Origin of the sequence: Tumebacillus avium (genome assembly GCF_002162355.1) — a bacterium.
GTDB classification, from domain to species: Bacteria; Bacillota; Bacilli; order Tumebacillales; family Tumebacillaceae; genus Tumebacillus_A; species Tumebacillus_A avium.
On the sequence record NZ_CP021434.1, the window covers coordinates 4,087,982 to 4,145,652 of the forward strand.

The 57,671-nt window shown below is 59.9% G+C and carries 23 protein-coding genes (2 of these 23 running past the window's edge); 5 read left to right on the forward strand and 18 right to left on the reverse strand.

All coding sequences use genetic code 11. The annotated features are described in order from the left end of the window. From CBW65_RS19135 to CBW65_RS19155, 5 genes are all read right to left on the reverse strand, one after another. Positions 1–6,461 carry the 5' end (the start) of a non-ribosomal peptide synthase/polyketide synthase gene (locus tag CBW65_RS19135; protein ID WP_157722062.1) on the reverse strand. The gene continues 10,003 nt to the left of window position 1, outside the view, so the window shows 6,461 of its 16,464 coding nt (coding positions 1–6,461); the start codon lies at positions 6,459–6,461; its stop codon lies off the left edge, out of view. A 30-nt stretch (positions 6,462–6,491) separates the two neighbouring features. Beyond that, a complete protein-coding gene (locus CBW65_RS19140; RefSeq protein WP_087458201.1) occupies positions 6,492–12,884 on the reverse strand; it encodes a non-ribosomal peptide synthetase in 6,393 nt (2,130 codons plus the stop codon). A 30-nt stretch (positions 12,885–12,914) separates the two neighbouring features. Next, positions 12,915–37,295: a non-ribosomal peptide synthetase gene (locus CBW65_RS19145; protein ID WP_087458202.1), complete on the reverse strand. Its 24,381-nt coding sequence runs from the start codon at positions 37,293–37,295 to the stop codon at positions 12,915–12,917. Positions 37,296–37,552: 257 nt separating this feature from the next. After that, positions 37,553–38,482 (reverse strand): bifunctional helix-turn-helix transcriptional regulator/GNAT family N-acetyltransferase, encoded by a 930-nt coding sequence (locus CBW65_RS19150; protein ID WP_087458203.1) that lies wholly within the window; start codon positions 38,480–38,482, stop codon positions 37,553–37,555. A gap of 105 nt (positions 38,483–38,587) precedes the next feature. Further along, positions 38,588–39,304 (reverse strand): SDR family NAD(P)-dependent oxidoreductase, encoded by a 717-nt coding sequence (locus CBW65_RS19155; protein WP_087458204.1) that lies wholly within the window; start codon positions 39,302–39,304, stop codon positions 38,588–38,590. A gap of 163 nt (positions 39,305–39,467) precedes the next feature. Here CBW65_RS19155 and CBW65_RS19160 point away from each other — a divergent pair, with 163 nt between their 5' ends. After that, positions 39,468–40,388 carry a sporulation protein gene (locus CBW65_RS19160; protein ID WP_157722063.1) on the forward strand — a complete coding sequence of 307 codons (921 nt, stop codon included), beginning with the start codon at positions 39,468–39,470 and terminating at the stop codon, positions 40,386–40,388. A 57-nt stretch (positions 40,389–40,445) separates the two neighbouring features. On the opposite strand, the gene CBW65_RS19165 is transcribed toward CBW65_RS19160, so the two are convergent. The 3 genes from CBW65_RS19165 to CBW65_RS19175 all read right to left on the reverse strand — a co-directional run bounded on the left by CBW65_RS19165 (position 40,446) and on the right by CBW65_RS19175 (position 43,116). Further along, the gene (locus tag CBW65_RS19165; RefSeq protein WP_087458206.1) at positions 40,446–41,132 is read right to left on the reverse strand and encodes a zinc metallopeptidase; all 687 of its coding nucleotides are present in this window, start codon (positions 41,130–41,132) and stop codon (positions 40,446–40,448) included. An 81-nt stretch (positions 41,133–41,213) separates the two neighbouring features. Continuing rightward, positions 41,214–42,011: a HipA family kinase gene (locus CBW65_RS19170; RefSeq protein ID WP_087458207.1), complete on the reverse strand. Its 798-nt coding sequence runs from the start codon at positions 42,009–42,011 to the stop codon at positions 41,214–41,216. Beyond that, entirely contained in the window at positions 42,004–43,116 is a 1,113-nt protein-coding gene (locus tag CBW65_RS19175) for a glycosyltransferase family 4 protein (RefSeq protein ID WP_087458208.1), read from the reverse strand. The genes CBW65_RS19170 and CBW65_RS19175 overlap by 8 nt, the downstream gene beginning before the upstream one ends. A 196-nt stretch (positions 43,117–43,312) precedes the next feature. On the opposite strand from CBW65_RS19175, the gene CBW65_RS19180 reads away from it, so the two are divergent. The 4 genes from CBW65_RS19180 to CBW65_RS19195 all read left to right on the forward strand — a co-directional run bounded on the left by CBW65_RS19180 (position 43,313) and on the right by CBW65_RS19195 (position 46,848). Then, entirely contained in the window at positions 43,313–43,828 is a 516-nt protein-coding gene (locus CBW65_RS19180; RefSeq protein WP_157722064.1) for a DUF456 domain-containing protein, read from the forward strand. A gap of 72 nt (positions 43,829–43,900) precedes the next feature. Further along, positions 43,901–44,158, forward strand: coding sequence for a hypothetical protein (locus CBW65_RS19185; RefSeq protein WP_087458210.1), 258 nt, complete (start codon positions 43,901–43,903; stop codon positions 44,156–44,158). Between the two features lie 111 nt (positions 44,159–44,269). Continuing rightward, positions 44,270–45,640 (forward strand): UDP-N-acetylmuramate--L-alanine ligase, encoded by a 1,371-nt coding sequence (gene murC, locus CBW65_RS19190; protein WP_087458211.1) that lies wholly within the window; start codon positions 44,270–44,272, stop codon positions 45,638–45,640. A gap of 248 nt (positions 45,641–45,888) precedes the next feature. Beyond that, positions 45,889–46,848, forward strand: coding sequence for a tyrosine-type recombinase/integrase (locus CBW65_RS19195; RefSeq protein ID WP_198299666.1), 960 nt, complete (start codon positions 45,889–45,891; stop codon positions 46,846–46,848). Between the two features lie 83 nt (positions 46,849–46,931). Here the strand turns inward: CBW65_RS19195 and CBW65_RS19200 are convergent, their stop codons facing one another. From CBW65_RS19200 to CBW65_RS19245, 10 genes are all read right to left on the reverse strand, one after another. Beyond that, complete coding sequence (locus CBW65_RS19200; RefSeq protein WP_087458213.1) at positions 46,932–48,134, reverse strand: LysM peptidoglycan-binding domain-containing protein; 1,203 nt, start codon at positions 48,132–48,134, stop codon at positions 46,932–46,934. A 19-nt stretch (positions 48,135–48,153) separates the two neighbouring features. Further along, entirely contained in the window at positions 48,154–49,320 is a 1,167-nt protein-coding gene (locus tag CBW65_RS19205) for a LysM peptidoglycan-binding domain-containing protein (RefSeq protein WP_198299853.1), read from the reverse strand. Between the two features lie 121 nt (positions 49,321–49,441). Then, a complete protein-coding gene (nagA, locus tag CBW65_RS19210; protein ID WP_087458215.1) occupies positions 49,442–50,596 on the reverse strand; it encodes an N-acetylglucosamine-6-phosphate deacetylase in 1,155 nt (384 codons plus the stop codon). Next, entirely contained in the window at positions 50,593–51,354 is a 762-nt protein-coding gene (nagB, locus tag CBW65_RS19215) for a glucosamine-6-phosphate deaminase (RefSeq protein ID WP_087458216.1), read from the reverse strand. The genes nagA and nagB overlap by 4 nt, the downstream gene beginning before the upstream one ends. 26 nt (positions 51,355–51,380) lie before the next feature. After that, the gene (locus CBW65_RS19220) at positions 51,381–52,595 is read right to left on the reverse strand and encodes a serine hydrolase domain-containing protein (protein ID WP_087458217.1); all 1,215 of its coding nucleotides are present in this window, start codon (positions 52,593–52,595) and stop codon (positions 51,381–51,383) included. Beyond that, positions 52,592–53,557, reverse strand: a complete 966-nt coding sequence (locus CBW65_RS19225) for a carbohydrate ABC transporter permease (protein WP_087458218.1) — start codon at positions 53,555–53,557, stop codon at positions 52,592–52,594. Before CBW65_RS19225 ends, CBW65_RS19220 begins: the two co-directional genes overlap by 4 nt. Positions 53,558–53,569: 12 nt before the next feature. Then, positions 53,570–54,460: a carbohydrate ABC transporter permease gene (locus CBW65_RS19230; RefSeq protein WP_232463370.1), complete on the reverse strand. Its 891-nt coding sequence runs from the start codon at positions 54,458–54,460 to the stop codon at positions 53,570–53,572. Between the two features lie 90 nt (positions 54,461–54,550). After that, on the reverse strand, positions 54,551–55,861 hold the full coding sequence (locus tag CBW65_RS19235) for a sugar ABC transporter substrate-binding protein (protein WP_087458219.1): 1,311 nt from the start codon (positions 55,859–55,861) through the stop codon (positions 54,551–54,553). A 41-nt stretch (positions 55,862–55,902) separates the two neighbouring features. Then, entirely contained in the window at positions 55,903–57,057 is a 1,155-nt protein-coding gene (locus CBW65_RS19240) for an exo-beta-N-acetylmuramidase NamZ family protein (RefSeq protein ID WP_157722065.1), read from the reverse strand. Next, positions 57,054–57,671, reverse strand: the 3' portion of a protein-coding gene (locus CBW65_RS19245) for an anhydro-N-acetylmuramic acid kinase (protein ID WP_087458221.1). The gene runs 573 nt beyond the window's last position; the window shows 618 of its 1,191 coding nt (coding positions 574–1,191); its start codon lies beyond the right edge, outside the window; the stop codon is at positions 57,054–57,056. Before CBW65_RS19245 ends, CBW65_RS19240 begins: the two co-directional genes overlap by 4 nt.

Here is a 57,671-nt window from a genome sequence, read left to right on the forward strand (position 1 = left end):
ATCTTGTCCGCTGCCGTGTCGAGGCAGAGAATCTGGGCCTCTATCGCCGGGAGCTTGTCGAGCAGGTCGGACTGCGTCACCATCACTTTGGCGCCGGAGTCTTCCAGAATCATGCGCATACGCTCTTCCGGATACGCGGTGTCGAGCGGCACATACGCCCCGCCCGCCTTGAGAATCCCCAGCACGGCGACGACCAGCTCAGCCGAACGCTCGACGAGCAGGGTGACGCGCACTTCCGGGCCGACGCCAAGCGTTTGCAGATGGCGGGCCAGACGGTTGGCGCGCGCGTTCAGTTCGCGGTAGGTCAGCGTGGTTGCGCTGGTCTGCACAGCGATTGCGTCCGGCGTTTTTGCCGCTTGCTCTTCGAACAGGCGGTGTGTGCTGACCGACGGCGGAACCAGCAGTTTCGAGCTGCCCCATTCGGTGAACAGGGTCTGCTCTTGCGGCGTGTTCATTCGCACGTCTTGCACGCGTTGGCCGGGACGAGCCAGCAGATCGGACAGCACGGTCATCAGATGGCCGTGCAGCAGCTCAATCGTCCGGTCTTCATAGCGCAGGCGGTCATAGGCGATCTTCACAGCGAGCTGCTTGCCCGGCGCGACGCCGATCGTCAGCGGATAGTGGCTGAGCTCGCCTGTGCCCATCTCGGTGATCTGCAAGGAGCCTGCCGCACCGACATCTTCGGCCAGCTCTTGATCCATCGGGTAGTTCTCAAAGACGAGGATCGAGTGGAACAGCGGCTGGTCATGCGGCAAACCGCTCCATGCCTGCACCAGGCTCAGCGGCGTGTACTCGAAATCGCGCACTTCCGCTTGGCGGGCCTGCAGGGCTTGCAAGCTGCTCAGCACATCAGATGCTGCGGTCAGCTGCGAGCGCACGGGCAGCGTGTTGATGAACAGGCCAACCATCGCTTCCACGCCATCGAGCTCAGCCGGACGGCCGGAGACGGTCGCGCCAAAAGCGATGTCTTCTGCGCCGCTGTAGCGCTGCAGGACGATTGTCCATGCCCCTTGCACCAGTGTGTTTAAGGTCAGTTGGTGCTGTTTGGCGAGCGCTTGCAGGCGGATCGTCGCGTCCGGAGACAGGGTTGCACGTTGTTCTTCGAACTGCTTCTCCCCTTGCGGCAATACGGCAGACTGGCGTTCGACGCCGAGCAGGGCCGGTTCGGAGAAGCCCTTTAATTGCTGCTGCCAGTAGGCTTTGGCCGCGTTGATGTCTTGTGCGCTCAGCCATTCGATGAAGTCGCTGTACGGACGGGACGGCGACAAGGCCAGCTCCTGTCCGCCTGCATAGGCGTCGTACAGGCTAAAGACTTCTTTGAAGACGAGCGGCATCGACCAGCCGTCGAGCAGCAGATGGTGTGACGTCCAGATCAGGCGGTGCGTGTCCGCGCCGGTGCGAATGACCGCCAGGCGCATCAGCGGCGCGCAGGAAAGGTCAAATCCTTTCGCACGGTCGTCTGACAGAAATGCTTCCAGTTCGGCTGCTTGCTGCTCCGTGTTTAGAGTCTGCCAATCGAGCGTCGTCAGCGGCATTTCCACGCCTTGCAGCACCGCTTGCAGCGGATCGCGTCCGCCAAATGTATGGAACGACGTACGCAGGATCGGGTGGCGCTCGATGACGGTCTGCCAGGCGTTCAGTAAGGCATCAGCTTTGAGATCGCCTTGCAGAGCGGCGTTGACTTGTGTCACGTACACGCCGGAACCTTGCTCGAGCAGGCTGTGGTAGAGCATCCCTTGCTGCATCGGGGACAGCGGGTAGATCTGTTCGACGCGCTCCCCTTTGACACCGCGTGCCTGCAGTTCCTCGAACAAGGTGTTCAGTTCGGTTTGCGAGACCTGCGCCAACGGGAAGTCGGACGGCGTATAGGCCGTTTCGGCCTGTGTTGCGCAGTGCTCGGTGATTCCTTGCAATTCGCGGAGGAACGATTGCGCCAGCGCGTCGATCGTCGCGCGGTGATGCACGTTTTCCGAATAGGTGATGCTCATCCGCAACTGGCCGCCGGAGATGACGCCGTTGATTTCCAGCAGATGCGAACGCTTCATGCGCGGGCTGCGGTTCGCGCCGCTCGGTGCGCCGGACAGCGTGAAGCGCGATGCATCGCCAGACGTCCCGCCTTGGTCGAATTGACCGAGGTAGTTGTAGGACACTTGCGGATGCGCGATCTCGCCCAGCTCGTTTTGCAGCAGGCCGAAGCCGATCCCCCGGTTCGGGACGGCGCGCAGTTGCTCCTTGACCGCTTGCACGGCGCTGCCTCTCTCCTTTTTCACCGGGAGTTGCAGATGCACCGGATAGGTGGCGGTGAACCAGCCGACGGTGCGCGAAGTGTCGACGTTGTCAAACAAGTCTTCCCGGCCGTGGCTTTCCATCGCCAAGAGCAGCGAGCGCTCGCCCGTCCAGGCGCCAAACGCTTCCGCCCAGGCGGTGAGCAGCAGGTCGTTGATCTGCGTGCGGTACGCTTTCGGCGCTTCTTGCAGCAGGCGCTGCGTTTCTTCCGGGCTGAGCAGCACCGAGACGGTGCCGGCAGAGCCGGTCAGGTTGTCGCCGTCCGCATGGTCTGTCGGCAGTGCGGCAAGGTTTGCTTCCTGCAGCTGTGCCCAGTAGGCTTTTTCCTGCAAAACGGCGTCCGACTGCGCATGTGCGTTCAACAGCTCCGCCCATTTTTGGAACGAAGTCGTTTTCAAAGGCAGTTGCACAGCTTGTCCGTGGAGGCGCTGTTCGTAGGCGGTTTCCAAGTCTTGCAGCAAAATGCGCCACGACACACCGTCGATCAGCAGATGGTGCACGATGATCAACAAGCGCTCCGCCCGTTCGCCGCCAAATGTCGCATGCACGAAGGAGACCAGAGGCCCTTCCGACAACGACAAGCCAGCTTGCCACTCGGCAGCCGCTGTCGCAAACGCTGCGTCCTGCTCCGCTAACGGCAGATCAGAAAAATCGGCTTCGGTAAACGGCACGTCCCCTTCTGCCACCGCAAACTGCTCCCAGCCATCCGCCGTGCGAACAAAACGCATCCGCAGCGCATCGTGGTGGCTCAGCAGGTCATTGATCACGCCGCGCATGACCGCTTGATCGAGCGGTTCTTGCAGTTCAAACAGCAGCGACATGTTGAAGTGATGCATGTCTGCGAACTCTTGCTCGAAGAACCATTGCTGCACAGGGGTCAGCAGGACCGGGCCGGTCACCGCCCCTTGTTCGGCCAGCGTCTCTTCCCCGCCGTCGAGCCTTGCAGCCTCGGCCAGCCGTGCGATCGTCTGGTTTTGGAACAGGTCTTTCGGCTTCAGGCGAATCCCTTGCTGGTTGGCGCGATGGATGATCTGAATGCTCAGGATCGAATCGCCGCCGAGGGCAAAAAAGTTGTCATGGATGCCGACGCGCTCCAGACGCAGCACAGAAGACCAGATCTCGGCCAGCGCTTGCTCGGTCGCGGTGCGCGGCGCGGAGTAATCTGCGCTCGTCTCCGCACGCGTCAATTCCGGCGCGGGCAGTTTTTTGCGGTCGATCTTGCCGTTTTGGTTGAGCGGCATCGCGTCCAGCACAACAAACGCGGCCGGAATCATGTATTCCGGGAGGCGTTCGCGCAGATGGCCGCGCAGGTCTTCGAGGACGATCTCCTCCCCCGCTTCCGGCACGACATAGGCGGCGAGGCGCTTTTCGCCGTGCTCGTCTTCATGGACGGTGACCAGCGTCTCTTTCAGCGCCTTGTGCTGTGCGAGGACCGTTTCGATCTCGCCGAGCTCGATGCGGAATCCGCGAATCTTCACCTGATGGTCGATCCGGCCGAGGAATTCCAGCGTGCCGTCCGCATGCCAGCGCACAAGGTCGCCCGTCTTGTACCAGCGGAGGCCGTCTGCCTCGATGTATTTTTCAGCAGTCAATTCCGCTTGGCGGTAGTAACCTCTCGTGACGCCCGGGCCGCCGATGAGCAGTTCGCCGGGAATGCCGACCGGCTGCAGCTGCCCGGACGGGTCACAGACGCGCAGGGTGGCATGCAGGAGCGGCCGGCCGATGTGCAGGCGGTCCATCTTGGCACCGCGCGGCACGGCGTATTGCGAACAGATGATCGTGCCTTCGGTCGGGCCGTACAGCACGTGAATCTGCGCGTTTTGGAACACTTCATACATCGCCGTCAGCAGGTCGGGCGGCACGGCATCGCCGCCGATGAAGATCAGGCGCAGGTTGTCAAACGCAGCGGCAGACAAGCCGGCCGCGCGGATTCCTTCGACGATCTGGCGCATCAGGCTGGGCACGGTGTGAATCGCCGTGTAGGTCTGCAGGTCGGCAGCCAGGCGTTCGATATCCAGCACGTGGTCTTTGGTCAACACCGCCGATGTGCCGCCGCAGAGCAGCGGGTTCATCAGCTCGAACAGCGCGATGTCAAACGCGGCCGAGGCGATCCACGGCATCACATCGCCGTTGCCAAAGCCAAATTCCTGCTGCGAAGTCTGCAGCACGCTGACGAGATTGCGATGCTCGACCATGACCGCTTTCGGGCGTCCTGTGGAGCCGGAGGTGTAGATCATGTAGGCAAGATGTTCCGGCGTGACGCCGCTGTCCGGCGCGGTGTGCGGGAGATTGGCGATCTGCGCCAGCTCGGTGTCGAGGCAGACCGTCTTCGCCTGGTGCTCCGGCAGTTGAGCCAGCAGATGCGACTCGGTGAGCAGGAGCGGCGCAGCGGTGTCTTCGAGGATCAAGGCGACGCGGTCGCTCGGGTACGCGGTGTCGATCGGGACGTATGCGGCTCCGGACTTTAAGATCGCGAGCAGGCCGATGACAAGATCTTCGGAACGGTCGACATACAGGCCGATCAGCGTATCGGGCCCTGCTCCCATCGAGCGCAGATAGTGTGCCGTCTGGTTGGCGCGCTGGTCCAGTTCGCGGTAGGTCAGCTGGCGGTCTTCAAAGAGGACGGCCACGTTGTCCGGTGTGCGCTGCGCTTGTTCAGCAAACAGTTCATGCGTGCAGAGTGGCGATTGCTCGCTTGCAGCTTCTGCCCCGGTGCCCATTTTGGCAAGCAATTCTTGTTCCGCTTGCGGCACCAGCGGCAAATCGGCCAGCGGCTGAGTCGGGTTGGACGCGGCTGCTGCCAAAAACGTCTGGAGATGTGCGGTCATGCGCTGGATTGTGTCCTGCTCAAACAGGTCGGTGTTGTATTTCAGATGGCCGACCAGACCGTCCGGCGCTTCGTTTAACAGAAGTTCGAGGTCAAACTTGGCGGTGATGCTCTCCATGTTCAGCGCGGCGATGGTCAGCCCTGGCAGTTCGACAGACGACATCGGCGCGTTTTGCAAGGTAAACATCACTTGGAACAACGGCGAGCGGCTCATGTCGCGCTCGACCTGCAGTTCGTTCACCAGTTGGTCGAATGGCACGTCCTGGTGATCGTATGCCTGCAGGGCGGTTTTCTTCACGCGTTCGATCAGTTCGTCGAACGTCGGATTGTTCGACAGGTCGCCGCGCATGACCAAGGTGCCGACGAAGAAGCCGATCAGCCCTTCTGTCTCTTTGCGCGTGCGCCCGGCGATCGGTGTGCCGACCGCGATGTCTTCCTGTCCGGTATAGCGGGACAAAACAGCTTGGAAGGCAGCCAGCAAGGTCATGAACAAGGAGGCACCATGGCGTTTGGACAGCTCGTGGAGCGTTGCCGTCAGCTCACGGCTCAGCGCAAACCGCTCCTGTGCCCCGCTATGCGTCTGCACCGGCGGACGCGGGTGGTCGGTCGGCAGTTGCAGCGCGGTGACGTCTGCCAATTGGCGTTTCCAGTAGGACAGCTGTTCCTCAAACGCGCTGCCCGACAAGCGTTCACGCTGCCAAGCCGCGAAGTCGGCGTATTGGATCGGGAGCTCAGCGAGCGGCGACGGCTGTCCGGCGGAAAAAGCGCCGTAGAGCGCAGCAAACTCTTTTAAAAACACGCCGGTGATCGACCAGCCGTCGGAGATGATGTGGTGCATGCTGAGCAGCAAAATATGTTCGTTTTCCTGAAGCTGCAGCAGCGAAAAGCGGATCAGCGGCCCTTGGCTCAAGTCGAACGGCGTCTCCGTCTCGGCGAGCAGGCGGCGCTTCGTTTCGGCGTCCTGCTCCGCTTGGGAGAGGCCGCGAAGATCAATGACGGTCAGCGGCAGGCGAAGTTCGCGTGCGATCACCTGCACCGGCTGCCCGTCTTCGTTTTCTTTGGCAAATGTGGTGCGAAGCGTTGCATGGCGCTCGATGATAGCGTTGAGCGTTGCCTCCAGCGCTTCTACATGCAATCCCCCGGTCAGCCTGACCGCAAACGGCATGTTGTAGGCGGCGGTGCCTTCGTCGAGCTGATCGAGCACCCAGAGCCGCTGTTGAGCGAAGGAGAGGCGCACAGGCCCCTCATCGCTTCGTTTGGGAATCATTTCTTCCGCTTGCGGAGCTGATTGCGCGGCAGCCAGGCGTTTCTCCAGCATGGCGCGCTGTTCCGGCGAAAGTTTTGACATGCGATCTAAGAATCCAGCTTTCTTATCCAATCAAATACCTCCGTCTTCCATTTTCATGATCTCTTCAAACAGCGCGGTTTCGATGATTTCAGACAATGCTTCCACCGTATAAGCTTCAAACAGGCTTTGCAGCGAGATCTTCAGCTGGAACGCCGCGTTGATCCGCGAGATGATCTGCGTGGCGAGCAGCGAGTGGCCGCCGAGTTCGAAGAAGTTGTCGTGCACGCCAACCTGTTCGACATTCAGCACTTCGCTCCAGATCGCGCAGACCGTCTCTTCGATCGGCGAGCGCGGAGCGACATATTCGGCAGATGACGACTGCACCGGCAGCGGCAAGGCGCGGCGGTTGATTTTGCCGTTCGGGGTCAGCGGCATGGCATCAAGCGTCACATAGGCGGACGGAATCATGTACTCGGGCAGCTTTTCTTTTAAGAAACTGCGCATGATTTGCAGGGTCAATTCGCGCCCAGCTTCTGGCACGAGGTAGGCGATCAGGCGTTGGTCGCCGCCCGCATCTTCGCCTACGATGACCAGGGATTCGCGCACGTCCTGATGTGCGGTCAGCGCCGCTTGGATCTCGCCAAGCTCGATGCGCAGGCCCCGCAGCTTGACCTGGTTGTCGAAGCGGCCGAGGAACTCCAGGTTGCCGTCTGGCAGCAGGCGCGCTTTGTCGCCGGTGCGGTAGAACCGCTCCCCTGTGGCAAACGGGTTGTCGAGGAATTTCTCAGCGGTCATCTCCGGCTGGTTCAAGTAGCCGCGAGTGACGCCTGCCCCGCCCAGATACACTTCCCCGGCGACGCCGACCGGCACCGGTTCCATGAACGCATCCAGCACGTACAGGCGGTTGCCCGGAATCGGACGACCGGCGAGCATCGTCGTGCGGAGACTCTCCTCGCCGCGAATCGGGTTGTACGTGGACGTCATCGTGCATTCGGTCGGGCCGTATTGGTTGACGACCAGCACGTCTGCGCCAAACACCTGCTGGGCTTGCTGCACGACGTAGCCGTAAAGGACTTCGCCGCTGGCCAGCGCGAGGCGCACGTTCGGGAAGCGGCGGCCTGCGTCGAGCGCCGCTTTGGTCAGCGCGTGGAGCAAGGCCGGCACGATGCTCAGGATCGCAGTGATGCCCTGCCCTTCGATCCGGTCGAGCAGCGCGGGTGGATGCTTGACTTCTTCATCGCGGACCAGGACAATTTTTGCCCCGGTCAAAAGCGGCCCGATCATGTCGCGCACAGAGGCGTCAAAGGAGAAGGAAGCCAGCTGCAGCACGGTATCCTTTTCGCTAAGACCGTAGCTGCCTGCGATGTAGCGCAGGAAGTTGGCCGCCCCGCCATGCGTGGAGAGCACGCCTTTCGGGTTGCCGGTCGAGCCGGATGTGTAGGTGACGTATGACAGGTTGTGCAAAGCGGCTGTGTGCTGCGGATTGTGTTCCGGGCAGGCTGCAAATGCGCTGTCGGTTGCGTCTACCCACACCACTTCGCCTTCATAGGCGGGCAGTTGATCGGCCAAAGCCTGATGAGCCAGCAGCAGAATTGGCTTGGCATCTTGCACCATGTAGTTCAGGCGCTCTTTCGGATAGGTCGGATCGAGCGGCAGATACGCTCCGCCCGCTTTCAGGACGGCCAGAGCGGCCATGACCATCTCCGGCGACCGCTCGGCGGAGATGCCGACGATGACTTCCGGGCCCACACCTTTTGCTTGCAGAAAATGCGCGAGGGCGTTGGCGCGCTTGTTCAGCTCGCCGTATGTCCAGACGGTGTCTTGGAACACCAGCGCGTCCGCTTCGGGAGTACGTGCGGCCTGCGCTTCAAACCTCTCGTGGATGCACAGTTCTGCTTCCGTCTCCCCTGCCGTGTCGTTCCACCCGACGAGCAGTTGATGACGCTCCTCTGCGGTCAACAGCGGCGCTTGGAAGACCGGCAGCTCCGGGTTGTCGGCGAACGCTTGCAAGAGACTTGTGAAATGCAGGATCAGGCGCTGCATCGTCGCTTGATCGAACAGGCCGGTGTTGTAGGTTAAGGTGCCGACGATGCCCGTTTCGGTCTCGGAGAGGCCAAGCGACAGATCGAATTTGGAGACGGGACGGTCGAATTCTACTCCGGACAGGGTCAAGCCCGGCAGGTCGACCGTTCCTTTTGGCGTGTTTTGCAGCAGGAACATCACTTGGAACAGCGGTGAGCGGCTCATGTCGCGCTCCGGCTGCAGTTCCTGCACCAATTTTTCAAACGGCACTTCCTGGTGCGCGTAGGCGTCGAGCGTGACGCTGCGCATGCGGTCGAGCAGTTCGGCAAATGTCGGGTTGCCCGAGAGGTTGGCGCGCAGGACCAAGGTGTTGACGAAAAAGCCGATCAGCCCTTCTGTCTCCTGGCGGTTGCGTCCGGCGACCGGAGTGCCGACGGTGATGTCGTCCTGACCGCTGTAACGGGCGAGCAGCGTCTGGAAGGCGCTGAGCAAGGTCATGAACAAGGTGACATTCTTGCGTTTGCTCAAGCTCACCAGACGCTCGGACAGTTCCGGGGTCAACGCAAACGTTTCGTTTGCTCCGCTGTGTGTCTGCACGGCAGGACGGGGACGGTCGGTCGGGAGTTCCAGCACCGGCAAGGCGTGGAGCTGCTCTTTCCAGTACGACACTTGGCGGTCGAGCACATCGCCTTGCAGCCAGTTGCGCTGCCACGCCGAATAGTCGGCGTATTGCAGCGAGAGTTCGGACAACGGCGACGCGTCACCGTTTACTGCTGCTGTATACAGCTGGCAGAGTTCGTCGGTGAACACGCCCATCGACCAGCCGTCGGAGATGATGTGGTGCATGTTGAGCAGCAGTACGTGCCCTTCGTCTGCCGTCTGCACCAAGTGCAGGCGGATCAGGCTGTCTGCGCCCAGATCGAACGCGCGTCCGGCGTGTTCCTGCATCAGGCGCTGCAGTTCTTTGTCGCGCTCCCCTTCCGGCAAGCTGCGCAGGTCGCTGTACGGCAGCGTCTGCGGCACGTGCGGCGCGATGATCTGCTGCGGTTCGCCGTCCAGATCGGCAAACGTGGTGCGCAGCGCTTCATGGCGGGAGATGATCTCATTGACGCCCGTTTCCAGAGCGGAGCGATTCAGCGTGCCGTTTAAGCGCACCGCGTACGGAATGTTGTAGGCGGGCGATCCCGGCATCAGCTGGTCGACCAGCCAGAGACGTTGCTGCGCGAAGGACAGCGGAAGTTGTCCGTCACGGGACGCTTGGACCATCGACGGCGCTGTCAGGCCGCTTTTTTCCGCGCGCGCTCCTTCGATCCATTCGGCCAGCAGGGCGGGCGTTGACGCTTCGAACAGGCTTTTCAGCGGCAGTTCGATCTCAAATGCGCTGTTCAGGCGGGACACGACTTGCGTAGCGAGCAGCGAGTGGCCGCCAAGCTCGAAGAAGTTGTCGTGGACGGAGATGTTCGCGGTGTGCAGCACTTCCGACCAGATGCTGGTGATCACCTCTTCGGCAGGGGTGCGCGGCGCGGTGTATTCGACGCTGTGGCTGGTGTAGTCCGGCTGCGGCAGCAGACGGCGCTCCACTTTGCCGTTGGCGTTCAGCGGAAGCGTGTCGAGCACGACAAACGCGGACGGAATCATGTACTCCGGCAGGTGTGTCTTCAGATACGCGCGTACCGTGCTCCCATCCAGCTCTGCGGAAGGCAGGACGGTCAGGTATGCGGCGAGGCGTTTGTCGCCGGGCTCGTCTTCGCGGGCGATGACGACACCCTCTTGCACCAGCGGATGTGCGGCCAGCGCCGCTTCGATCTCGCCGAGTTCGACGCGGAATCCGCGGATTTTCACCTGGTTGTCGAGGCGGCCGAGGAATTCCAACGTGCCGTTGGGCAGCCAGCGCACGAGGTCGCCCGTTTTGTACAAGCGCTTCCCTGCTGCAAACGGATGCGGGACAAATCGCTCGGCGGTCAGCTCCGGACGGTTCAGATAGCCGATGGCCAGACCGTCGCCGCCGATGTGCAGTTCACCTGGCACGCCCGATGGAACGAGGCGGCCGGATGCATCCAGCACATAGACGGTGGTGTTGGCGATCGGACGTCCGATCGGCACCGATGTTTTCAATTCCGCTTCCTCTGCCACGGTGTGCGTGCAGGCGAACGTCGTGCTTTCGGTCGGACCGTAGCCGTTGATCAGCTTGGTGTGCGGAAGCTGCCCGACCACTTTTTTCACATGCGCGACCGAGAGTGCGTCTCCGCCTGCCAGCAGGTAGGAGACTCCGGACAGGTCGCTGAGCCGCTCGTCGACCATCTGGTGGAACAAGCCGGCCGTCAGCCAGAGCACGCTGACCTGCTGTTCGCGGAGCACGCGGCCAAGTTCGGCGAGCGTCGGCAGTTCGGCCGGGTAGATCGCAAGGCGCGCGCCGCTTAGCAGAGCGCCCCAGATTTCGAAGGTGGCGGCATCAAATGAGATCGAAGCGAATTGCAAGAAGACCTGATCTGCTGTAAAAGGCACATAGTCGGTCTCTTTGACCAGCCGCACCACGGCGCGATGCGGGATGCAGACGCCTTTGGGCAAGCCGGTCGAGCCGGAGGTGTAAATCACATAGGCGAGCTGCTCCGGGTCGATGGCGACCGACAGCTCTTCCCCGCTCTCGCCTGCTGCAGCTGATTCGATCGTCTCCCAGGTGAAGACGTTCGGCAGGTTCGGCGGCAGTTTGTCTGCCAGGTGCGCTTGGGTCAGCAGCGCGGCGACTTCAGCATCTTGAGCCAGATACGAGAAGCGGTCGGACGGATAGGACGGGTCGATCGGCACGTAGGCCGCACCCGCCTTGAGAATGCCGAGCAGGGCGATGATCAGTTCCAGCGAGCGCTCCATGCACAGCCCGACCCGCGCTTGCGGCAGGATGCCCTGCTTTTGCAGGAAGCGGGCCGTCTGATTGGCGCGTTCGTTCAGTTCGCGGTAGGTCAGCTCTGCATTTCCAAAGGTCAGCGCGATGCTGTCCGGCGTTTGTGCGGCTTGGCGGGCAAACAACTGATGAATTGATTCTTGCGGATAAGAGGTAAAAGTATCATTCCAGATGTTCAGCAGTTGATTGCGTTCCGTATCGGACAAAAGCGGCAGATCGGTGACGAGCTGGGAGCTGTCTTCTGCGATCCCGGCCAGCAGCGTTTGGAAGCTGTCGATCATGCGCAGGATCGTCTCGCGGGCGAACAGGTCGGTATTGTAGGAAAAGGTGCCTGAGAGGCGTCCGTCCCCTTCGTTCAGTTGCAGAGACAAGTCAAATTTGACGGTGTCGTAGTCGAATTCGACCGGGCTGACCGTCACGCCTGGCAGCTCGATGTTTCCTTGCGGCGCGTTTTGCAGCGCGAACAGCACTTGGAACAGGGGCGAGCGGCTCATGTCGCGCTCCGGCTGCAGCTCTTTGACGAGGTGCTCAAATGGCAAGTCCTGATGTTCATAGGCTCCGGCTGCCGTCTCGCAGACGCGGGCCAGCAATTCGTCAAACGTCAGGCTGCCCGACACCTCGGTGCGCATGACCAGCGTGTTGACGAAAAAGCCGATCAGCCCTTCGGTCTCTTCGCTGGTGCGCCCGGCGATCGGGGTGCCGACCGCGATGTCGTCCTGGCCGCTGTAGCGGGCGAGGAACAGCTGGAACGCGGCGAGCATCGTCATGAACAGGGTGACTTGGTGCCGCTGGCTCAAGGAGCGCAGCAGCGAGGCCACTTTTTCCGGGAGTTCAAAGCTTTCGGCGGCGCCGCGGTACGTTTGCATCGGCGGGCGCGGAAAGTCGGTCGGCAATTGCAGCGGCGTGAGGCCGCTCAGCTTGTCCTTCCAGTAGTTGACCTGCGTGTCCAGCGTCTCCCCTTCCAGATACTCGCGCTGCCAGATCGCGTAGTCGCCGTATTGGATCGGCAGGTCGGGCAGCGGTGAAGGCTGTCCGGCGGAGAAGGCGTTGTACAGCGCGACAAGTTCGCGCATCAGCACGCCGATCGACCAGCCGTCGGAGATGATGTGGTGCACGGTAAACAAGAGCACATGCTCGGCATCGTGCAGGCGAAGCAGTTTGGCGCGCAAGAGCGGGCCGGTGAACAGGTCAAACGGGCGGTTCGCCTCTTCGGTCGCCAGTGTTTTGACCGTCGCTTCCAACTCCGCCGCCGGGAGCTTGGGCAGCTCCACCAGCGGCAGTTGGAAGTCGAAGGAGGAGGAAATCAGCTGTACGAGTTCCTCTTCCTCCACTTCGAACGTGGTGCGCAGCACTTCATGCCGCGCGATGATCTCCCGAATGCCCGCCTCGAGCGCCTGAACATTCAGGCGCCCGGTGAAGCGGACGGCAAACGGGATGTTATAGAGGGCATTTTCGTCGAGCAGCCGGTCGATGAACCAGAGCCGCTGCTGCGAAAAAGAGGCAGGCAGCGCGTAGACATCGTCTTCCGTTTGCAAGACACCCTCTTGGGTCAGTTCTGACATAGCTTCTACCTCCGGTCTCTCTCGTTTGGTCTATTTGTTGCGTTTGTACGCATCGCGGGATCGGCTTTGGATCTTCGGACGGGCCGCCTCCGGTGCGGGCTGTACGCTGCGCTCGCCGATCACTTTTGCGAAGTCGCCGATATTTGGCGCTTTCAGCAGTTCGATCAACGGCAGCTCCAGGCCAAACTCCTGCCGGACGCGGGAGATGATCTGCGTCGCCAAGAGCGAGTGGCCGCCGAGTTCAAAGAAGTTGTCGCCCATCCCGACGCGCGGCAGGGAGAGCACTTCGGCCCAGATCGCCGCCAGCTTTTCTTCCACCGGCGACTGCGGGGCGAGATATTCGCGCTCTTCAAACGCGGCATGCTCCGGCGCCGGCAGTGCTTTGCGGTCCACTTTGCCGTTCGGGTTGAGCGGCATCGCTTCCAGCACGATCAGCGCGGACGGAATCATATATTCGGGCAGTCTGTCTTTGAGATGCGCACGCAAGGTGTTGGCGTCGATCTCCTGCCCTTCTGTTGCCACGAGGTAGGCGAGCAGTCGCTTGTCGCCGTTCGTTTCACCGACAACCACGATCGTTTCGGCGACCGTCTCATGCTGGACGAGCACCGTTTCGATCTCGCCAAGCTCGATGCGGAAACCGCGGATCTTGACTTGGTTGTCGATGCGGCCGAGGAACTCCATCGTCCCGTCGGCAAGGCGGCGCACCAAGTCGCCGGTGCGGTACCATCTGCGGCCGTCCTGCTCGATGTATTTTTCGGCTGTCAACGCATCTTGGCCGTAATAGCCGCGCGTAACGATCGGGCCGCCGATGTACAGTTCGCCCGGCACGCCGACCGGGTTGACGCCGCCGTACGCATCGCAGATGCGCAAGTTGGCGCTCGGCAACGGGCTGCCGATGTAGAACTTGTCGAGGAGCTGGTTGCGCTGCACGGCGTATTGCGAACAGATGATCGTGCCTTCGGTCGGACCGTAGAGCACGTGAATCTGCGCGTTTTGGAACACTTCGTGCATCAGGGCCAGCAAGTCGGGCGGAACGGCGTCGCCGCCGATAAAGATCAGGCGCAGGTTGGCAAAACGCTCCGACGGCACAGCCGCCTCGCGGATCGTCTGCACGATCTGGCGCATCAGGCTCGGCACGGTGTGAATCGCCGTGTACCCTTCCATGTCCTGGATCAATTGCGGCAGGTCGAGCACATGCTCGCGGGCCAAGATTGCCGTCGTACCGCCGCACAGCAGCGGGTTGAACAGTTCGAAGAGCGCGATGTCAAACGCTGCCGACGCGATCCACGGCATGATGTCTGCCGCTTGGAATGCGAACTGCGACTGGCTGGCACCAAGCGTTGCGGCGAGGTTGCCGTGTTCGACCATGACCGCTTTCGGACGTCCGGTCGAGCCGGACGTGTAGATCATGTAGGCCAGATGATCGGCGGTCGCTGCGGAGACCGGATTGGTCACCGGCTGTTCTGCGATCTGTCCGGCATCCCCGTCGATCAGCACCACATGGGCGTCTGTCGGCGGCAAATTCGGCAAGAGCGCTGCTTGGGTGACCAGGATCGGCGCGCCCGAATCTTCGAGAATCAAGCTGATGCGCTCCGGCGGATAAGCGGTGTCGAGCGGCACGTAGGCAGCCCCCGCCTTCCAGATCGCCAGCAGGCCGACCGCCAAATCGAGCGAGCGTTCCACGCAGAGCGTGACCAGCACGTCCGGCCCGGCGCCGAGCGTTTGCAGATGATGGGCCAGTGAGTTGGCGCGCTCGTTCAGCTCGCGGTAGGTCAAGCTCTCTTCGGCAAACGTCAGTGCGATGCGCTCCGGCGTTTGTTCCGCCTGCGCTTCGAACAACTGGTGAGTCAGGGAACCCTGCGGGAAATGCAGGGAGGTCTCTCCCCCATCCAGCAGTTGCTGTGCTTCCACTGCGGAGAGCAACGGCAGCGCGGCGATGTTCTGCTCTTGATGTTCCACGATGCCCTGCAGCAGGTTGGTGAAGTGTCCGATCATGCGCTGCACCGATTCGCGGTCCCACAGATCGGTGTTGTATTTCATCAGGCCGACCAGCTCTGCCCCGTCTTCGTGCATCGCCAGTTCGAGGTCGAATTTGACAAATCGGTTCTCGGCTGCCAGCGGCACAAACGACAGGTCGGAACGCTGCAGTTCGGTGACCGGCGCGTTTTGCAGGGCGAAGAACACTTGGAACAGCGGCGAACGGGATACGTCGCGTTTGGGCTGGAGCTCTTCGACCAGTTTTTCAAACGGCACATCCTGATGCGCGTAGGCGGACAAGGCCGTATCGCGCACCCGGTGCAGCAAGTCGCGGAAGCTCGGGTTGCCGGACAGGTCGCTGCGCATGACCAGGGTGTTGACGAAGAACCCGATCAGCCCTTCCGTCTCCTGGCGGTTGCGCCCGGCGATCGGCGTGCCGACCGCGATGTCGTCCTGGCCGCTGTAGCGGGCCAGCAAGGTCTGGTACGCGGCGAGCAGGGTCATGAACAGCGTCACGCCTGCGGTGCGGCTCAGCTGCTGCAAGCCTGCGGTCAGCGCTTGGGGCAACGTAAACGTTTCGGTGGCGCCAGCGTGCGTCTGCACCGGCGGGCGCACCCGGTCGGTCGGCAGCTGCAGGACCGGCAGTTCGCCGCCGAGCTGGTGTTTCCAGTAGTTCAGCTGCGCGTCCAGCGTTTCGCCTTGGAGCCAGCTGCGCTGCCATGCGGCAAAGTCTGCGTATTGGATCGGCAGTTCGGGCAGCTCGACCGGCTGGCCGGTGCTGAACCCTTCGTACAGCTCGGCGATCTCGCGGACGAACACGCTGAGCGACCAGGCGTCGGAAATGATGTGGTGCATGGTCAAGAGTAGGACATTATCTTCCGCGCTCAGTTTGAGCAGGCGGCTGCGCAGCAGCGGGCCGGTCTTGAGATCGAACGGCGTCGCCGCTTCTTCTTGCAGAAGGCGCAACGTTTCCGCTTCCTGCTCTGCTGCGGGCAGAACCTGCAGGTCAAGTACAGGCAGCGGCAACTGCGCAGGTTCGGCAAACACTTGCACAGGTTGTCCGTCTTGTTCGGCGAACGTGGTGCGCAGCGCTTCGTGGCGCGCCACGATGGCGTTCAAGCTGTTTTCCAGCGCGGAGTGATCCAGCGTTCCGCGCAGGCGCATCGCCATCGGAATGTTGTAGACCGAAGTGCCTGGCAGCAGCTGATCCATCAGCCAGAGCCGTTGCTGTGCAAAGGACAGCGGAATCGGCTGTGAGCGGTCGAACGGCGTGATGGTGACCGTTTCGGCACCGCCCTCCCCGGCCGTCTGCGCCAGTTGCAAGGCGATGCCGGCAACGGTTGGCGCTTCGAACAGCAGGCGCAGCGAGATGTCTTGGCCAAACGCTTCCCGCATCCGCGAGACGGCCTGTGTCGCCAACAGCGAGTGGCCGCCAAGCTCAAAGAAATTGTCGTGGATGCCAACTTGGTCGCGGCCGAGCACATCTGCCCAGATCGCAGCCAGCACTTCTTCTTGCGGCGTGCGCGGCAAGGTCAGGTCGGATTCGGCGGTCAGCGCTTGCGTGCTGTCTGGCGCCGGCAGTGCGCGACGGTCGACTTTGCCGTTGCCGGTCAGCGGAATGCTTTCCAGCGCCACAAAGGCGGACGGGATCATAAACTCCGGCAGCTGCTCTTTCAGGAAGGCGCGCAGGTCGCTGATCTCCGGTGCGAGATCGCTTCCCGGCACCAGATACGCCACCAGGCGTTTGTCGCCCGGCTGGTCTTCGCGAGCGATGACCACGCACTCCAGGATTTCCGGGTGCTGGGTGAGCACGGCTTCGATCTCGCCAAGCTCGATGCGGAAACCGCGGATTTTGACCTGTTCGTCGATCCGGCCGTAGTATTCCAGTTCGCCGCTTGGCAGGAGGCGCGCCAAGTCGCCCGTTTTGTACAGCTTCTCTCCGGCGCGGAACGGATGCTCGATAAAGCGTTCTGCGGTGAGATCCGGACGGTTGAGATATCCTCGTGCCAAGCCTGCCCCGCCGACGTACATTTCCCCGGCGACGCCCAGCGGAGCCGGTTCGAGATGCTGGTCGAGCACGTAGACTTGCAGGTCGGGGATCGCGACGCCAATCACGCTGCCCGCTCCCTGCTCCACATCTTCAGAGGTCAGGACGCGGTAGGTGACGTGTACGGTCGTTTCGGTGATGCCGTACATGTTGACCAGCTGCGGTTGCTGGTCGCCGTGGCGTTCATACCACGGTTTCAGGCTTTGCAGCTCCAGCGCTTCCCCGCCGAAGATCACGTAGCGCAGCGCCAGATCATCCTGGCTGCCACGCGCTGCTTCCGCTTGCATGAGCTGGCGGAACGCGGACGGCGTTTGGTTGAGCACGGTGACTCGTTCTTGGACGAGCAGTTCGCAGAATGCTTCAGGCGAACGGGACACCCAGTACGGGACGACGACCAGTTTGCCTCCGTACAGCAGTGCGCCCCAGATCTCCCAGACCGAGAAGTCGAACGCGTAGGAGTGGAAGACCGTCCAAACATCTGTTTCGTCAAACTGGAACCAGTGCTCGGTCGCTTCCATCAGGCGGCCGACGTTGCTGTGCGGGATCAAAACGCCCTTCGGCTTGCCGGTTGAACCTGACGTATAAATGACATAGGCCAGCGTGTCTGTTGTCGCGCCGCTGTGCGGATTGTCACCGCTTTGAGCGGCGATCAACTCCCAATCGCGGTCGATGCAGATCGCAGCCGCATTGTGCGGCGGCAGCGAGCCCAGATGGCTCTCCTGCGTGACCAGCACGGAAACCTGCGAGTCTTCCCGCAGGAACGCGAGGCGCTCTTGCGGGTAGGACGGGTCAAGCGGTACGTAAGCCCCGCCAGCTTTCAGAATGCCGAGGATGCCGACGACCATCTCCAGGTTGCGTTCGACGCAGAGCCCGACTAAGGACTCCGGCCCGATGCCTTGTGCCTGCAGGTGGTGCGCCAGGCGGTTGGCCCGCTCGTTGAGCTCACCGTAGGTCAGCGAACGATCTTCATAGACGACGGCGGTGCGCTCCGGCGTTTTGGCCGCCTGCGCTTCGAAGCGCTCATGGATCGTTTGCGTCTGCGGGAAGTCGGTCAAGACTTGCTGCCAGTTGAGCAGACCTTCGCGCTCTTCGGCGGTGGTCAGTTGCAGGTTGGCGATCGGCTGCTTCGGCGCTGTGACTGCCGCTTGCAGCAGCGTTTGGAAATGCTCTGCCATGCGCTGGATCGTTTCGGCTTCGAACAGCCCGGTGTTGTATTCCAGCGTCGCCCGCATGCCGTCCGCGCCGTTTTCTTCCAAGGTCAAGGTGAGGTCAAACTTAGCAAAATGGCGTTCCTGTTCGAGCGGACGGAGCGTGATGCCCTCCAGCTCGATGGCGGGAACTGGCGCATTTTGCAGGACGAAGCAGACTTGGAACAGCGGCGTGCGGCTCATGTCGCGCTCCGGCTGCAGCTCTTCGACCAGTTTTTCAAACGGCACGTCTTGATGCGCGTACGCCTGCAAGGCGGTTTCTTTGACGCGTCCGATCAAGTCGGCAAATGTCGGTTCGCCCGACAGGTCGGTGCGCAGGACAAGCGTGTTGACGAAGAATCCGATCAACGGCTCGATCTCGCGGCGGCCGCGCCCTGCGATCGGCGTGCCAAGCAGGATGTCGTCTTGGCCGCTGTAGCGGTGCAGAAGCACATTGAACGCGGCGAACAAGGTCATAAACATCGTCGCGCCTTGCTGCTGGGTCAGCCCTTCCAGTTTCTGCATCACGCTGCCCGGCAAGGTGAAGTGATGCAACGCACCGTGGTTGGTCGCCAGCGCGGCGCGTGGACGATCGGTAGGCAGTTGCAACACCGGCAGCGAGCCGCCGAGCTGCTGTTTCCAATAGCCCAGTTGTTCGGCGAGCACACCGCTTTGCAGCCAGTTTGTCTGCCAGTTGGCGTAGTCGGCATACTGGATGTCCAGTTCCGGCAGCGGTGTTGTTTTGCCTTTTGCAAAAGCGTCGTACAACGCAGTCAGCTCTTCAACAAACACGCCGACCGACCAGGCGTCAGACACGATGTGGTGCATCGTGACCATAGCGAGATGTTCGTCTGCGCTCAGTCGAACCAGCTGCGCCCGCACGAGCAGGTCGGAGGTAAGATCAAACGGCGCGGTCGCTTCTTCGCGCATCAGGCGGAGGGCTTCTGCCTCCCGCTCTGTTTCGCTCAAACGGCTGAGGTCGGTGACCGGCATCGCAAGCTCTGCGTGCGGTCGAATCACCTGCACCCCTTCCCCGCTGCTTCCTCCTTGGAAGTTGGTGCGCAGGGCATCGTGGCGGTCGACGATCGCTTGGAACGCGCGTTGCAGGACCGCTTGGTCCAAGTTCCCGGTCAGGCGCACGGCCAGCGGGATGTTGTAGACGCTGTTGTGCGGATCGAGCTGATCGATGAACCACAGGCGCTGCTGTGCAAACGACAGCGGAAGCTCGCCGTGGCGCGGCGCTTTTTCAATCGGCAGTTCCTGCCAGCTGTGGGCAAGGCTGCTGTCGTCAAGGCCGGCTGCCAGCGCGGCGATCGTCGGACGTTCGAACAGCGTGCGCAGTTGCAGGTCGACGCCCAGTTCACTGCGCATCCGCGAGACAACTTGCGTGGCGAGCAGCGAATGGCCGCCGAGGGCAAAGAAGTTGTCGTGGATGCCGACTTGCTCCTGTTTCAGCAGGTCCTCCCAGATCTTCGCGATAATGATTTCCGTTTGCGTGACTGGCGCGGTGTAGGCGGTGGTGTCTGCCTGCGTTTTTTCCGGCTTTGGCAAAGCTTTGCGGTCGATCTTGCCGTTCGGAGTGAGCGGCAGAGCATCGAGGAAGACAAAGGCGGACGGCACCATCGCCGACAAGAGCCGGTTGTCCAGGAACAGGCGCAGTTCTTGTGCGGTGAGCTCCTGCCCCGGCTTGGTGACAACATAAGCGGCGAGGTAGGTCTCGTGCTGGTCATCTTTCCAATCCAGTACGGTACAGGTGTCGATTCCTTCGTGACGGGCCAGCGTCGAGGTGACATCGCTCAGCTGAATGCGCACGCCGCGAATTTTCACCTGGTCGTCGAGACGGCCGAGGATCTCCAGCGTCCCGTCAAGGCGGTAACGGCCACGGTCGCCCGTGTGGTACAGCAGGTCGTTTTCATCGCTGACGTGCGGATTTTGCACGAAGCGTTTGTTTTCTTCCGGCACGTTGATGTAGCCTTTGGTGCGGAACGGCGTGCGGATGACGATCTCGCCCGCTTCTCCGATGCCGCAGAGGCGGCCGTTTTCGGAGCGGATCAACGCTTGCGTCTGCGGCAAGGTCTGCCCGACAGGCTGAATGCCTGCTTGCGGCGCTTGCGGCACGACGTAGAAGCATTTGGCAAGCGTTGTTTCGGTCGGGCCGTACAGGTTGACGACTCCTCCGGCACCAGGGAACGCCGAACGCCATTTTTGTACAAAGACGTCGGTCAGCGGCTCCCCTGCCGAGAACAGCAGGCGCAGGGCTTGCAGCGAAATGCCTTGCGGGCGTTCGCTCAGCCAGGAAGAAGCCAAAGACGGCACGGTGTGCAGGATCGTGATCCCTTCCCGTTCCAGCCACGGCAGGATCGCGTCGGCGCTCAGATCGTCGATCGCATCGGGCAGACAGAGCGTCGCGCCGCTGGTCAGCGGCAGGAAGATGTCGCGGAGCACCACGTCGAACGACAGGTTGGTCAGTTGGGCGCTGCGGTCTTGCGGACTCACGCCAAACTGTTCACGCTGCCAGTTCAAGAAGTGGCTCAAGCCTTGATGCGTGCCAAGCACGCCTTTAGGCACCCCAGTCGTGCCGGATGTAAAGAAGATGTAGGCGGAGTCCGTTTGCGACAGTTGCGGCATGAAAGCTGCGGTGTCGCTGTTGGCATCGCCTTGCAGGCGGCCGGTGTTCGGATCGACGATCATCGCTTCCGGCATCACCGCCGCTGTGTCTTCGCTTACGAAGAGCACGCGTTGCGCGTTTGCTTCGCGAAGCATCAGCTCTTGGCGCGACGACGGCAGGTTGTGGTCGACGGCGAGCAGCACGCCGCCGCTCATGAACACGGCCAGCATCGAGGCGATGAAGCCGAAGCTTCTGTGCCCAATCACAGCGACCGTTTCTCCGCGTTCGATGCCGCTGGCCAACAGTTCACGGGCGAGTTCGACGGCACGCGTTTGCAGCTCGTCATACGTCCATTCGTTTTCGCGATGCTTCACAGCGACTTTTGCAGGCGTACGGATGGCCCACGCGGCGACTTGCTCCTGCACCAGCGCTTGCTCCGGAATCGGCAAAATTTTGGCCGGGTCTGGCAGCAGCGCTTGTGCAGCTTCTGTCCGCAGGGAGTACAGGGCAAGCGGCTGTGCGGCATCGTCTGCGATCTGGCGGAGCAGATGGTTGAACTGGCGCAGCATTTCCGCCATGCGTACATCGCTGAAGCGGTCTTTTTGGTAGACCATCTGCAGTTCGAGGCCGTCCGGGTTGTCGTGAATGTACAGGGTCATCAGGAACTTCGACTCCTGCTCGCCAACCGGCGCTGCGGAGATGGAAAGCCCCGGCAGTTCGGCGTCGATCTGCGGCAGATTCACGAAGTTGACCAGTACATCAAAGATCGGGTTGCGGTGCAGCGTGCGCTCCGGCTGGAGCTCCTCGACCAGCTTTTCGAACGGCAGATCCTGGTGCGCGTAGGCGTTCAGCGTCACTTCGCGCACATTGGCCACCAGTTCGGCGAAGGTCGGGTTGCCCGACAGGTCGGTGCGCAGCGCCAAGGTGTTCAGCATCAGGCCGATCAAGCGTTCCGTCTCCACGCCGCCGCGTCCGGCGATCGGCGTGCCGATGATGATGTCTTCCTGCCCGGACAGGCGTGCGAGCAGCAGTTTGAACGCGGCGAGCAGCGTCATAAACAGCGTAGCGCCGCTTTGACGGCTCAGCGTTTGCAAGGAGGCAGTCAAGTCACTGCCCAGGCTGAGCGTTTGCATGCCGCTCCCCTCTGCCCCGTTTGCCGCACCGTCCATCGGCAGTTCCAGTCGTGGCAAGGTGCCGCCAAGGTGGTTTTTCCAATAGGACAGCTGGGCGTCGAGGACGTCGCCTTGCAGCCAGTTGCGCTGCCAGACCGCGTAGTCGGCGTACTGGACAGGCAGTGCGCTGAACGGAGATGGCTCCCCTTGCGCAAACGCCTCGTACAGCGCCGTGAACTCTTGGGCCAGCAGCCCGATCGACCAGCCGTCCGAGACGATGTGATGCATCGTCGTCAGCAGCAGATGCTCGCGCTCGCTCATCTTGAGCACGGTGACGCGCAAGAGCAGATCTTGCGTCAAGTCGAACGGACGGCAGGTTTCCTCTTCGGTGATGCGCAGCGCTTCCGCTTCTGCATCCTCTTCCCCGCTCAAGTCGAGCACGTTGACTTGCAGCAGGCGTTCTTCGGCAACCACCTGCACCGGTACGCCGTCTTGCAGGCGGAACGAGGTGCGCAGCGCTTCGTGGCGGTCGATGATCGCTTGGAACGCCGCTTGCAGCGCTTCGAGATTCAGTTCCCCTTGCAGGCGCAGTGCGCTTGGCATGTGGTAGGCGCGGTTGCCCGGTTCGAGCTGATCGATAAACCAGAGCCGCTCTTGGGCAAAGGACAGCGGGCTGTTCGTGCCGCGCTCCTGCGGCACCAGTGGCGGTGCCTGCAGGTGTTTGTCACCGAGGCGCTCTGCTTCGACAAGGCGCGCCAACGCTTCGATGTTTGGCGCTTCAAACAGCGTGCGCAGCGGCAGATCGACGCCAACCGCGCTGCGGATGCGGGAGATCACCTGCGTCGCCAGCAGCGAATGGCCGCCGAGTTCAAAGAAGTTGTCCTGAATGCCGACACGCTCGCGGCCAAGCACTTCACCCCATACGGAGCACAGCACTTCTTCCAGCGGCGTGCGCGGCGCGGTGTAAGACGCCGCTGCCAGCGCGGAGGAGTCGGGAGCCGGCAGTGCGCGGCGGTCAACCTTGCCGCTTGGCGTGAGCGGGAGATGATCCAGCGTCACGACAGCTTGCGGCACCATGTACTCAGGCAACTTGTCTTTCAAATAACTTCTCAGTTCAGATGTGTTGAGTTCGGAACCTGTCGCCCCAGTCACGTAGGCGGCCAGACGCTTGTTCCCCGCTTCATCCGCAAAGGCGATCACCGCTGCGTCGCGAACGTCCGGGTGTTGGGTCAGCACAGCTTCGATCTCGCCAAGCTCGATGCGGAAACCGCGAATCTTGACCTGGTTGTCGAGACGGCCGAGGTATTCGATCGTGCCGTCTGGCAGCCAGCGCACACCGTCGCCCGTTTTGTACAGGCGTTCTCCATCAGCAAACGGGTTTTGTAGGAAGCGCTCTGCGGTCAGGTCATCCCGGCCGAGGTAGCCTCGTGCCAGCACCGGTCCGCCGAGGTACAGTTCGCCTTGCACGCCGACCGGAACCGGCTGCATCGACGCATCGAGCACGTAGACCTTGGCATTGGCGACCGGACGTCCGATCGACGGCAGCAGCGGCCAGGATTCGGCCGCGCCGCTCAGCGTGTGCGAGGTGACCACGTGGCTTTCGGTCGGGCCGTATTGGTTGCTCAGCGTGCAGTTCGGCAACTCCGAGAAGAAACGGCGGATCGCTGTGGTGATCTGCAACTGCTCCCCTGCTGTGATCACCTCTTGCAGATCGCGCGGATACAGATTGCGCTCGGCGCAGATCTCCGCCAGATGTTGCAGGGCGATAAACGGCAGGAAGAGCCGTTCTACTTTTTCGGCGATCATCACGTGCGGCAGTTCGAGCAGGTTTTGGCGCAGAGCTTCTTCGATCAGCACCAGCGTCCCGCCTGCAGAAAGCGTCGCAAAGATCTCTTGGAACGAAACGTCGAAGTTCAGCGACGTGAACTGCAAGGTGCGGGCGTCCGCTTTGCGGGATTCGCCCTGCTGCCAGGCCAGCAGGTTCGCGACCGGGCGGTGCGGCATCGCCACGCCTTTCGGGCGGCCTGTCGACCCGGAGGTGTACAAAATGTAGACCAGATCGTCGAGCGTGGCCTGGCTGACCGGATTCTCCCGGCTTTCTTCAAGCAGCGAAGAGTCGGTGTCAAGCTCGATCACCTGTACGCTTTCCGGCACTTCGGCCGCCATCACGCCCTGCTGGGTCAGCAGGATCGGGATGCGCGTTTCCTCCAAAATGAAGCCGAGGCGGTCTTTCGGATATGCGGGATCGAGCGGCACATAAGCGCTGCCTGCCTTGATGATCCCGAGCAGCCCGATGATCATCTCCAGCGAGCGCTCCATCGACAGTCCAACCGGCACATCCGGCCCCGCTCCGAGCTTCTGCAGGCGGTGCGCCACTTGGTTGGCACGCAGGTTCAGCTCGCGGTAGGTCAACTGCTGTCCGTTAAAAGTAACGGCAGCTGCGTCCGGCGTGCGATCCGCTTGCGATGTCACCAGTTCGTCGATGCGGGACAGAGGCAGGTCTTCCTTCGTATCGTTCCAGTCGAAGAGCAGCTGTTGACGCTCTTCCGCTCCCAGCCATTGCAGTTCGGCGATATGCTGGTTCGGCTGTGCGACTGCCGCTTCGAGCAAGGAGACAAAATGTCCGATCATGCGGTTGATCGTCGTGCGGTCGAACAGGTCGGTGCTGTATTCGAGCCAGCCGGACAGCGTGCCATCCGCTTGTTCGTGCACCAGCATGTTGAGGTCAAATTTGGCTGTCTGGCTGTCCACCTCAAGGTGCGACAGAGTTACGCCTGGAAGTTGTGCCTCTGCGTGCGTTGCGTTTTGCAGCACAAACATCGCTTGGAACAGCGGCGAACGGCTCATGTCGCGCTCCGGCTGCAAAGCCTCGACCAGTTTTTCAAACGGCGCGTCCTGATGCGCGTACGCTTCCAGCGCGGTCTGTTTGACGCGGTGAAGCAGTTCGGCGAACGTCGGCGCACCGCTCAGATCGGCGCGCATCGCCAGCGTGTTGACGAAGAAGCCGATCAGATGCTCCGTCTCTTGTCGCGTGCGTCCCGCAATCGGCGAGCCGACCGCAAAATCTTCTTGGCCGGTATAGCGGTGCAAGAGCGTGAAGTACGCGGCGAGCAAGGTCATGTACAGCGTGGTGCCGTGCTGCTGGCTCAGCGATTGCAGACGTTCGTGCAACGCTTGGGACAGCGCAAACGGCTCTGTCGCGCCCCGGTAGGTCTGCACCGCCGGGCGCGGACGGTCGGTTGGCAGCTGCAGTGCGGGCAGATCGCCCCCGAGCTGCTTTTTCCAGTACTCGATCTGCCCGTCCAGCACTTCGCCTTGCAGGCGGGATTGCTGCCAAGCCGCGAAATCGGCATAGTGAACGGTCAGCGGCGGCAGCATCGCGGCGGTGCCGGAGACGAACGCTGTGTACAGCGCGGTGAACTCCTGTGTAAACACGCCGAGCGACCAGCCGTCGGAGATGATGTGATGCATGTTGACGATCAGCACATGTTCGTCACTGCTCGTCTGCACCAGCCCGAAACGCACCAGCGGGCCTTGGGTGAGGTCGAACGGCGTGGTGGCTGCCGTTTCGATCAAGCTGGCCAGCTCCGTTTCGCGCTCCCCTTCCGGCAGATGACGCAGGTCGCGCTTGAACAGCGGCAAGTCGATTTTTTCAGAGATCAGCTGCACCGGCTGGCCGTCTTGTTCGGCAAACGTGGTGCGCAGCGACTCTTGATGGTCGAGGATCGCTGCCAGCGTCTGCTCCACCGCCGCTTGATCGAGGTCGCCTTGCAGGCGGACGGCAAGCGGCATGTTGTAGACAGCCGGGTTGGCGAGCAGGCGGTCGAGCACCCAGAGGCGCTGTTGCGAGAAGGACAGCGGCAGCGCTTTGCTTCTGTCTTGACGCGCGATCGCGCCGTGCGCGGCAGGTTCAGCCGCTGCGGCGTCGATCTTCAGCGCCAGTTCGGCGACCGTCGGAGCTTCGAACAAGGCACGCAGGTGCAGTTCGATGCCAAATTGTTCGTTGATGCGCGACAAGACCTGTGTGGCGAGCAGCGAATGGCCGCCCCGTTCAAAAAAGTTGTCGTGCACGCCAACTTGGTCAGCACCGAGCACGGTGGCCCAAATGTCGGCCAGTTGCTGTTCAACATCGTTGCGCGGCGCGGTGAAGACGGCCGATTCTTGGGTTGACCAGTCCGGCACTGGCAGCGCTTTGCGGTCCACTTTGCCGTTTGGCGTCAGCGGAAGCGCGTCGAGGATCACAAAGGCGGACGGAATCATATAGTCCGGCAAGCGCTCTTTGAGCAAGGCGCGCAGAGCTGCCGTCTCAATCGCAGAGGTATCTCCTGCAACATACGCGACGATGCGCTTGTCGCCCGGCACGTCTTCGCGCACGAGAACGACAGTTTCACGAATCGCAGCATGCTTGATCAAAACGGCTTCGATCTCGCCAAGCTCGATCCGGAAGCCGCGCACCTTCACCTGATGGTCGATGCGGCCGAGGTATTCGAGGCTCCCGTCAGGCAGCCAGCGCACAAGGTCGCCTGTCGCGTACATGCGTGCGCCCGCTTGTGTCGAGAAGGGGTCCGCGATAAATTTCTCGGCGGTCAGCTCTGGCTGCCCCAGATAACCGCGGGCCAGACCGTCGCCGGCCAGATACAGCTGACCGGGCACGCCCTGCGGCACGAGCAGCATGTTGGCGTCGAGGACGTAGGCTTGCGTGTTGGCCAGCGGGCGGCCGATCGTCGGCGCGGTCTCCGCTGTTTTGTCGACCAGGGCGTATGTCGAATAGGTCGTATCTTCCGACGGACCGTAGAGGTTATAGACCTTCTGCACGGTGCCAAGCGCATACAGCTTCTGCGTGACATGCAGCGGAAGCGCTTCGCCCGCCAGGTTGACCGTGCGGACGCTTTGCGGAATTCCGTTTGTGCGCAGCAGTTCGGCGATCGCCGACGGGACGGTGTTGATCAGCGTCACTTCGTCTTTGGCGGAGAGTTGCGGCAGGTACAGCGCATTTTCCGCCAAGATCACGGTGCCGCCCGCAGACAGCGTGACGAACAGCTCATACACCGACAAGTCAAAGCAGATCGAAGTCGAGAACAGCACGCCGGACAGCTCTTCTGCCGAGTACACCTCTTGCGCCCAGTGAACCATCGTTGCCGCGCTGCGGTGCTCGATGGCCACCCCTTTCGGACGGCCGGTCGAACCGGACGTGTAGATGACGTAGGCGAGATTGTCCGCTTGCACGGCCGAAACCGGCTCGTCGGACAGCCCTTCCCCAGTCAGCGGCAGGCACAGCGGATCGGCTGTGCACGACGGCAATTCAGCCAGCAGGTGCTCTTCGGTGAGCAGCACCATCATCTGCGCATCTTCCATCGTGTACAGGACGCGCTCCTGCGGATAAGCCGGATCGAGCGGCACGTACGCCCCGCCCGCTTTCAGCACGGCGAGCATGCCGATGATCATCTGCGCGGAACGCTCCATGTAAACGCCGACCAGCGTCTCCGGGCCCACGCCCATCTGCTGCAGGCGGTGTGCCACGGAGTTGGCCTGCTCGTTCAACTCGCGGTAGGTCAGGCGCGTCTCCCCTGCTGCCAGCGCGACGCTGTCAGGCGTCTTCGCCGCTTGCATCGCGAACAGCTGATGCAGGCAGAGGTCTTGCGGGTAATCTTTTGCCGTGTTGTTAAACCCGGTGAGCAGCAGTTCTTGCTCGGCGTCAGACAACAGCGGCACTTCATGAATCGAGCGTGCCGGATCTTGCGCCAGCGCGGTCAGCAGCAAGGTGAAATGTCCGGCCATGCGCTCGACCGTCGCCGCGTCAAACAGATCGGTGTTGTATTCGAACGAGCCTTGCAGTCCTTCTTCCCGCTCGACAAAGGCCAGCGTCAGGTCAAATTTCGCCGTCGTGCTGCCCAGCTCCACCGGTTCTGCCTGCAGCCCGGGCAGATCGAGCTGCGACAACGGAGCATTTTGCAGGATGAACATCACTTGGAACAATGGAGAGCGGCTCAGGTCGCGTTGCGGCTGGATCACTTCGACCAGCTTTTCGAACGGCACGTCCTGATGGCCGTACGCTTGCAGGGCGGTCTCTTTGACCCGGCCGACCAGCTCGGCAAAGCTTGGCGCGCCCGACAGGTCGGTGCGCAGCGCCAGCGTGTTGACGAAAAAGCCGATCAGGTCTTCGATCCCTTCCTGGGTGCGCCCGGCGACCGGAGATCCGACCACGATGTCCTCTTGGCCGCTATAGCGGGCAAGCATTGCGTTAAACGCAGCCAACAGCGTCATGAACAGCGTCGCGCCGTGTTCGCGGCTGAGCGTGTTCAGCTGTTGGGTCAGACCGGCAGGAAGTGTAAACGCATATTCGGCGCCGTTGTACGTCTGTACCGCCGGACGCGGGCGGTCGATCGGCAGCTGCAAGAGCGGAAGATCGCCTGCGAGCTGCTCTTTCCAGTACTGCAACTGGGTCTCCAGCACGCCGCTGTCCAGCCAGTCGCGCTGCCAGGCGGCATAGTCTGCATATTGCACAGCCAGCGGCTGCAACTGAGCTTCCGCGCCGGTGGCATACGCTTCATACAGAGAAGTGAACTCGCGGACGAACACGCCCATCGACCAGCCGTCCGAGACGATGTGGTGCATGTTGAGGAACAGCACGTGCTTCCCCTTGCCCAGCGTCACCAGCAGGAAGCGCACCAGCGGGCCGTTTTGGAGATCGAACGGGCGGTCCGCTGCTTCGCGAAGCAGGTTGTGTAGTGCGAGTTCGCGCTGTGCAGCGCGTTTCGCGGACAGGTCCGCTTTTTCCACGACGAGCGTCTGGGCATCGGCGATCTGCTGCACCGGCTCGCCGTTCACTTTGGCAAACGTGGTGCGCAGTGCTTCATGACGGTCGAGGATCGTCTGCAAGCTCATTTCCAGCGCTTCAACATGCAGTGTGCCGTTCAAGCGCAACGCAAACGGGATCGAATACACGCTGGAGCCCGGCATCAGCTGATCGAGCACCCACAGGCGCTGCTGCGAATAGGACAACGGCAGGTTGCCGCGCTGCGTGCGCTTCGAGATCGCCGTCTGCGCCGCTTTTTCCTGCGTTTGGAGTCCGCGCGCCAGACGTTCCACCGTGCCTGCTTCGAACAGGGCGCGCAGCGGCAGCGAGATGCCAAAGGCGCTGTTGATGCGGGAGATCGCCTGTGTGGCCAGCAGCGAATGTCCGCCGAGCTCAAAGAAGTTGTCGAGCACGCTGACTTGCTCCGTGCCCAGCACGTCTGCAAAAATCGCGGCGATCCCCTTCTCGTGTTCATTGCGCGGCGCGACGTACTCGCTCTGTGCCGCATAGTCCGGCTTCGGCAGGCTGCGGCGGTCGACTTTGCCGTTTGCTGTCAAAGGCAAGGCAGACAGCGCGACGAATGCGGACGGCACCATGTAGCCCGGCAGCCGTTCGTTAAGATAAGCGCGCAACGCTTCTTCGTCAAAATCGGCCGTGTCGTGCGGCACCACATAAGCGGCGAGGCGTTTGTCGCCGGGGATGTCTTCCCTGGCAATGACAAGCGCTTCCTGTACGGTCACATGAGCGCCAAGCACCGCTTCGATCTCGCCCAGTTCCACGCGGAAGCCGCGGATCTTGACCTGGTTGTCGATGCGGCCCATGAATTCCAGCGTGCCGTTTGCCAGCCAGCGCACGAGGTCGCCCGTCCGGTACAGCCGCTCATCCGCTTGGAACGGATGCGGCACGAATTTCTCGGCGGTCAGCTCCGGCTGGCCGAGATAGCCGATCGCCAAGCCGTCGCCGCCGATGAACAGTTCACCCGGAACACCGATCGGCGCAAGGCGCATCCCGGCATCCAGCACGTAAACGGTGGTGTTGGGGAGCGGGCGGCCGATCGGCACGCTGTCGCCGATGAGATCTCCGTGCGCCATGCGGTGCGTCGTGGCAAACGTCGTGCTTTCCGTCGGACCGTACCCGTTGATCAAAATGGTGTCCGGCAGCTCGGCCAGCACTTTGCGCACATGACCCGGCTGCAGCGCGTCACCGCCGGCCAGCAGTTGGCGCACGCCAGCCAGATCCTGCAGGCGCTCGTCGACCATCTGGTGGAACAGACCGGCTGTCAGCCACAGGGTGGTGATGCCCGTCTCGCGCACGAAGCGGCCAAGCTCCTCCAGCGAAGGCAGATGAGCCGGGAAGATCACCAGCTTCGCCCCGTTGAGCAGCGGACCCCAGATTTCAAACGTGGCGGCGTCAAACGAGATCGAAGCGAACTGCAAGAACACTTCCCGCTCGTCAAACGCTGCGTAGTCCGTGTTTTTCACCAGGCGCAGCACCGCCTGATGCGGAACGGACACACCTTTTGGCTTGCCGGTCGAACCGGACGTGTAATTTACATAAGCTATGTTATGTGTACTACCTTCTGTTTCCAGATTAGCAGCACTTTCCGCTGCGATCTCTGCGCGAGCTTCGTCAAGGCAGATCGTCTGCAGATCCTCAACCGGCAATTGCTGCAGCAGGCGGCTCTCCGTCAGCAGCACCTCAACTTGCGAATCGGCAAGCAGATGGCGCAGACGGTCTTCCGGATAGCTGGCATCAAACGGCACATATCCCGCGCCTGCTTTGAGAATCGCCAGCAGGCCGATCACCAGATCGAACGAACGCTCCATGCAGAGACCCACCAGGCTTCCCGCTTGCACGCCTTGGCGCTGCAGGTAACGGGCCAGGCGGTTCGCCTGTTCGTTCAGCTCGCGATAGGTGAGCGTCTCCCCTGCAAATTCAACGGCGATGCGCTCCGGCGCCTTGCGAACTTGCTCGGCAAACTGCGACTGAATCGTACTGGTGCGCGGATAGTCGCGTGCCGTGTCGTTCCAGGCGGCCAGTTGCTGCTGTTCCGCCGCAGTCAACAGCGGCAACTCGTCGATCAGCTCGTCAGGTGCTGCACAGATCGCTGTGACCAGCGTTTCCAAATGGCCGGCCATGCGCTCAATCGTCGCGCGGTCAAACAGGTCGGTGTTGTATTCAAACACGCCGCTCATCCCCGACTCCTCTTCGGTCAAGAACAGGGTCAGGTCAAATTTGGCTGTGGTCGCGTCCAGTTCGGCAGACGCAAGCGTCAGGCCGGGCAGCTCCAGTTGCGAAACCGGGTTGTCCTGCAGGGCAAACATGACTTGGAACAAAGGCGTACGGCTCATGTCGCGGTCGGCGGCCAGCTCTTCGACTAGTCTTTCGAACGGCACATCCTGATGCGCATAAGCGTTCAGGGCGGTCCCCTTCACCCGTTCCAGCAATTCGGCAAAGCGCGGCGAGCCCGACAGGTCGGTGCGCAGCACCAGCGAGTTGACGAAGAACCCGATCAGATCTTCCGTCTCGCGGCGTGTACGGCCAGCGATCGGCGTGCCGATCAAGAGGTCCTCCTGGCTGGTATAACGGCTGAGCAGCAACGCAAACGCGGCATGCAGAGTCATAAACAGCGTCGCGCCTTGTTGGCTCGCCAGCTCTTGCAAGCTATCGCGGACATGGTCGCTCCAAGTAAAGCGCACCGCCGCCCCGCGATACGTCTGCACCGCCGGGCGCGGACGGTCGGTCGGCAGCTGCAAGACGGGCAGTTCCCCGCCAAGCTGCTGTTTCCAATAGGCGAGCTGTTCGTCCATCGCGCCGCCGGACAGCCAAGTGCGCTGCCAAGCTGCGTAATCGGCATATTGCACGGCCAGTTCTTCCAGCGGAGAAGCTTCTCCCGCCGCAAACGCTTCATACAATGCGCCGAATTCGCGAATCAGCACGCGGATCGACCAGCCGTCCGAGACGATGTGATGCATGTTCACCGTCAACAGATGCTCTTGTTCGCCGATCTGCAGCAGTGTAAAGCGAATCAGCGGCCCTTGCGTGAGATCGAACGGTTTTCCCGCCTCTTCCTGTGCCAAGCGCAGCGCTTCCGCTTCCCGTTCCGAAGCAGCCAACTTACGCAGGTCGACAAAAGTCAAAAGATCCGATACCTGCTCAGCAATCACTTGCACCGGCTCGCCGTTCACATCGGCAAACACGGTGCGCAGCGGCTCATGGCGCTGGACGATCTCTTGCAGCGTCCGCTCCAGTGCATCCAGCTGCAGATCTCCGCTCAGGCGCAGCGCATACGGCATGTTGTAGACCGCTTCCCCGCCGAGCAGCTGTTCGACCACCCACAGACGCTGCTGTGCAAACGACAGCGGCAAGTTGTTGGCGGTGCGATCCAGCCTGTCAATCGGGGCATGGCCCGCTTCGCCGTCCCCTGTCGCATCCAATTGGGCGGCCAGCTCAGCGACGGTCGGAGCTGCAAACAAGGCATGCACCGGCAGGCGCTGGCCGAACGACTCTTGCACGCGCGACAAGACTTGGGTGACGAGCAAGGAATGCCCGCCCAGTTCAAAAAAGTTGTCTTGGGCGCCGACACGCTCTACGCGCAGCACCTCTCCCCAAATCTGGGACAAACGCTCTTCTGTAGGCGTGCTCGGAGCCACATACGCCTGTTCGGAAGCAAATGCCGACCAGTCCGGCTTCGGCAGGGCTTTGCGATCCACTTTGCCGTTTGGCGTCAGCGGCATCGCTTCGAGGATGACAAATGCCGATGGGATCATATAGTCGGGCAGCGTCCGCTTCAACAGCGCTTTCAGTTCCCCGCTCTCTACGCCCGTCTTGCTGGCAACATACGCCACCAGCCGTTTATCGCCGATCATCTCCTCCTGCACCAGCACAAGCGCCGCCTGCACGTTCGGGTGTTGCAAAAGCCCTGCTTCGATCTCGCCCAGCTCAATGCGGAAACCGCGGACTTTGACCTGGTGGTCGATCCGGCCGAGGTATTCCAGCGTGCCGTCCGCCGTCCAGCGCGCCAAGTCGCCCGTCGCGTACATCCGCGAGTTGGGGTCGGCAGAGAACGGGTTGGCAATGAACTTTTCCTTCGTCAGCTCTTCGCGGCCGAGATAGCCGCGCGCCAAGCCCCGTCCGCTCAGATGCAGCTCGCCGGCCACACCGATCGGCACCGGCTGCTGCTGTTTGTCGAGCAGGTAGACTTGCGTATTGGTAAGCGGACGCCCGATCGCAGGCGCTGTCAAAGCGCCACGCTCCATCAAGGCATAAGTCGAGTACGTGGTGTCTTCAGACGGCCCGTACAGGTTGTAGACATTTTCGATCGACGGCAGACCGTACAGTTTTTGCACCAGTACCAGCTGCAAAGCTTCCCCGGCCAGATTGACTGTGCGCACCGACTGCGGAATGCCTTCCATGCGCAACAGTTCGCCGATCGCCGACGGAACGGTGTTGATCAGCGTAACCTCGTCTTTGGCAGGCAACTGCGGCAGATGTAGCGCATTTTCCGCAACGATCACTTTGCCGCCCAGCGACAGCGTGACGAACAGCTCGTATACGGACAGGTCGAAGCAGATCGAAGTGGCAAACAGCACTCCGGCCAGCTCGTCAGCCGCGTATTCAGCTTTGGCCCAGTGGATCAGCGCAGCGGCGCTCTTGTGCTCGATCGCCACGCCTTTCGGTTGGCCGGTCGAGCCGGACGTATAGATCACATACGCCAGATTGTCTTCCGTCACCGAAGCGGCTGGATTCTCAGCCGATTCCTGCTGTAACCCCTCGCGCAGTTCATCGAGGCGCAGCACATGGGCGCTGTGTGCAGGCAGGTCGCCCGCCAGGCTCGCCTGTGTCAAAATCGCCTTCATCTGCGCATCTTCCATCGTGTAGGCGATGCGCTCTTTCGGATACGCCGGGTCAAGCGGCACATAAGCGCCGCCCGCTTTCAACACGCCGAGCATGCCGCAGACCATCTCTGCGCCGCGCTCCATGAAAATGCCGACCAGGGATTCCGGTCCGACACCGAGCTGCTGCAGGCGATGCGCGATCCGATTCGCCTGTGCGTTCACTTCGCTGTAGGTCAGCCGCACTTCCCCGTCGATGACCGCGACGGCATGCGGGGTCGCCGCGGCCTGCTGTTCCACCAGCTGGTGGATGCACAGCCCTTGCGGATCATTGACTGCCGTGTTGTTGAACGTATGCAGCAGAGTCGCTTTTTCCTGTTCCGGCAAAATCGTCAACGCGCTGACCGATGTGTCGGCTGCTTCTGCGATGCTTGCCAGCAGCGTCTCGAATTGGCGGGAGATCCGCCCGATCGTCTCCGGCGCAAACAGGTCGGAGTTGTATTCAAAGCGACCGGCCAGTCCGTCGTTGGTCTCTGCCATCGTCAAGGACAGGTCAAATTGCGCATGGCGCTGCTCCAGTTCCAAGGATTGCAGCGTCAAGGCACCGGCGGCAAGCAGTGCGCCCGCTTCGCCAAGCGAGAATCCGGCCATGCCTTCCAGCCCGGCCAGATGCGATTTTTGATAGGTAAACATCGCCTGAGCCAGCGGCGGATAGCTGGGGTCACGCTCCGGCTGCAACAGTTCGACCAGCAGCGGGAACGGATACTCCTGATGTTCCAGAGCGCCCACGACCGTCTGGCGCACGTCGGCCAGGAAGTCGGAGAAGGCGGTTTCTTGGGCAAAGTCTGCCCGCTGCACCACCGGGTTGACAAAATAGCCGATCACGGCGGCGTCTTTGGCGCTGCTGCGGCCGGTGGTCGGCGACGCGATCAGCACCTCTTCCTGTCCGCTGATCCGGTGCAGCAGCACTTGGAACGCGGCGAGCAGCGTCATGTATAAGGTCGCCCCTTGCTCCGTGGCCAGTTTCTTGAGCGCAGCGGAGAGCGCGGCAGGCAAAGCAAACGAACTGGCTGCTCCGCGATAGCTTTGCACCGGCGGACGGGGACGGTCGGTCGGCAGGTTCAAGACCGGCAGATCGCCGCCGAGCTGTTCGCGCCAGAAAGACTCCAGCTCCTGTCGGCGGCTGCTGTTCAGCATCGTCTCCTGCTCGCGGACATAGTGCGCGAAGGAACGGGACGTTTTTGCAAGTGGCACCGTAGTTCCTTGCACGGCCGCCTGATACAGCGCCTGCAATTCCTGCACCAGCACGCCAAGCGACCAGAAGTCGGAGATGATGTGGTGGGCCGTCAACAGCAGCACCGATTGGGAGTCTCCGCGTTCAAACAGGTGCACGCGCAGCGGCGCGTCCAGTGCCAGATCGAACGGTCGGTTGGCTTCTGCGGACAGTGCATCTTGCAGTTCTGTTTGGGACCAAGACCCTGCATCGATCACGGTCAAGAGATCTCCATTCGCCTCCAGCACCACGCCAACCGGTTCGCCGTCCTGTTCCACAAAACGGCTGCGGAGCAGTTCATGGCGCTGTTCCAGCTGAGCAAATGCCGTGTGCAGCGCGGCACGATCCAGCGGCGACAAAATCTTGGCCGCGCGTGCGATGTTATACGCCGCGCTGTCCGGCGCGAGCTTTTGCACAAACCACAGCGCACGCTGGCCGTGCGACAGGGCAAACGGCCCTTCCGCTTCCCCGCTCTCCGCCGCTTCCAGCTCCAACTGGACGCCCGCGGTCAGCTGCAGGGAGATGTCTTCCGCCAGTTCGGCAAGGCTGGGTCCGGCCAGCAAGCGTGAGAACGGCACGGGCACGCCAAACGTTTCTTCGACCACATGCTTCAATTCCACAGCGATCAGCGAATCAAGACCCAGCGTATTTAAGGATTGATCCGGATGCACCGCGCTTTGCGGCACGCCAAGCGCCCGCGCTGCCTTTTGGCCCAGATACGACCGCAGCGCCGCTTGGCGCTCCATCGGCTCGGCTGCGAGCAGCCATTCACGGGTCAACTCCGGCATGCCGTCAGCTTGCGTTTCCGCATCCAGCACGAGTTCAGACGCCGAAGCTGCTTCGGCATCCGCGTTCAAGATATCGGAAAAGACCACATCAAGCGTGCCGTCGAGGAAGTTCTCGCGGCATTTGTGACGCTGCACTTTCCCGGATGAAGTTTTCGGAATCGACACCGGTTTGATCAGCACCACCGCATAGACTTGCAACTGGTGTTCTTCCGATACCGCCTGACGAATCTTTTGCGCCACTTCCGCGAGGTTCGACTTGCGGTGGGTGCGCTCGATCTCCTGAACGACGACCAGGCGCTCTTCCCCGTCGACTTCGACCGCGACAGCCGCGCCGTTGCTGTTTTTCACCGCCGGATGGCTCTCCTGCACGGCAAACTCAATATCGTTCGGATAATAATTGCGGCCGCGAATGATGATCAGGTCTTTCAGACGGCCGGTGACATACAGCTCCCCGTCGTGCAGGAAGCCAAGGTCGCCGGTGCGCAAAAACGGACCTTCGCCCGTCTCTTGCAGATAGGCGCGGAACGTTTCTTCTGTCTGCTGGGGGCGCTTCCAGTAGCCTTGCGCCACGCTTGGTCCGCAGACCCAGATCTCGCCGACCTGTCCGTCCTGGCACAGCGAGCCGGTCTGCGGATCGGCGACCACCACTTTTTGCCGGACAAGCGCCACACGACCGGAGGAGACCAGCGTGCGGTCACCTTCTTGGGCCGTCTCAATAGCCACTGCCCGGTTGTCTTTTAACGCGCCTCCATCAAAGGAGTTGGCGATTGGCGCTTCCGAGCTGTGTCCGCCGGTGACGAACAAAGTCCCTTCCGCCAAGCCGTAGCACGGATAAAACGCCTCTTTTTTAAAACCGCACGGCGCAAAAAATTCGGCAAAGCGATCCAGCGTTTCTTGGCGGATCGGCTCAGCCCCGGTGAACGCGATTTTCCACGAGCTCAGATCGAGTGTGTCGCGCTGCTCCGGCGTGATTTTTTGCAGGCACAGTTCATACGCAAAGTTCGGGCCGCCGCTGACCGATGCGCCCAACCGGGAGATGATCTCCAGCCATTTCAGCGGACGCTGGATAAAATCGACCGGGGCCATCAGCGTGACCGGGTAGCCGGTGAACAGCGGTTGCAAGATACCGCCGATTAAGCCCATGTCGTGATACGGTGGCAGCCAGATCACGCAGTTGGAATCGGGAGACGTGCCGAAGCAGTCTTGAATCAACTCCAGGTTATGTAACAGGTTGCCGTGTGTTAACATGACCCCTTTCGGCAGCGAGGTGGAACCGGATGTGTACTGCAAAAATGCGAGCGAGTCGGACGTCAACTGCGGCGCCTGCCACAATTCGCCCAGCTCTTCCGTGCCTTCCGCAGTCAGCCACGTCAGCGCCGACAACTCGGGAGAATCGCCAAAGCGATTTTCCACAGACGCCAAAATGGCCGGCGTGGTCAGCGCGAGTGCAGCTTCGGAATCGCTGACGATCGCCTGCAAGCGGCCGAGATGCCCGTTTGCGCGCGGCGGATAAGCAGGCACAGGAACAACGCCCGCGTACAAACAGCCGAAAAAGGCAGTGATGTATTCCAATCCTGGCGGGTACAGCAACAGGGCGCGCTCGCCGGCGACCTGCCGCTGCTGCAACAGGGCAGCCAAAGACCTGGCGCGCCGATCAAGGTCCGCATAGGTAAAGACCTGTTGCGATCCGTCTTCGTTTAAAAACGAATACGCCGCTTGCGTAGCCTGCATCTCTGCACGCCGCTGCAACAGGTCGACCAGTGTCGAGAATGTGCTCTTCGCTTCCATTCTTGTAAACCCCTCCGTAGAAAATAATCATAATAATATCAAATTGATAGATAATTAAGTAAGAAAGTAGACAGTGTCGTAAGTTATAATATACTGTGGAAAATTGATAATACCTTCCTGATTGAATATAAATAATAAGAGATGTTGCGGACATTTCCGTTATATTGAATGAATTCTATTGATGAAACTAAACAGAAAAAAGGAACTTCCCCCAGTATGAGGAAAGTTCCTTAAATTTTCCATTTAGTCAATTCCTGTTACAATTTCAACTCCCAAGTCTCCCCGATCAAACCTTCGCCAAAGTCGTTGTGCGGCTCGGCAGCCACTTTTTCAAACCCTGCTGTCTGATAGATATGCCTGGCCGTATCCAGCACCGAGTTGGTCCACAGCACCAGCTTTTCATAGCCGGCCCGCTTCGAGAAGCGGATGCATTCATCGACCAAGCGCTTGCCAAGCCCTAAGCCGCGCGCGGAAGGCTCGACGAGCAGCAGGCGGAGTTTGGCCACCGTGTCGCTCGCTTGCACCACAAAGACGCTGCCCACGATCTCCCCGTTCATCTCGGCGATCCAGCACCGTTCCTTGCCCGGGTTGAAGTTGTTGACAAAATCAGCGCAGATCTGCGCGACAAGAGCTTCGAAGCGCTCGTCCCAGCCGTACTCTTTCGCGTACAGCACGCCGTGGCGGTGCGTGATCCAGCCCATGTCACCCGGCTCGTGCGGGCGGAGATAATACGGTTCGGAAAATTTGAGTCCTTTGTCGAGCACGCTTTCGATCGTATGCATCGCTTTGAGCAGGCGTTCCTGATCTTCTTCGGTCAGCTCGACCAGCATTTCCCCGACCTCGTCGTTGGAGAGCTGTTCGAGCAGATCGGACGCTGCGTTGCCCTCGGCAGTTAAATGAAGATAACGCTGCCGTCCATCCGTTTCGGAGCGCACCTTTTCGATCAGTCCCTGTTGTTCCAGCCGGGCTAAGATGCGGCTGAGATAACCGGCGTCGAGGCCAAGTTCCCGCGTGAGATCGGATGCGGTCAGGTCGTCGCGGTGTGCGAGTTCAAACAAAATGCGGGACTCGGTCAGCGAATAAGGGCTGTGCAGCAGGCCTTCGCGCAAGACGCCGAGCTGGCGGGTGATGAAACGCTTAAAATGCCGAACAGAGTGAATCCGGGAGTCGAGCGTAGTATCAGACATGATCCTGCCTCCTTTTTCCTCTATTGTCGGCTAGATATTTGCCTGAGTCAACTAAATACCGCGAAATATTTGCTGAAGTCAACGAAATCTCACCGTATCATTTTCCTATTCCAAATAGATCATCTTGCGTGTCATGCCGCCGTCGATGACGAGATTGGCGCCGGTGATGAAGTCGTTGGCCGGATCGGTCAGATAAAGGCAGGCGTTGGCGATATCGGCAGGCCGTCCCACACGTCCCGCCGGATGCTGGGTGTGATCTTCCTCGCGCAACTGGCTGTAGTCCCCCGTTTCGATCCAGCCCGGGGAGATCGCATTGACTTGGATGCGATCAGGGCCCAGCGAGACGGCGAGCGCATGGGTGAGCGCGAGGATGCCTCCTTTGGAAGCGGCATACGCTTCTGTGTTCGGCTCGGACATCAAGGCGCGCGTGGAGCACATGTTGACGATTTTTCCGCCGCCGTTTTCTTTCATCAGCTTGGCCGCTTCGCGGGCGCAAAGAAACGTGCCGCGCAGGTTGAGATTGAGAATATCGTCCCACTCCTCCACGGTGAGTTCATAAGGCGATTGCCAGCGCGACACGCCGGCGTTGTTGATCAGGACGTCCAAGCGGCCGAATTTTTCACGAATCTGGCTGAACAAATTCTCGATCGCCTGCGGATCGCGCAGGTCGGTCTGCATGCCAATCGTATTTTCCGGAGCCCATGGCTCCTTGTCAACGGCGATCACTGTGGCGTCGTGCGCTGCATACGTTTCCGCAACTGAACGGCCAATTCCCTGCGCGGCTCCGGTGACGAGCACGACGCGATCGTGTTGATTTTTCATCGGATCACTCCCTTTTCATGCGGCGCATCCTCTTGTTTATGAAAATGCGCGCATGCTCTTATACGTGTTTTCCCATCATTTGTTTCGAATCTTTGTGATATACTGGAAGCATTAGCAGCACTTAAATGCAATGCAGTGCCTACATAGAAGGGGGAAATTCCAGTTGTTTAAAAAGTTTCTTTCAAAAATTGGGATCGGTGCCGCCACCGTCAATCTCGTCTTAGATGACGCCCGCGGCCGCATCGGCGAAGAAGTGATCGGCAAGATCTTGGTCGAAGGGGGCAACGTAGAGCAGCAGATCGACGCGATCAACGTTGATTTCAACATGGAAATGAAGCTCGATGACCGCACGGCCCGCAGCCGCATTCAATCGCTGACCGTCGCCCGCAACCTGCAGGTCAAACCGGGTGACAAGTTGGAGTTCCCGTTCCGCCATTTGCTGCCGGAACTGCCACAGACCTCCCGTTATGTCCGCTATACCTACCATACCCGCCTCGACATTCCGGAAGCGCTCGACAAGCACGATTTTGACGAATTTGGCGTGTTGCCGAACCTGTCGATCGCGACCGTGCAGAGCGCATTGCATAAGCTCGGCTTCACCGAAAAATTTGAGTCGGGCGTCTTTAACGGTTACTACCAGGAGTTCGAATACCGCCCGATGGAAGGCCCGTTTGCCGGCCGCATCTCCGAACTGGAAGTCGTGTACATCACCGAAGCGAACGGCGTGCGCATGCACGTGGAGATCGACAAAAAAGGCAAAGGGCTGCTCGGCGCACTGGCCGATTCGCTCGATTTGGATGAGATTCATTTCAACATGCTGCTTACGAAAGACCTGCTGGCCAATCCGGATGCTACATTAAATACGCTGCATCAAACGCTGGAGGCGGAACTGAACAACCCAAGTCCGAACCGCTACCCTTCCCTGCCGAAAGTACGCGGCAAACACAAGCACCATCACCATCACGACGCCGCCGTGCTCTCGGCTGGCATCGCAGGATATGCGATCGACGATCTGGTGTTCGACGGAGACGACTCCTCTGACAGCGGCGACTATGATTCCGGAGATTTTGGCAGCGACGACTAAATGAATAAATCACGCATAAAAGACCAGGGATGCGCTCCCTGGTCTTTTGGCGTCCGCTTAGTCGTCGCGCTGCTGACCGGCAAAGATCATCACGAATTTTAACAGCTGCAGGATCGAGATAAGCGCTGCCGCCACATAGGTCAGCGCGGCCGCATTCAGCACTTTGTTTACGCCATGCTCTTCCTCATTTCGGATAAACCCTTCCCCGACCATCAGCGCTTTTGCCCGCGAGCTGGCGTTAAACTCCACCGGCAGCGTGATCACTTGAAACGCCACCGCCACGGAGAACAAGAGGATGCCAAATCCGGTCAGCCCGGTTGCGCCAAGCAAGATCCCGGCGATCAGCAGATAAGGCGCCGCCCCGGACGCAAAGCGCACAACCGGGAAAATGCGGTGGCGCAGCACCAGCATCGGATAGGACGCTTTGTGCTGAATGGCGTGTCCGACCTCATGGCAGGCGACCGACAGCGAGGCGATCGAATGGCCGTAATAGACCGGCTCGGACAAGCGTACGACGCGGTGAATCGGGTCATAATGGTCGCTGAGCCTTCCCGGCACCGGTTCGACCGGAACGTCGTGCAGTCCTTGGCGGTCAAGCAGTGTCCGCGCAGCCTGTTCCCCGGTCAGCCCGGAAGAGGCCGGGACTTTCTCCCAGCGTTTGAAATTCCCTGAGACTTGAAACTGTGCCCACAGCGACAGGCCAAACGCGATGAAGATCAAAATGTCCATCGGGTGAAAAAACATGCGGCTCCCTCCTCTGCGCATTTCATAAGTGCCCTTAGTGTTGCCAAAAAAGCAAAAAACCGCTCCTGATGAGCGGTTTTGTCAGGTGTTGCATTCTTTGGCTCCAGGGTATGCCAGCCAGCGTTCGATGATCGTGCGGATGCGCTTCTGCCGGTACAAGAGGAGGCGTTTGATAAACTGGCGGTCGCGCGTCTGCAAGTATCCGCGCGGGACGGCACGCAAAGCGGCATCGATTTCTGACATGCGCATGACTTCGATTTTTTGAATCATCGGCTCCAGCCGCTCTTTGTCCGATTGGGCGGCCAAGAGTCCTTGCGGCACGTTGTAAAAGCGCCAGAGCTGCTCCCACAGCGGCGCGTTCCACGCTCCACGCTTCCATTTGCGCGGTGAGCCAAACAGGGTATGGCCATGGTCGATCAGGTACCATTTATATTTTTCGCCGGGATTATCGCGGTAGAGGATCAGGTTCTTGCCTTTCGCCCGGTCGATGTTGGCGATCCACGCATCAAACACGACCATCTGGAGAAGCAGATCAAACTGTTCGACGTGCTGTTCGGGGTCTGCTTTGACCGACGATGGAGCTTCCCGCCACGTGATCACTTCTTCAGCATCGACCTGCACGGAGACGATCCCTTCCTGCGGGATGCCGCCCGGGCCCCAGACGGTCGCCATCTCCAACTTGCTGACGGGGAAACCGAGCCGTTTGGCGAGCGTAGCCGCAATGATCTCGTTGGCGATCATCGGACCGGAAAAGTACCACTGCTCTTTGGTTGCAAACTTAAAATACCCGCGCGTGTTGTGGTCGTCACGCACCACCCAGACCTGCCCTTGGCGCTTTTCTTTCCAGGGTCGTTCGAGAATCCAATGTTGTTTAGGCATTCCTGCTCCCCCTTTCCGAAATCAACGCACGAAACAGCGCTCCGTAGCGGTAAGCGATCTCCGACCAGTCAAAACGTGCGGCCACTCCCCGTCCCGCTTCCTGCCGTTTTGCCGTTTGCTCCGGCTGCTGCCACATCGACTTGACGGCAGCAGCGATCCTCTGCGGCTCGGGAGCGGAGATCACCGAGGCGGTTGTTTCATCCACATAATGCTCCAGTCCGCCGCTTTGGGTCGAGACGAGCGGAACGCCGGCAGCAAGCGCTTCCAGCGCCACCAGTCCAAACGATTCGCTGTGGCTTGGCACCATGACCGCCCCGGCTGCACGATAGGCACGCTGCACTTCCGAGTGGGTACGCGCTCCCAGCCACCGCACCGCACCGGTCAGTCCAAGGTGTTCACACAGCCTATGCAAATAAAGCGTATAGCGTTCAGAACCGGACCCGATGACGGTGAGCTGCACGGCTGGATTGCCTTGACGCAGCAACGCCAGCGCGTGCAGCAGCTCTTCGATCCCTTTGGCCCGCACCAACCGGCCAACAAACAAAAGATGGTGAAGCGGTGCCCGATGTTGGGCGGTGCTCAAAGTGACACCGTTTGGGATCACCGTGATCTTCTCCTGACAGGGGATCTCCTGTTGCAGCCAAGGGCTGGGCACGGTGATGTGATCGGCGGCGTCGAGCAGCAGCTCTTGCCGCCGGGCCAATTCGTCGCGCGCCAAGGTCGATTTTTCATGGCGGACGAGCGAATGGCAGGTGTACACGAGCGGGATGTCCCATTTTGACTTGAGGTGCAGCGCCAGTTCCTGACACTGGACGCTGTGCACATGCATCAAGTCGGGCGGGGCATCCCTTTGTTCGAGGAGCCATCGTGTGATTGGCTCTGCATAAAAATGAGTTTGCGATGTATAGTTCGAGTGCCGGGGGAAGCGCACGACTTTCAGGTTGTTGTGCGTTTTGACCTGACCATAACGCTTGGGACCTTTGGTCAGCACGGTGATCTGGCTGGATTCATCGGAGGCTAGCCGCTGAGCCAGCTCGGTGGCGACAATGCCTAAGCCCCCGATGATCAGCGGGTGAAATTCGTTGCTCAGTACGAAGATCCGCATAGGTTCACCTCCCTTGACGTTCGCTCCCTCACCCGGCACCGTCCATTTTTGGCGGTTGCCTTTCTGTCCGTTTCCGATTATCTTATGGAAAGAGCAGCCATTGTGGGAGCGCAGACGGCTCAATCGGGCTTGTCTGCAACTTATGACCGGGAGCTTCGTACTACTAGAGGTAAGCAGAAAAAGGAGTGGATTTCAGTTGGATATTGCAATGCAGGTACTTGCCATCATCATCGCCTCGCTGTTTATGCTCGGCGCTATGTTCACCACGCTGGTGCCCGTTTTTCCAGGCGGTGCGCTGCTGGTCATTCCCGGTGCCTTGATCTACGGATGGATGGTTGATTTTGAACCGTTTTCCACGGCGTTTTGGATCGGACAGGCGGTGCTGGTCGTCGTCAGCATGCTGTCCGACAACGTGGCGCAAGTGCTCGGGATCAAAAAGATGGGCGGTTCGAAAGCCGGTATGATCGGCGGCACGATCGGGATGTTTGTCCTGCCGCTCTTGATCTCCTTCCTCGGCCCGCTCGCGCTGATCTTTGGCCCGCTGCTCGGGGCGATCGTCGGTGCGATGATCGGCGAGATGTACATGCGTCGCAAGCGCGACGAAGTGGTCAAAGTCGGCTTTGGTTCGGCGCTGAGCTTTTTGGCCGGCACGTTTTTGAAAGTGATTCTGGTCGGTATCCAGATCGCCTGGTTCTACATCGCGATTTTTTAAAAAACATCCCGTTTTTACGGTTTGCCCTCCTCGTTCTTGGGTATAGTACCAAGAAAAGGAGGGCGTTTCTCTATGGGCATGGGCTTTTGGTCTGAAGCAAAACAGCATCGGGAAGCAACCGAACACCTTCACGAGACTCCCTGGTGGCAGGAACTGATGAACGACCCCCACTTCGAGAGCTCGTTTCAACGAAATTATTATGTGAGGCTCAAGCTGAGCAGCGCCGATTACATACACAAGCTGATGAACTCCGAAACGGAGCGCAGAGCCTTTATCGAAGAGGTGCTGCATCCGGACCCCGAACACCTCGCCAATCCAGATCAGGATTGACTTTCCAGCGCCATAGGCACATCGTTTGGGCGTTGTGCGTACTATGTAACACCACTCCCCCATCTCACCATTCGCAGGAGCTCGCTCCTTTAGAAGAAAGGGTGCAAAGCGATGAAAAAAATTCATTTTGTAGGCATTAAAGGGACTGGAATGAGCGCGTTGGCGCAGTTGTACGCTCGGATGGGTTATGAGGTGTCCGGATCGGACAGTCAGGAAGTGTTTTTTACAGATGAACTGCTCTCGAAAGCGGGAATCACATATATCGGCTTACCGTCTCCTGAAAAGGTCGAACATGTGGACCTCGTTGTCCACTCTTCTGCATACAACCATGAGCACATCGAAATCAAACGGGCGCTGGAGCTCGGGATTCCCGTCTACACCTATCCGGAACTGCTCGGCAAGATCACGAAGGAACGCCCGGCGGTGCTGATCTCCGGCACGCACGGCAAGACGACCACCACTTCGATGATCGGCGCGCTGCTGACCCATCACGAGCTCGATCCGATGGTGGTGATCGGCAGCAAAAACTACAACATCGGCAGCAACGCGCGGTTTGGCGACGGGTTGCTGGTCGCGGAAGCCTGCGAGTACAAGCGCAACTTCCTCAACTACAACCCGAAGATGCTGATCGTCAACAACATCGATTTTGATCACCCGGATTATTTCAAGGATCATGACGATGTGCACCTGGCGTTCCAGCAGATGGTCGACAAACTGCCTGCTGACGGCCTGCTCATCGCCTGCGGGGATGATGCGCGGTGCCGGACGCTGAAGACGCAGGCGAAAGTGCTGTATTTTGGTCTGCAGCCGAACAATGACATCTACGCCACGAACATTCAAGAGACGCGGGGTGTGCTGCGCTTTGACGTTTGGGAAGGCAGCGTGCCGCTGGGAACGGTGCAATTCCGCTCACTTGGGCAGCACAATGTACTGAATGCTCTGGCAACGATCGCGCTGGCCCGCCACCTGAACATTCCGTTTGATAAGGTGCAGGCATCCTTGCAGGATTTCCAAGGCGTCTACCGCCGCTTCGATTACCTCGGCCGGCTGGGGAAAATGGAGCTGTACGATGATTACGCGCACCACCCGAACGAGATCCAAACCACGTTGCGCGCGGTGAAGAACTCGTTCCCGGATGACCGCCTGATCACCGTGTTCCAACCGCACACCTACTCACGGACGAAAAAATTCCTGCAAGAGTTCGCCGATTCGCTCACGCTGTCCGATGAGGTCTTGTTGGTGAAACTCTTCTCCTCGGCTCGTGAAGCGGACCCCGGTGATCAGCTCTCCGAACAATTGGCCGACGCGATCCGGAAACGCGGCAAGACGGTGACCTTTGTCGAGGATCTGGTTCAGGGTACTGCCTATCTGCGCCAGTACGCTCAAGACCAACAAGGCATCGTCCTCACCATGGGGGCCGGAAACGTCCGCGGGATCGGGGAAGACTCGCTTTCCATGCTCTTAGAATCAAAATCTGAGTGAAACTAGCGAAAAGGCCGCCTGCTGGGCGGTTTTTTTGTTTTATCCTCTAGGGTACCAGAGGTATTGCCTGTAAAAATAAACGCCTTAAAAAGGCATATAGAAGGCGGAATTATGTGAACTACGCAGTAAACAATCACCTTTCGGCGCGAAAAAGAACTGAAAAACTATTTTTCTATTAGATATGGCGATAATAACCTGTTATCGCTATAATAAGAATATAAAGAGTTGACAAGAAAGGAATGGTAGTTATGGCAGATGATACTCGTGGCCTTCCCGCACTGATGGGAACGCATGTTCCTAGTGTAGCACAAGAGATGGGGATCTTGCATGATGAACATCTGATTACCCTCTTCCTCAATCGTCCCCGTCCGAAGCAATGGTCGAAGATGACGCGCAAGGCCTACCACCGCGACCTTGAAGCGTTTTTGAAATTTATAGCTGGCACTCCCCTCGCCCAGGTCACCTATGTGCAGCTCGTCGAATACTGCTATACCCTGCAACACTATGCGTCGGCCACCCAGCAGAGAATGATCAATGTGATGCGCTCCCTGTTCCTATTTGCACATCGCCTCGGTTACATCCAGAAAAACCCGTCCGTCCTGATCGCCGCTCCCCGCGTGCCGATCCGGGCGACACACAAACGTTCGCTTTCCGTAGCCGAAGCGCAAAAGCTGATCGAAACGGCCAAGCGGATCGACCGCGCCTATCTGATCGTCGTGCTGCTGATCACCACCGGCGTCCGCGTCGAGGAACTTTGCCAGGGCAACTGGGGTGATCTGTATGAAGATATGCGCGGCAACATCGGCTGGATGGTGCGCGGGAAAGGTGACAAAGACCGCCCGGTGCTGATCCGTCCGGACGTCTGGGCGCTGCTCCAAGAGTTCCGTTTGAAAAACGGCATGAGCCCGGAGCTCGATCACCGCGACAAAACACCGCTCCTCTTCACCCGCCGCATGACGCGCTATCGCCAGAACGGTGTGCGCGACATGATGTATCGACTGTCCGATGCGGCCGGTCTCTCCCGCCGAATCTCGCCGCACATTTTGCGCCATACCTGCGCGACGTTTTCTTTAGAAGCGGAAGCGCCGCTTTTACAGGTGCAGCGTCAGATGGGCCATGAGAGCTTGCGCACCACCGAGCGCTATTTGCACGATATTCGCGAACTGTCGGAAAGCGCCGGCGCATATATCAATCAGGTCAGCATTTAGTTGTCTGTAATTATGTTATGTCCCCTAGCTCTCAAAAATAGCATGACAAAAAGCCCTGCTCGTGACGTGATGAGCAAGGGCTTTTATTTTTTCATCTTTTTGACCTCGTTCCAGCGCGACCTGAGCAGCGTCCACAGACCCGGATCTTCCACCCCCAAGCGCCACATCGTGATGCCGGCGAGTCCGTAGCGGTCGACCAGTGTGATTTTTTGCGACATGCTGGAGGTGTTTTCAAACCACACCTGATGCTCCGCCCCGCTGCCGTCTGTGTAGCGGTAGGTCGGTGTTTGGCTTTTCGGATCGAATTGGACGTTGGTGCGGTATTGGCGGGCGCGGTTCATCGCCCCTTCGAAGGACAGGTATTCGGGCGTTTCGTTCCGCCCTTTCCAGTCGTAGGCATATCCGGCGACGCCAAGCAGGAGTTTGTGCGGCGGGATGCCCTGTTCCAACGCGTGCCGGATGCCTTTTTCGGTCCAGTTGATCGAGGACAAAGGGCCAGCCACAGTGTACATGCGATGTTCAGTATTGAGCAGCAGGCAGACAAGATCGGCGTGCTGACCTGCTTGTTCCAGATCGAGCGCCGCAACCGGTTGGCCGGACGCATCGGGATACAGCGGGATGTTCAGCGCCAGTTTCAGTCCATAGAGGCGGCACATGTCGGAAAGTTTATAGAGAAAGACGGTGAAGTGTTCCTGATCATTTCCGTACAGGTCAAACCAGTCGAGCAAGATGCCGTCGAGACCAAAGCGGGTGTAAGTGGCCAGCACATTGTTGAGCAGCCGGTCGGGATCGGACGTCATCGCCTGATGGGCGACCTCTTTGCTGGAAACGGTGCCGGTGTAGTAAGAATTGGTGAGCATCGCCCACACTTGTACGCTGCGCTCGCGGGCGGCCGCCGTCGTCGACTCGATCACATCGGGCGTTACAAAAGACTGCAATTCCCACGGTTCGGTTGGCGACGGCTGAAACCAGACGGGGAAAATACCGGTCAAGCCCTCTTCCCCCACCTTGAGCAGCGCTTTGTCGCTTCCAGGGTAGACCCCTTCCCGCCCGGTGTGAACGGCAAATGCATAGCGCGGGACGCGGGGCCGGAACAGCTTTTGTTTCGGTTCCGGCTTCGGTGGCGGTTTGGGGACATGCAACAGCGATCCAGGGATGGGCACGGCCTCTTTTTGCAAACCGTTCAGACGGGCAATCGTCCCAACGGTCGTGACATAACGGTTAGCAATCGATGCCAAGGTATCGCCCGCTTGCACGATCACATACGTCAACTGCGTCTGGGACACATGCCCACCTCCGCTTCCATTAGATGATCGGTGCCAATTTTGCTTGGATCACGCCCCAGGCGCTGGGATCTTCCAGACCGAGCCGCCAGAGCAGGATCCCGGCCAGTTTATGTCGGCGCACAAGATCGAGCTTCAGCGCGATGCTGCGCGCATCTTCATACCAGACTTCGTGCTGCCGCCCTTTGCTGTCGGTGTAGGTAAAAAACGGAACTTTATGGGTCGGGTGAAACTGAACGGTTGCATTTTCCCGGCGGCGCAGCGCTTCGACCGCACTGTGCGACAAGGCGCGCGGATTGGACTGGCCCACCGTCCAGTCATAGCCGTACACGCCGATGCCCAGCAAAATTTTCTCCGGCGGCACGCCTTCGTTCAGCGCGGCTTGGATCGTGCCCAATACCCAAGGGAGTCCGGCGACAGGACCCGGTTCCGCCTGTGTCGGGCGGTATTGGTCGTAGGTCATGATGCCGAGGTGATCGACCGATTCGGCCAGCCCCGGATAATCGAAGTCGAGCGAGTACGGCGTTTTGGCCACATCGCCAAGCACATTGACGGTGATCGTATAATTCTTGGCGTGGGCCCGTTGGGCCAGGTCGCGCACAAAGTCGGTGAAGAGGCGTTTGTCGCCCGGTCGAAGATGTTCAAAGTCAAGATTGATCCCGTCAAATCCATATTCGTTCAGCAGCGCGAACAGGTTGTTGAAAAAAGGCATCCTGTGCGCCCGCAAGATGCTGTGCAGCGCTTCGGTCGCTGAGATGTTTGGATTTTTGTCGGTGTTGTGGATCGAAGCGAGCACTTTGACGCCCCGTTGGTGCGCATCGCGGATCGTCTCTTTGATCAGCTGCGGCGAGACGCGCGCCTTGATCCGGCCCGGGTTGTTGCGGTCGATGTCAAAGTAGTACGGCGCGATCGCGCTTAGTTTGTCAGCTTGCCGCTCCAGTGTGCCTTGGCTGCCCGGCATGGTCGCGCCCATCGGGCCGGTGTAAAAGCCCAGCACATAATGTGCGCGGCGGCGATGCGCGAAGTGCGGCGGTTCTTGGACGACTTTCACCAGGTCGCCCGCTTCGACATCGCTTACGCCCCGGTTCCATTTTTTCAACTCTTCGATGCTGACTTCATAGCGTGTTGCGAGATCTCCCCAGGTCTCTCCGGCTTTGACGACCGCATAGGTGATCTTGGAACCCTCCATGTTGCCTTGCCCCCATTTCATTCTTGTAAAATCGCACGGTTTCCAACTGTCGACCTATCTTATGCAGGCATCCGCCTTGGTGACATAAGACATGTTATGGAAAGAAGAAACGGCACTCCGATCACTCGGAATGCCGTTGGTAGAGAAGTTGGCCGCCGCGATACGTGGCGGTGACATGTAAGTTTGGGTCGAGAAGCAGGAAATCAGCATCGTAACCGGACTGCAGACGTCCTTTGCGCTCCCCTGCCCCGATCACGCGGGCGGGCGTTTCGGACGCCATCTTCACAGCGTCCGGCAACGGAACTCTGCAGAGGGTGACCATGTTTTGCACAGCCTGCTCCAGCGTCAAGGTACTGCCGGCCAGCGTGCCGTCTTCGAGGCGCGCTTCGCCATTTTGCATGCGGACGTTCAGACCGCCGAGGTCGTACGATCCGTCCTCCATGCCGACAGCGCGCATGCCGTCTGAGACGAGCACAAGGCCGTCGCTTTGTTTCAAGCGGTAGAGGATGCTCATCGCGACGGGATGCACGTGAATGCCGTCAGCAATCAGTTCGGCGGTCAGCTCGTCGTGATACATCGCCGCGCCGACGACGCCCGGCTCGCGGTGATGCAGCGGGCGCATCGCATTGTAGCAGTGTGTGACGTGGCCAAGGCCGTGCGGGATCGCGTCTTTGACTTGATCGTAGGTGGCGTCCGAGTGTCCAACGGAGACTTTGACGCCTTGGCTGGTCAGGTATTCGGTCACGGCGGCGGCGTTTGGGTGCTCCGGCGCCAAGGTGACCAGTTTGACGAGACCATCCCCTGTTTGCAGCAGGGCGGCTGCGTCTTCGAGGGTCGGGCCGATCACGTGGCTGCCGTTTTGCGCGCCTTTGTGTTTGGTGTTGATCCACGGGCCTTCGAGATGGACGCCGATCAGCCCGGCTCCTTGCGAGTCGCTGCGGGCAGTCTTTTTGCACGATTCGAGGACTTCATGCAGCCGCTCGATGCTGGCGGTCAGCGTGGTGGCGAGAAAGGATGTAACGCCATACGTTGCCAGCGAACGGGCGATGCCCTGCACAGCATCGGTCGTGCCGTCCATTACGTCATACCCGTTGGAGCCGTGGACGTGGATGTCCACGTAGCCGGGCACGATGTAGCCGGAGGTGTGCGTCAGATCCGGGGTTTCGCCGCGCGACGGGCCGGCGTAGGTGATTTTGCCTTCTTCGCAGACGAGGATACCGTCGTCGAGCACAGCCCCTTCGCAGACCAATTTGCCTTGCAGAACCAATTTGCTCACTTCGCCATCTCCTTGTTTTGCCGGAACTCGTCGGGAAGCTTGGCAGCAGCCGCGTCATCAAGCACAAACACGCAGTTGGGATGCAGTTGCAGCACGGAGGCGGGATGGTCTTCCGTCACATCGCCGCAGACGGCACGGCGGACCGCTTCGCTTTTGTCTGCGCCTGAGGCGAGCAAGAGGACGCGGCGCGCGTTCATGATGCTTTTCAGTCCCATGGTGATCGCATGGGTCGGCACTTCTTCCGGTGGTGAGAAAAAGCGGGCATTCGCTTGGCGAGTGCTGTCCGACAAGGTGACGCAGTGGGTTAGCTTGCCAAATTCTTCCCCCGGTTCGTTAAATCCGATATGTCCGTTTCGGCCGATCCCAAGCACCTGGATGTCGATCCCGTCGTGTTTGGCGATCTGCCGTTCGTAGTCGTCACAGTGGCGGGCGATGTCGTCGGGCAGTCCTTGCGGGATGCGGGTGTTGACCGGTATGATGTCGATGTGGCGAAACAGCTTTTCTTCCATAAAGGTGCGATAGCTTTGCGGGTGGTCGGGAGCCAAGCCAAGATATTCATCAAGATTGAACGTCGTGACGGCGGCAAATGAGAGGTCGCCGCGGCGGACGAGTTCAATGAGATTGCGGTACATCCCGAGCGGTGTGCTGCCGGTGGCCAGTCCCAGCACGAGGTCGGGCTGCAGGCGGATCTGTTCCGCGACCAATGTGGCCGCGCGCTTGCTCATGGCGTCGTAATCCCGCTCGATCAAGATCTTCACGCTGCTCCACTCCTTTTTGTTGTCATCTATTGAAAAGCGGCGCTGTGAAATCCGCGCCGCCAATCCACGATGCCCGCTTTCACCTGCGGATGAACGCGGTTGGTCAGCACGACCGCTTCTGTGTCGCTCTCCGGGTCATACCACATCGAAGTCCCGGTAAAGCCGGTGTGACCGAATGCGCCAGGCGTGTACGCTTTCTCGAAGCCGAGTCCGCGTGCGAGGTTCAGTCCCACAGTCCGATTGCGAACGGCCGCCTGCATCAGGGCACGGTCTAAGTATGTCCGTCCCCCTGCCTGCCCTTCCGACCGCCACATCGCCAAATACCGAGCCACATCCTCCACCGTCGAAAACAGCCCCGCATGTCCGCTCACACCCTGCAGCCCGTAATAGCAGTTGCCGTCATGCACCGCTCCCACAATCGTTTCGGTGCGCCACGGTAAAGCTTCGACATCTGCTTGAGAGATCGTAAAAGTGCTTGTCGGCAACTCACCTTCGCGGCACCGTTCCGCGTACTCTCGGCACATGCTATGCTCAAGCGCGTTTCCAACTTCTGTTGAGACAACTAATTCTTTTAACACAGTCGTTTGTTTGCTTGAGTATCTACTTGCATTACCAGTATGACTTGCAGTAGTAGCAGATTGCACATCAGCAGTACCTTTGCCGACAGGCAAGTAACTAGTGTGCTTCATGCCGAGAGGCTCGAAAACGAGTTCGCGGCAGATCTCCGCCAAGGGCATCTGCCAGACTCGTTCGAGGATGATCCCAGTGAGTTGGAAACCTAGGTCGCTGTAGATGACTTGGGTGCCGGTCGGATACTCGAGCGGCTCACGGCAGATTTGCCGCAGGTACTGGTCGGCAGAATGAAGCTTGAGATAGTATGGCCGCCAAGCCGGCAAACCGGAGGTGTGGGTGAGCAGGTGGGTCAAGGTGACGCCTTGTCTGCTCTCCTCCTCCGCCCACTCCGGCAGGTAGTCGGCGATCGGGCGGTCGAGGGACAGCTTGCCCGCTTGCACGGAACGCAAGACGGCCGGCAGCGTCGCGATCACTTTGGTCAGCGACGCCACATCAAACAGCATCCCCTTTTCCAGCACCCGCACATTCGGCGTGAGTTCCGCATGGCCAAACGCTTCGTGCAGCACCAGAGCGCCTTTTTGCCGGACATAGACTTCAGCCCCAGGAAAGACAGCCTGCCCGATGCCTTCGATCACCCTCCGGCGCAGTTCGGCCTGCAGGTTCGTCATTCTTTCACGCCGCCCAAAGTCAGGCCGCGGATGAAGTAACGCTGGAAGGCGATAAACACGATGATCATCGGCACCGCCGCCACCGCCGCACCACTCATCAGCAGCTTAAAGATCGCCAGGTTCTGATCTTGCAGCGTTTTCAGACCCACCGGCAGCGTATAGAGGTCCGCGTTATCCAGCACGATGATCGGCCACAAAAACGAGTTCCACACGCTCATAAACGTAAAGATCCCAAGCGTCGCCAACGCCGGTTTGGCCAGCGGCACGACGATCTTCCAGAACGTCTTCCACTCCGACGCGCCGTCGATACGTGCCGCTTCGATCAGCTCAGTCGGAATCGACAGCATGTACTGTCGCATCAAGAACACGCCAAACACCATCGACAAGTCTGGCAAAATCAACGCCCAGTGCGTATTCATCAGGTTGAGCTTCCCGACCATCATAAACAGCGGCACCAGCGTGATCTGCCCCGGAATCATCATCGTGGCGATGATCAGCCAGAAAATGAAATTCCGGCCCGGAAAGCGTTTTTTCGCCAGCACATACCCGGCCATCGTGTCGAGCAGCAAAATGCCCAGCGTCACCACGATCGCGATATACGCCGAGTTGAAGAACCAGCGCCAGATGTTCGTCCCGGCAAACAACGTCTTAAACCCGGAGAACGTATCTTCAACGATCATGTCCATCCGCTCGCGATAATGCTCCGCCTTGGCCAGATCTCCGGCCGCCTCGGCATCGCGGGCTTTTTCCCACTCTTCAAAATATAACGGAATCCCCATCGGATACAGCTTGGGCGGTTCCGATTCCACATAGGAAATCACTTGTCCCGTCTTCTCATCATGGTATTCGGAAAGCTGAAACGCGGTCGTGAATACCCAGTACAGCGGAAGCAAGGAGATGATCGCCCAGACCACCAAGACGGTATAGGTGATGAACTTTGAAGATGCTCGTCTCAATTCCATGGTTTTCCCCTCCTACTCTTCCCCTTTGCGGTACATGATGCGGTACTGCACGACCCCAAAGATCAGCGTGATAATAAACAGCACAACCGCCTGCGCAGACGCCAGGCCAAACTCCAAGTCGCGGAACGCCGTCTTATAGATGAGATGCACGATCGTCTCCGTCGCGTCGCCGGGCCCGCCGCCCGTCATCAGGATGACCTGAATGAACACTTGAAACGATCCGATCAGCGACAGCATCATCAGATACAGCGTGGTTGGCTTCAGCAGCGGCACGGTGATCCGCCACCATCTCTGGAACGCGTTGGCGCCATCAATTTTCGCCGACTCATACAAAGTCTCCGGAATCGAGCCCATCGCCGCCAGATACATGATGATCCCCACGCCCGGCGGGATCAGCACACTCATGATGATCAGCGCCCACAAGGCCGTATCTGACTGGTTCAGCCAGTCCTGCGGCGGAATTCCCAAGAAGTCGAGGAAGTAGTTAAACAAACCAAACCGATAGTTATAGACCCAGCGCCAGACCATCGCGATGATGACCATCGACGTGACGGTCGGCAGATAAAACGCGCCGCGGAAAAAGCTCTGCGACCATCTGCCCAGCGGGTAGATCAGCGTGGCGAGACCAAGTGCCAAAATGATCGTAAACGGCACTGTAAAGACCGTGTATTTTAGCGTATTGAGCAGCGCGACATGGAACGTCTCGCTCTGGAACGTCTTTATAAAGTTATCCAACCCAACCCAAGTGCTTCCCGAATATCCATACTCCTGGAACGCGATGATAAACGCCCAGAACACGGGGATCAGGATAAACAGCACAAACAAAATCAACTTCGGCAGCACAAACAAGTAGGCGGCCCGCTGTTTCCACATTTCGCGCAGCAGTCCATTGGAGGCCTTCACATCAGTTCCCCCCGATGTTCAGTATTTTTAGTGTGAGGGGGACCCTGGCAAGCAGGGTCCCCCTAAGAGCGTTACAGTGCGTGAGCGAGACTACTTCAGCAGCTCGTCAACTTTGGATTTTGCTTCTTTCATCGCATCTTCCGGCTTCTTCTCGCCGTTGAGCACGAGTTGCAGCTGTTGCTGGATCGCTTCATCGATCTTCTTCCAGTTCTCATGGCGCGGAACCATCACTGCGTATTCGGTCAGCTTTTGCGCCTGCTGCATTTGCACGTTATCAGCAAACGGGTTTTGCTCCATCGCCGACACGCGGGACGGGAAGGTGCCGTAGTTCTTCGCGGACAGAACTTGGTTGTCGGTGGAAGTCAGTTCCTTCATCAGTTCGGCCAATACTTTCTTCTTGCCTTCTTCTTCCTGGTGGAACATCGTCCAGCCGCCCACGCCGCCGATCGTAACCGGCTTGCCGTCTTTGGTCGGGTAGGAAGCAACCATAAAGTTCATCTTCGCGCCTTGCGCTGCGGAGATCGCCCAAGTAGCCCACGGCTCAACCGCTACCGTTTTGCCGGCTGCGAAAGCTTTCCACGTGCCGCCGACATCGCCGGAGCCCATTTCTTTCGGAGCGACTTTGGCGGACGCTTTCAGGTCGGCCAGATCTTTCATCGCGGAGAGCGCTTCCGGAGAATCGAACGTAAACTTCGATGCGTCGCCGCTCAGCGGACGGCCGCCGTTCATGTACAGGAACGGCCATGCTTCGTAGTACCCGTTCTTGATGTAGGTGGAGAAGCCATAGACGTCGGTGGTGCCGTCGCCGTTTTTGTCGTAGGTCAGCTTCTTCATCTTGTCGGTGAATTCAGCCCATGTCCACATGCCGTCTTTCGGCGGCTCCACGTTGCGCTCTTTGAAGATGTCGAGGTTGAGCAGCAAGGAGTGTACGGTCATCGCAGCCGGCACGCCGTACATTTTGCCGTCGGTGGTGTACGCTTCCAGCGCGTTCGGGTAGAAGTCTTTCTTCTCGTCTGCAGTGAAGTATTCATCGAGCGGCTCGACCGCTTTTTGCTTGATGAACATCGGGTTGACGCCGTTGCCGGAGATGTCGATCGGCGCGATGTCCGGCAAGTTTTTGCCAGCGAGCGAAACGCCCAGCTTGTCGTTCAGCTCTGCCCACGGCACCTGCACGATTTCCACGTCTACGCCTTGGTGGCTCTTTTCAAAATCGGCTGCCACTTTCTCCAGCCAGTGGTATTTGTTCTCTTTGTCGTCTGCCCAGCGCGGACCGTCCCAGATGGTGATCTTGCCGGTCCAATTGGCGGTGTTTTCTTCTTTTTTCTCTTCGCTGCAGCCGACCAAGCCGGCGCCAAGCAGCGAAACCGCGGTGACGAGTGCCACAGATTTGAACGTTTTCATGTTGAAATTGCCCCCTTAAAGAGTCATGAATGATGAATGCTTTATGAATATAAAAAGTTGGAAGAGATGGACGAACGAAACGCTTCCGCCTCGGTCTCCCACTTTTCATATAGCGTTGTGATGTCCTGTCCGCCGTCGATCGCCAAACGCAGTTCATCGGTGCCGCACAGCAGGTCGATGAAGTGGCGTCCGCGCACAGGGTCGGTCCAGCGGAGCAGCTCCGGATAGAGCTCTTTGATCACTTCCAGCAGATGCACCGCCGTGCGCACCGGACGGAACTGTTCGCGGTCGGTGACATGCACCTGCGCCCCGCGACAGACTTCGTCTTTGTACTTGGAGAACGTCGGCACAAAGGATACTTCGCGCAGGCGCACACCCGGCAGCCCCCGTTCATGAAAGCGGGTGATCAGCTCAGACGGCTCAATCCACGGCGCGCCGAAAAATTCAAACGGCCGCGTCGTGCCCCGCCCTTCCGTGACATTTGTGCCTTCGAAAAGCGTCATGCCCGGGTAGACGGTCGCCGTCGACAAGGTTGGCATGTTGGGCGAAGTTGGCACCCAGTCCCGCCCCGTCTGATCAAACCACATCGAGCGCTGCCAGCCCTCGATCGGCACGATGATCAGACAGACGGACAACTGTTCCTGCTTGGCGATCCACAGCGACAACTCGCCGATCGTCATGCCAAACCGGATCGGGATCGGATACTTCCCGACATACGATACGTAGCCTGGAGCAAGCACCGGACCTTCGAACAGCCTGCCCCCGATCGGGTTGGGCCGGTCGAGCACAAACACCGGCACGCCCGCCTCTGCTGCCGCTTCCAGCATGTAGCCAAGCGCGGAGATGTACGTGTAAAACCGCGCCCCGACATCCTGAAAATCGATCAGGAGCAGGTCCAGTCCGGCCAGCATCTTCGCGGTCGGCTTCTCCCGCGTGCCGTACAGCGAAAAGATCGGCACTTTGTAACGCGGGTGAATCTCATCGACGATCTGCTCCCCGGCCTGCGCCACCCCAAACAAGCCGTGCTCCGGGGTGAACAATGCTTTCAAATGCAGGTCCGGGTGTGTCGCCACGAGGTCGACCGACGTGACAAACTGGCTGTCGACGGCGGGCAGATGGCTGAGCAAGCCGACCTTGGCGCCGCGAAACTGATCCAGATACTCTTCGAAAAACCCTTCGATCCCGATGCGAATCATCTCGCCCCTGCCTCCTGCGACCATACGACTTTCCCCATCACGACGGGGCGCGCCGCCCCGGTGGCCGAGGGGAGATTGTTCGGCCGCTGGTGATAACATTCATAGCCTAAGACCGCAAAACAAACCGCTTCTTTTGCGTCGCCGGGAATGCCGGTCGCTTCCTGCTGCTGAATCTTCAGTCCGGGCAGATGCGCCCGGATGCTGTCCATCAGCGCCGGATTGTACGCACCGCCGCCGCCGATGAACATTTCGGACACTGTATATTCTGGCAATACAAAGCGCTTGATGGCATCGGCGAACGTCCGGGCCGTATACTCGGTTGCCGTCCGCACCAGATCTTCCGGCGACAAGCCGGCCGCCTGCCCTTCGCGCCACCACGCCTCGACGCATTGCGCACCAAACAGCTCGCGGCCGGTCGACTTCGGCGGACGGGCCGCAAAGTACGGCAGTTCCAACCACTTGGCAAGGAACGCCTCGTTTACACGGCCCTTGGCGGCCAACTCTCCGTCCCGGTCGTAATGCTGGGCCCCGCCGGTGATCTTCTGGACCAGTCCGTCGATGATCATGTTGCCCGGCCCGGTGTCGAAGCCCAGCGGATCGGACGTCCCGCCTGC

Coding starts and splice junctions, on each gene's coding strand:
- CBW65_RS19140 (WP_087458201.1), bottom strand. CDS start 12,884: ATGTCAGAACTGACCCAAGAGGGTGTCTTGCAAACGGAAGACGATGTC.
- CBW65_RS19145 (WP_087458202.1), bottom strand. CDS start 37,295: ATGGAAGCGAAGAGCACATTCTCGACACTGGTCGACCTGTTGCAGCGG.
- CBW65_RS19150 (WP_087458203.1), bottom strand. CDS start 38,482: ATGTCTGATACTACGCTCGACTCCCGGATTCACTCTGTTCGGCATTTT.
- CBW65_RS19155 (WP_087458204.1), bottom strand. CDS start 39,304: ATGAAAAATCAACACGATCGCGTCGTGCTCGTCACCGGAGCCGCGCAG.
- CBW65_RS19165 (WP_087458206.1), bottom strand. CDS start 41,132: ATGTTTTTTCACCCGATGGACATTTTGATCTTCATCGCGTTTGGCCTG.
- CBW65_RS19170 (WP_087458207.1), bottom strand. CDS start 42,011: ATGCCTAAACAACATTGGATTCTCGAACGACCCTGGAAAGAAAAGCGC.
- CBW65_RS19175 (WP_087458208.1), bottom strand. CDS start 43,116: ATGCGGATCTTCGTACTGAGCAACGAATTTCACCCGCTGATCATCGGG.
- CBW65_RS19185 (WP_087458210.1), top strand. CDS start 43,901: ATGGGCATGGGCTTTTGGTCTGAAGCAAAACAGCATCGGGAAGCAACC.
- murC (WP_087458211.1), top strand. CDS start 44,270: ATGAAAAAAATTCATTTTGTAGGCATTAAAGGGACTGGAATGAGCGCG.
- CBW65_RS19195 (WP_198299666.1), top strand. CDS start 45,889: ATGGCAGATGATACTCGTGGCCTTCCCGCACTGATGGGAACGCATGTT.
- CBW65_RS19205 (WP_198299853.1), bottom strand. CDS start 49,320: ATGGAGGGTTCCAAGATCACCTATGCGGTCGTCAAAGCCGGAGAGACC.
- CBW65_RS19220 (WP_087458217.1), bottom strand. CDS start 52,595: ATGACGAACCTGCAGGCCGAACTGCGCCGGAGGGTGATCGAAGGCATC.
- CBW65_RS19225 (WP_087458218.1), bottom strand. CDS start 53,557: ATGGAATTGAGACGAGCATCTTCAAAGTTCATCACCTATACCGTCTTG.
- CBW65_RS19235 (WP_087458219.1), bottom strand. CDS start 55,861: ATGAAAACGTTCAAATCTGTGGCACTCGTCACCGCGGTTTCGCTGCTT.
- CBW65_RS19240 (WP_157722065.1), bottom strand. CDS start 57,057: ATGATTCGCATCGGGATCGAAGGGTTTTTCGAAGAGTATCTGGATCAG.